We start from the raw sequence: 54389 nt of genomic DNA, 5'->3' as shown, positions 1-54389 counted from the left end.
TCACCCCACCGCCCCACCCAGCTTCACCGTCACAAAAATCGCCGTCCCCGGAATCACCTTCCCCCGCAACGGCGACCACCCGCCCCACACCTCCGTCAACCCCGCCGGCCACTCCGGCTCCACCACATCCACCAACCCCAACCCCGCCCCCGCGATCTCCCGAACCCGGTCGCCGAACGTCCGATGATGCTCCGCATAAGTCGCGATCCCGCGCTCGTCGAACTCCACATACGGGCGCCGATCGAAATACGAGTCCCGGGCCGTCAGCCCCGCCTCCGACGGATCGTCGGGAAACGACCACCGCACCGGGTGCGACACCGAGAACACCCATCGTCCGCCCGGCTTCAGCACCCGGGCCGCCTCGCGCATCACCGCCGCGCTGTCCGCGACGAACGGCACCGCGCCGAACGCCGAGCACACGATGTCGAACACGTTGTCGGCGAATGGCAGCCGCGTGGCGTCCGCCTGCACCAGCGGCACCGACTCCACAACCTTCGCGTTCTCCCCAACCCCGACCTCAACTCCGACTCCGACCCCGACCTCCGCCCCAACCCCCCGAGCCGCATCGATCCGCAAAGAATGCTCCAACTGCCCCCGCGACAGATCCGAAGCCACCGCCAGCGCCCCCTGCCCCAGCAACCACCGCGAGCACTGCGCCGCCCCCGCCCCCACCTCCAGGATCCGCTTCCCCGCCAACTCCGTCCCCAGCAGGTGCGCGTCCGCCTCGTCCAGCCCCTCCGGGCACCAGACAAACCGGTCATCGCCCAGGAACCGGCCGTGTTCGGCCTGGTATTCGTCGGCGTTGGCGTCCCACCAGCCCCGGTTCGCCAGGATCGTGGCGGAATCTGACAGGTGACGGCGGGCCACGCGGACCGTATCGTTAACTTCGGTTCCGGGGTCGCCGAGCTCAGGTGACTCTTCCGTCACACCGGTCACAGTGCGGGCTTCCTTTCAGCGGTGCGTTGCGAGACGATCACGCAGGTTGAGACTGTAGCGGGCGGGCCCGGTGGGAGCGGGCGCGCCTGAGGGTGGCGCCGACGCCGCCGGTCGAGCCGGGTATCGGATTGACCACGCATGCGTACGACCCGTATTCTGGGCGATGCGCTGCGGGCAGGTTCTGAATCTTCTTCGCTGGACACCCGATCCTCGTCGACCGTTCGGCTCTTGACTTGTGACGGACTTTCCCACCAGCGCCGTCCCCGCCGCCCGGTGGGGCCGTCGCCCACCCAGATGTCCGTATCCGGAGCCCCCTTCCCCATGACGAGCAGCACCGAGACCGCCCGAACGCCTCAGGTCGCCATCAACGACATCGGTTCGGCGGAGGACTTCCTCGCCGCGATCGACCAGACCATCAAGTACTTCAACGACGGCGACATCGTCGAGGGTGTCATCGTGAAGGTCGACCGGGACGAGGTCCTGCTCGACATCGGTTACAAGACCGAGGGTGTGATCCCGTCGCGGGAGCTCTCGATCAAGCACGACGTCGACCCCAACGAGGTCGTCGCCGTCGGTGACCACATCGAGGCCCTGGTCCTCCAGAAGGAGGACAAGGAAGGCCGCCTCATCCTGTCCAAGAAGCGTGCGCAGTACGAGCGCGCCTGGGGCACGATCGAGGAGATCAAGGAGAAGGACGGCATCGTCACCGGTACCGTCATCGAGGTCGTCAAGGGCGGCCTGATCCTGGACATCGGGCTGCGCGGCTTCCTGCCGGCCTCGCTGGTCGAGATGCGCCGGGTCCGGGACCTGCAGCCGTACGTCGGCAAGGAGCTCGAGGCCAAGATCATCGAGCTGGACAAGAACCGCAACAACGTGGTCCTGTCCCGCCGCGCCTGGCTCGAGCAGACCCAGTCCGAGGTGCGCCAGAACTTCCTCACCACCCTGCAGAAGGGCCAGGTCCGCTCCGGCGTCGTGTCCTCGATCGTCAACTTCGGCGCGTTCGTGGACCTCGGCGGCGTGGACGGCCTGGTGCACGTCTCGGAGCTGTCCTGGAAGCACATCGACCACCCCTCCGAGGTGGTCGAGGTCGGCCAGGAGGTCACGGTCGAGGTCCTGGACGTCGACATGGACCGCGAGCGCGTCTCGCTGTCCCTGAAGGCGACCATGGAGGACCCGTGGCAGACCTTCGCCCGCACCCACGCCATCGGCCAGGTCGTGCCGGGCAAGGTCACCAAGCTGGTGCCGTTCGGCGCGTTCGTCCGGGTGGACGAGGGCATCGAGGGCCTGGTCCACATCTCCGAGCTGGCCGAGCGCCACGTGGAGGTCCCGGAGCAGGTCGTGCAGGTGGGCGACGAGATCTTCGTCAAGGTCATCGACATCGACCTGGACCGCCGCCGCATCTCGCTGTCGCTGAAGCAGGCGAACGAGGGCCTGACCGGCGACATCGAGACCGACCAGTTCGACCCGGCGCTGTACGGCATGGCCGCCACCTACGACGACCAGGGCAACTACATCTACCCCGAGGGCTTCGACTCCGAGACCGGCGAGTGGCTCGAGGGGTACGACGCCCAGCGCGAGGTGTGGGAGGGGCAGTACGCCGAGGCGCACGCGCGGTACGAGTCGCACCAGAAGCAGATCTCGGAGGCCCGCAAGGCCGACGCCGAGGCCGGGGTCCAGGAGAACGCCGAGGGCGCCCCCTCGTCCTACTCCTCGGGCGTGGTCGAGGAGAGCACCGGCGGCGCCCTGGCGTCCGACGAGGCCCTCGCGGCGCTGCGCGAGAAGCTGTCCGGCGGCCAGAGCTGACGCTCCCCGTCCGGCCCGCAGTCCGGCCCGCGGCCCAGGCCGTGACCAGCGACCGGCCGGCCGCGGTGTGAGCCGTGACTGAGAATCGCCCCGTCCGCGAACAGCGGGCGGGGCTTTCGCTATTGTTTCGACGTGTACCTGACCGGATCGAGGACCGCACGCCGCATCCAGGACGCCCGCGCCACCCGGGAAAGGGTGCCGTTCAACGTCAAGATGCTGGGCGTCGTCAGCCTGCTCACTGACGTCTCCTCGGAGATGCTGGTCGCGGTGGTCGGCTACTACCTGCTGAACGTGCTGCACGAGTCCCCGACCGTGATCGGCTTCCTGGACGGCCTCTACAACGGCATCCCCGCGCTGCTGGCCATCCCGGCCGCCTATCTGGCCGACCGCTGGCAGCGCCGCAAGCTGCTGGCCGGCCTGGGCTACGGCGCCTCGGCGGTCACCAAGCTCGGCTTCCCGCTGGTCGGCCCGTCGTTCGGGGGTCTGAGCGGCCTGCTGAGCGCCGACCGGTTCGGCAAGGGCGTCCGCACGGCGCCGCGCGACGCGCTGATCTCGCTGTCGACGCCCCCGAAGATCATGGGCCGGGCGTTCGGTGTGCACCGGATGCTGGACAACATCGGCGCCATGATCGGCCCGCTGATCGCCTCCTTCGTCCTGCTGTGGACCACGAAGTTCGGCACCGAGCGCCGCACCTTCGACGCGCTGTTCGTCATCGCGTTCTGCGTCGCCGGCATCGGCCTGGTGGTGTTCTGCCTCTATGTCGTCGACCAGCGTGACGAGCTGCGGGAGCGTTCGGCGGCGTCGCTGGGCGCGGCGTTCGGCCTGCTGCGGCAGCGCTGGTTCGTGCTGTGCGGCCTGGCGGTGGCGCTGCTGGGCTTCGCCTGGGTGAGCGACACGTTCGTCTACCTGACGCTCGCGCACCGGATGCACCTGACGGCCTCGGAGTACGCGCTGCTGGCGACCGGCACGATGGGCACGTTCGTGGTCTCCGCGGTCGCCGTCGGGGCGCTGGCGGACCGGATCGGGCGCTGGAAGGTGTTCGTGCTCGGACACCTGCTGCTCGTCGTGGCCTACCTGACGCTGTCCGCGGACGTTCCCGGCGTGGTCATGCTCGTGGCGGCGCTGGTCCTCCCAGGACTGGCCTACGCGGCCTCTGACGGCGTTCTGATGGCCTATTGCAGCCCTCATATCCCGGCGGCTCTGCGGACGTCAGGCATAGCCGTGATGCAGTCGATAGGCGCCGTCGCCGGGTTCGTGTCCTCATTGGTGTTCGGCGTAGCGTGGTCGCACAGCGATCCCGCTTCTGTGATGCGGTGGTTCGCGCTCGCCATGGCTGCGGCTGTGGCCTTGGCGACGTTGCTCGTGTCGCCGTGGAAGGAACATTTCAGTGACTGACGATCTCCGCGAGGAAGCGGAGACCAAGACCCAAGAGCCCGCACCGACTCACGACAAGCGCGCCAAGATCCTGATCTCCGCTATTGCGGTGCTGGCAGTAGTCGCCGTCGCCGCGGGTCTGGCCGCCTTCCTCGGCCGCTCCAAGCAGCGAGCCGGCGTCGTCGGAAGCTTTACGGTGGCCGGCGGGCAGCTCACCTATAGGACGACGGTCCAAGGGCCCGACTTCGGGAAGGTCGTGGAGCAACCGCTGGCCGCCGCACAAGGCGCCGCGCCGACGCTCTCGAACATCCCGTGCGAGCGTTCCTATACAGCTTCCCGCGTACTGCTCTGCCTTCAGTCCGAGGGCGATCTCATGAGCCAGCCCTATGCGGAGATCTACGACAGTTCTCTTAAGCAGATCAAGAAGCTTGAGATCACCGGCACCCCGAACCGCGCGCGCCTGTCCGCCGACGGTCGCATGGCGTCCTGGACCACCTTCGTCACCGGCGACTCCTATACGCAGCCCGGAGCGTCCACGCGTACGTCGATCCTGGATCTCAAGACAGGCGCCTACATCGATTCCCTGGAGGCCTTCGCCGCGACCGTGGACGGGAAGCCCTATAAGGCTGTCGACGTGAACTACTGGGGCGTTACTTTCACCGCCGACGACAACACCTTCTACGCGACCATGGGCAGCACCAGTAAGACGTGGCTGATGCGCGGCGATCTCAAGGCACACACGCTGACCGCTCTGCGCGAGAACCTGGAGTGTCCCTCGCTCTCCCCGGACGGGACCCGCCTGGTGTTCAAGAAGCGGGTTTCCGACGACATCCGGCGTCCCTGGCGCTTCACCGTCCTCGACCTGGCCACGATGAAGGAGACGCCGCTGGCCGAGACGCGCAGCGTCGACGATCAGGCGGCGTGGCTGGACGCGCACACCGTGATGTACGCGGTGCCGCACGACAACGACCCCGGCAGCGACCTCTACGCGGTCCCCGCCGACGGCGGCGGAGCCCCGCGCCTGCTGGCCCTCAACGGCATGTCGCCCTCGGTGACGTCGGGATGAGCCGCTCCTACCCACGCGTAGGACCGATCCGATAGGTTGCCAATCATGCGGACCCTCTCGACCTCGCACCGAACCGGCCGGACGATGACACGCATATCCGGGCTCGGCGTCGCCGCCTTGGCGGCCGTCTCCCTGGTGGCGTGCGGCGGCAGCAGCGGCTCGGTGAAGGGCGATACGTCCACCAGCAAGGGCGCCGGCTCCTTCCCGGGCTCCCAGTCGTCCACGGGCGCCTCCAGCCCCAGCAGCGCGGCCCCCAGCTTCGACCCGGCCGCCGGGCCGCTCGTGGACGCCGCCCAGCTGCCGAAGACGTGCAGCGGCCTGGTGACCGACGCCGACATGCAGCTGGCCCTGGGCAACCCGCTCAGCGGCGGCGACTTCTTCCAGCCCTTCCAGCCCAACGCGGGCTACAAGCAGACCGGTCGCGTGGTCTGCCAGTACGGCGTGGTCCTGGACGCCGCCGGCAAGATCGCCTCCAACCAGGTCGAGGTCCAGCTCGCGACCTACGCCGACGCCGCCAGCGCCCGCAGCCGCGGCGCCGCCACCGTCGGCAACCTGGCCGGCAGCGGCGCCCAGTACGCCCCGATCTCGGTCGCCGGCCACCCCGCCACCTACGTGACCGAGGCCGGCAAGGACGTGGTCCTGGTGATGTTCGACGGCAACCGCACCTTCCTGATCACGGTGCAGGAGGCCCTGGTCAAGGGCGACGACGCGAAGGCGTTCGTCCTGAAGATCGGCGAGGCCCTGTACAAGCACACCACGCCGACGGCTCCCGCGACTCCGGCGACGCCCGCGACCCCGGCCGCCTCCGCACCGAGCACCCCGGCCGCCTCCGCACCGAGCACCCCGGCCGCCCCGGCCAGCCCGGCCGCGCCGAGCACCCCGGCTTCGGCCCCGGCCTCCTGAAGCGCGGGCATCAGCCGTCCGACCGCTGGTGGTGGGTCGACTCGGATCCCTGATCAGGAAGCTGGGACGAGCGACTCCTCGGCGGACTCCGCCGTGCCGGCGGCCTGCTCCGCGCGCGGCCCGCTCGTACCCGCCGGCCGCATCGCCGTCACCAGCACGGCCAGCCCGACGAAGATCAGCGTGGCGACCACGCCGGTGACGTGCAGCGCGTCGGTGAACGCCGACCGGGCCGTGTGCAGCAGCGACGCGGCCTCCGGCGCCGGCAGCCGCCCGGCCGCGGCGAGCGCGCCGGGCAGCGAGTCCGACGTCCCGTGCGCCGAGCCCCGGTACACGGCCGCGGCCGCCGCGCCCAGCACGGCGAACCCGAGCGATCCGCCGAAGTAGTTGCCGGTCTCCGACATCGACGCGGCCGAGCCCGCGCGCTCCGGCGGCACGCTGCTCATCACCAGACCGGTGCCGAGCGCGAACAGCGGGCCGGTACCCGCCGCCAGCACCGCGATGCCGGTCATCAGCAGCGGCAGGTCGCCGCTGCCGTCGACCAGGGTCAGCAGCGCCGCCCCGGCCGCCGAGACCACCAGTCCGGCGGCGATGGCGGTCGCCGGGCGCAGCCGCCGGGTGAGCGCCGGGGCGGTGATCGTCCCGACCGCCACGGCCAGCCCCATCGGGGTGAACAGCAGCGCCGAGGCCATCGGCGAGCGGCCCAGCACGCCCTGCAGGTACTGCGTCACCAGCAGACCGGTCCCGGCCATGGCGGTGCCCGCGAAGACGAGCGAGATCAGCACCGCGCTGAAGCCGGGGTTCCGCAGCAGGCGCAGATCCAGCAGCGGAACCGGGATGCGCAGCTGCCGCCGGACGAACACCGCGCCGATCGCCGCGCCGATCACGAGCGCCGCCAGCGGGACCGCCACCGCGTGCCTGGCCGTGGTCGCGACGGTCAGCTGCTTGATCCCGTAGACCATCGGCAGCACCGCCGCCAGCGACAGCACGACGCTCGCCGGGTCCAATCGGCCGGCGCGGTCGCTGCGGTACTCCGGAAGCAGGAACGGTCCGGCCAGGGCCAGCAGCACCATCGGCGGCACCGCGGCCAGGAACACCGAGCCCCACCAGAAGTGCTGGAGCAGGAACCCGGCCAGCACCGGGCCGAGCGCGCCGCCGGCGAACTGGCAGGTGGCCCAGGTGGCGATGGCGCGGCCGCGCTCGCGCTGGTCGTGGAACATGTTCGTGATCAGCGCCAGCGTGGACGGCGCCAGCGTGGCCCCGAACACGCCCAGCAGCGCGCGCACGACGATCAGCGTCAGCGGATCGGTCGCGAACGCCGCCACCAGCGACAGGGCCGCGAACCCGGTGGCCCCGGCCACCAGCAGCCGGCGGCGCCCGATCCGGTCCCCGAGCGTGCCCATGGTGATCACCAGGCCGGCCACCATCAGGCCGTAGCTGTCGCTGATCCACAGCTGCTGAACGTTGTTCGCGCCCAGGTCGGCTGCCAGGTGCGGCAGCGCCAGCAGCAGTGCCGTCACATCCATGGCGACGATCAGGGTCGGCAGCATCAGCAGGGCCAGGCCCCACTTCGCGCGGTTGGTCCGCATCCTCGGTGCTCCTCGGGTCTCGGTTTCACGGGGTTCCGCCGTCTCGCCCGGTGGCCGGAGCCGCCGCCGGGTTCTTAACATCGGCGTCGGCGCGCGCCGGAAAAAATCTCGGCGCGGGATGTCAAGATCTGCCTGGCGGCTCCGGCTACCGAGTGGAAGGGCCCCCGACGGGCCCGGCGACCCGAGGAGTGACGACAGATGCAGTTCGTGATCAGCATGCACATCAACCCGGCCGTGCTGGACGCCTTGACCGACGAGGAGCGGCAGGCGCTCGGCCAGGGCCACGGCGAGTTCCTCGAGGGGCTGAAGGCCTCCGGGGAACTGATCATCACCCAGGCCCTGGTCGACCCGTCGCAGGCGGCCGTGGTCCGGGTCCACGACGGGCAGCGGGTGGTGACCGACGGCCCGTTCCTGGAGGCCAAGGAGTACCTCGGCGGCTTCTACCTGGTCGACGTCGAGGACCGGGACCGCGCGCTGGAGCTGGCCGCGCAGATCCCGGACGCCGCGATCGAGGGCCTCGGCGTGGAAGTGCGGCAGGTCCTCTTCTCCGATGGACAATTGGAGGCATGACCCGAAGCGCTGTCGAGGACCTGCTCCGCGAACTCACCCCGCAGGTCCTCGGGGCGCTGGTCCGCCGCTACGGCCGCTTCGAGGGCTGCGAGGACGCGGTGCAGGAGGCGGTCCTGGCGGCGGCTGTGAAGTGGCCGTCGCAGGGGCTGCCGGACAACCCGCGCGCCTGGCTGACCACCGTCGCCTCGCACCGGCTGATCGACCAGATCCGCAGCGAGAACGCCCGGCGCGAGCGCGAGGAGCTGGCCTCGGCGGCGGACGTGCCGCCGGAGGACGTGCCGGACACCGACGACACGCTGCTCCTGCTGTTCCTGTGCTGCCACCCCACGCTGACCGCGGCCTCGCAGACCGCGCTGACGCTGCGCGCCGTCGGCGGCCTCACCACCGCCGAGATCGCCCGCGCGTTCCTGGTCCCGGAAGCCACGATGGCGGTCCGGATCAGCCGTGCCAAGCAGCGCGTCAAGGCCGCGGGCAGCACCTTCGAGCTGCCGCCCGCGCCGGAGCGCGAGGAACGGCTCCGGGTGGTGCTGCACGTGCTCTACCTGATCTTCAACGAGGGCTACACCGCCTCCTCCGGCGCCGTGCTGGAACGCGTCCACCTCGCCGACGAGGCGATCCGCCTGACCCGCCTCGTGCACGCCCAGCTCCCCGACGACGCCGAGGTCACCGGCCTGCTCGCGCTGATGCTGCTCACCCACGCCCGGCGCCGGGCCCGCACCACCGCCGACGGCGACCTGGTGCCGCTGGCCGAACAGGACCGCGGCGCGTGGGACGCCGACCTCGTCGCCGAGGGCCTGGACCTGGCGAAGTCCTCGCTCAGCGGCACCGACCTGGGCCCGTACCAGCTCCAGGCCGCCATAGCCGCCACCCACGCCGTCGCCGCCACCGCCGCCGACACCGACTGGCGGCAGGTCCACGCGCTGTACCTGATCCTGGAGCGCATCGCGCCCAACCCGATGGTCACGCTCAACCGGGCCATCGCACTGGCCGAGGTCGAGGACCCGCAGGCCGGGCTGGCGGTGCTGAAGGAGTTGGAGGAGGACGAGCGGATGGCCAAGCACCACCGGCTGCTGTCGGTGCGCGCGCACCTGCTGGAGCTGGCGGGGGAGCGGGACGCCGCCTACGAGGACTACCGGCGCGCGGCGAAGGCTACGGCGAGCAGCGCGGAGCAGCGGTTTTTGGAGGAGCGGGCGCGGCGGCTGCGGGGGTGAGGTGGTGGTTGCGGGAGTGAGGTGGTTGTAGGTGTGGGATGAGGTGGCTGAGGGCGTGAAGTGGTGGTTGCGGGAGTGAGGGGTGAGGTGGTTGAAGGGGTGAGGTGGTTGGTGGTTGAAGGGGTGGGGCGGTTGGTGGTTGAAGGGGTGAGGTGGTTGGTGGTTGGTGGTTGAAGGGGTGGGGTGGTTGAAGGGGTGGGGTGAGGCGGCTGAGGGCGTGAAGTGTGGTGGTTGCGGGAGCTCCTTGGCAGAGCGCGCTGTATTACCGTCGTGCCATGAGCGATCCCGCCACCGCCCGCCGCCTCGCCGCGTCGCTGCCCGAGGCCGAGGACCAGTCGGAGCCGGAGTCCTTGGCGATCCGCCTGCGGGGCAAGCTGTTCGCCTGGAGCTACCTCGAACGCGTGGACGGGACCGGACCTCGCGTCCCGCAGCTCGACGTCCTCGCGGTGCAATGCGCCCACGAGGAGAAGGAAGCACTCATCAGCGCGCGGCCCGACGCCTTCTTCACCACCGAGCACTACCGCGGCTACCCGGCGGTGCTGGTCCGCCTCGCCGAGATCGACGACGACGAGCTGCGGACGCTGCTGGTCGCCGCTTGGCGGATGCGCGCCACCAAGACCATGGCGCGGCAGTACGCTGACGAGCTCGACTGACGCTGACCGGCGGGGACCGCGCTCGCCATCCCGGCCCGGTCCCTCGCGCGCCTGCCTGACCGCTCAGTAGCTCCGCAGCGCCACGTCGCCCGGCTGCTTCGCCGACCCCACCAGGCCCTCCGGCGACGGCGGCAGGTTCGGCGTCGACGGATGCGCCAGTCCGGCCGGACCCGCCGCGAACGCCGTCAGGATGTTGTCCGTCATCTGCGTTATCACCTGCCGCGACTCCGGCGGCGTCGGCGCCAGGTGCAGACAGTCGCCGGACATCACACACGGCCAGTACGTCGTCCCGGCGTCGAAGATGCCGGCCTGCGACGTGGCCACGTAGTACGTCGTCGTGGCCATGCCGGCGTGCCCGTTGGCGTACCGCATCGGCATGGCCGCCAGCACGTCTATGTCGCGCGGCGTCGTCGGCTTGTTCGGCTCCACCTGGTCGTACTCGCCGCCGACCGTGTTGCGCAGCACCTGCCCGACGGCGACGCCGGTGTTCGCGAAGATCCACGAGCCCGGATGCAGCACCCGCAACGACCCGTTGGCGCCCAGATAGCCGTAGCCCTGCCCGAGCAGCGACGCCTCCGGCCGGCTCAGCGGCGGCTCGGCCCAGTTCACCGTGGCCTGCGACGGATCCGCCGCCGCCACAGTGTCGCCGACCGTGGTGCGCCGGATCACCACCCGCCGGTCCGGGCCGGTCGGGGAGCCGGTCAGGCGGGCCGCGGTGTAGACGCCGTTCGCCCCGAAGAAGGCCAGGTTCACCCCGGCCTGACGGGCCGCGACGGCGCCGTCGTACATCCGCTTGGTCCAGTACTCCGAGTGCCCGCCGGTGACGACGCCCTTGTGCAGCTTCAGCTGGGCCGGATCGCCGTCCACGTCCAGGTCGGTGAAGTAGTCCGTATCGATGCCGAGCTTTTCCATCTCCCGGATCACCGGCAGCTCGTACTGGTACGGCGAGTAGTAGCCGCCGTCCTCGTACGGACGGTCGAAGCTCACCTCGGAGCTCGCCGCCGCCTTCCGGGAGGAGTCGGCGTACGCCGAGTGCCCGCCGAAGGTGTTGTAGGCCTGGTATGTCAGCACACTGGCCTGGAAGCCCAGCGGCGCGGTGTCCCCGTCGGCCCGCACCACCAGCGGGATCGACGACGGCGTCTGCCCCGGCGCGCGCACCACCAGCAGGTAGTAGCCGGGGGTCCACTGGCCGGTGATGTGGAAGGTCAGCGTCGGCCTCCACGGGGCCTCGGTGAGCAGGTCCTTCCCGGTCACCGTGGCCTGCGCCTGCGGCCCGAGGCTCAGACGCTTGGTCTGCCAGACCAGGCGGCCGCCGGCGCCGTCGTAGTAGCCCATCCGGTACGCCGACAGCGTCGCCCCGGACACCGGCACCGGCGAACTCAGGTACGCGGTCACCGTGTCGCCGCACTGGACGCTGGACCGGTTCAAGTACCCGTTCACCGACCCGGCGCGCGTGTGCTTCGCGTCCTGCCACGCGGTCGTGCCCGGGATCTGGTTCTCCTCCCGCAACCACCCGGCGGGATGCTCGGGCGCGCAGTCCGGCTCCCCGGCCTTGATCCCGGCCGACGGCAGGATCTCCCCGCCGGCCTTCCCGGATTTGCCGTTGTCGCTGGGGAACAACCCGCCCCCGGGGTGCGTCCGCTCCTGCGCGCTGACCGCGGTCTGCTGATCATCGATCACCGGCGCCGACCGCGGCCCCGGCAGGTCCGCGGCACAGGCGATGACGACGGCCGCGGCCAGCCCGAGCCGAGTCGCCCGGCCGGCGAGGGAGACACCGCGCCAGAGGTTGAGGCCGTCGAGGGGGGAGGAGGGGGCCGAGATCGGGGGCGCTGTCGGAGTCGGGGCCGGGATGGTCGGCGGCGCGGCGTAGACCGGCAGGTAGTCGGCCGGCGGCGGTGGTTCGGCGGGGGACAGGAATGGCGGGAGACCCGCGGTCTGCGCGTTCGCGGGTGATTCGGTTGTCGGCTCAGCATGCTGCTCGGTCAGTGCACCGGCCAGCGCCAGCACAGCCTCGGTCACACTCGGCAGCTCGGCCGCAGCCGCGCTCGCACCCCCGTCCGTCCCCGGATCGTCCACCGACCCGGGAACCATGGCGCCCCCCGTCATGCCGCCCGAACCCGGGAAGCCCCAACCCGCGCCAGCACGCGTCCCCGCACTACCAGACTCCTGTTCCGTTGTCCCGCCGCGGGCACCGCGCTCCCGCCGCGCCCCACCCACCTACTTGACGTAGTCAGAGCACCGCCAGGTTGCCTATCCTCGCGGACTGATTTCGCCGAGCGCGGGCAGGCGTGCGCGGACGCGCCGCAACCCGACCGTGCAGGGGGTGGCGACAGGCTACTGACAAGCGGTTCCGGCGGCCTAACCGGCAGGTGTCGGCGGTCCGATCCCGACGTCGGACTGCGCCGCCGCCGAGCCGATCAGCGCCCGGGCGGCCGGTGCCGGGCGGTGCGTGGACGGGTGCCGCTTCCCGGCCGGGCCCTGCGCGAAGTCCCGCAGCACGTTGTCAGTCATCGCGGCCAGCAGCTTCGAGGTGCCGGGGTCCGTCTCGTGGTTCTTGCACGACGCGGTCAGCTGGCAGTCCCAGTACGTCATGCCCCCGGCGAACACCCCGGCCCCGGACGCCGCCGAGTAGTACGACATGGTCGCCATCGTCGGCTGCCCGCTGAACAGGATCGGCGCCGCCGCGATCACGTCGATGTCCTTCGGCGTCGCGAAGTCGTTCTTCACCGTGTCGTACTCGCCGCCCAGCGAGGCCTTCAGCGTCTGGTCCTGCGTCACACCGGTCCCGGCGAAGATCCACGAGTCCGGCTGCAGCACCCGGAACGCGCCGCCGTTCGCGCCCAGCTCGCCGTACGCCGGCCCGACCAGCGTCGCTTCCGGCCGCTGCAACTCCCGCGAGTCCCACAACACCGTCGCCTGCGCCGGATCGCTCTTGGCCAGCGGATCCTCCGCGGCCTGCCGGTACACCACCATCCGCCGGTCCGGCCCGGCCGGCGACGGCTCCAGCCGCGCGTGCCAGTACACCTCGTTCGCGCCGAAGAAAGCGATGTTGGTCCCGTTGTCGCGCGCATAGACGGCCGCGTCGTACATCCGCCGCGTCCAGTACTCCGAATGCCCGCCGATCAGCAGCGCCTTGTGCGCCGCCACCTGGCTCGGCCGCCGGTCGACGTCCACATCCGTCGTGTAGTCGACGTCCAGGCCCAGCTTCTCAGTCTCCGCGGCCAGCGGGATGTCGTACAGGAACGGCGCCTGGTAGCCGTCGCCGTTGTACGGCCGGTCGAACGACGCCACCCGTGAACGGTCGGTCCGCTTCCCCGACTGGTCCTTCGGACCGTAATAGAGGCTGTACCGTCCGTAGTTGTTGTACGCCTGATACGTCAGCACCGACGCCTGCAACAGCAACGGCGAACTCCCGCTGCCCGGCACCCCGTTGCCGTCGCTGTCGTCCCGCACCACCAACGGGATCGCGTCACCCGCGTCATGCGGCCGCGCGCGCACCACCAGTAGATAGAGACCCGGCGTCCAGTCCTCCGTGATCGGTATCCGCGTCGCGACCGGCCACGACGCCTCGGCCGTGTACGTCGGCGGCCCCGAGTACTTCACCGGGCTCGCCGTCACCGACACCTTCGGCGTGCTCCACACCACCCGGCCGCCCGCGCCGCCGTACCAGCCCATGCGATACGCCGTCACCGACGCCGTCGACACGTAGCCGGACAGGTGCAAGCCCACCGTGTCCCCGCACGCCGCGCTGACCTGGTCCAGATAGCCCGCCACTATCGACGTGTCGGTGTCGAAGCTCTCCCGCCACCCCGCGTCCCCCGGCCGCGCGTTCTCCGCCCGCGCCCAGCCCGCCGGCCGGCGCCGCGTCGCGCACGCCGCCGACGACGGCTTGTCCCGGTCCGGAGGCGGCGTCCCCACCTTCGACGGCGGCTCCGGCGTCTGGGTGCTCACCGTCACCGGCGGACCCGGCTTCGCCGCCGCCGGCGCCGAACCGCCCGTGCAGCCGTACCCGATGGCGAACACGCCGGCCGCCAGCACCGCCGAACCCGCGACGGACTTCCAGCGCGCCGTCTTGCCCGCGGTGGCCACAGAGGGCGGTTTGTCCATCGGCATCCGTTCCAGACAGGGGGTGGCAAACGGTGGCACTCAGTGACCCCGTTCGTGCATCGCAACGTTAGCCTTCTAAAGACGGCCATCGCGAAACGAACGGAGCCCCATGGAAGCCTCAGAAGGCGACACCCTCAACGTCGGCCTGACCGGCGGCATCGGCTCCGGCAAGAGCGAAGTCCTCAAACGCCTGAAGGCCCACGGCGCCACCGTCGTCGACGCCGATCTCGCGGCGCGCGCCGTCGTCGAGCCCGGTACCGACGGCTATGACGAGGTCGTGAAGGAGTTCGGTTCCGAGGTCGTCGGCCCGGACGGCGCCCTGGACCGGGCCCGCCTCGGCGCCGTCGTCTTCGCCGACCCGGCCCGGCGCGCCGCCCTCAACGCCATCGTCCACCCCCGGGTGGGCGCCCTGATGGCCGAATGGGCCGCTTCCGCCCCGCGCGGCGGCATAGTCGTCTACGATATTCCGCTGTTGGTCGAGGGCGGATCGGACCGCGGATACGCGGCGGTCATCGTGGTCGACGCCGACGACGAGGTCCGGTATGCGCGCCTGCTCGCCAACCGCGGCATGTCCCGTGAAGACGCGACGGCGCGGATGGCGGCCCAGGCCTCGCGAGCGGACCGGTTGGCGGCGGCGGATTACGTGATCGCGAACAACGGGTCGCTGGCAGACCTCGACCTGGAAACGGACCGCCTGTGGTCCGAACTGGTCACGCTCCGCGATTCAAGGATCCGATAGGTTAACCCGGTGACATCCCTCCCCACACAGTCTGCCGAAGCACAGGTGCCGAACTCCCAGCCCGCGGCGACCTCTGCTTCTGCTGCCGACCTCCCCGCCGACTTGCGCAAGCGCCCCTCTTTGCCGGTGGCCCTGGTGCTCGCGGCCAGGCCTCGGCAGTGGGTGAAGAACGTGCTGGTGCTGGCCGCCCCCCTGGCGGCGGCCAAGCTCGGCCAGGCCGACGTGCTGCGCACCTCGGCGATCGCGTTCGTGGCGTTCTGCTTCGCCGCGTCGTGCATCTACTACATCAACGACGTGATGGACGTGGAGTCCGACCGCCGGCACCCCAAGAAGCGGTTCCGGCCGATCGCGGCCGGCTGGGTGCCGATCCCGGTGGCGCTGGTCGTCGGCCCGGTGTGCGGCGTGATCGCGCTCGGGATCGCGCTGCTGGCCAACTGGACCACGGTCCTGGTCGTCGCGGTGTACATGGTGCTGCACATCGTCTACTCGCTGTGGCTCAAGCACGTCCCGGTCCTGGACCTGGCGATGGTGGCCTCCGGCTTCCTGCTCCGGGCCATCGTCGGCGGCGTGGCGGCCGACCTGGAGCTGTCGCAGTGGTTCCTGCTCACCACCGGGTTCGGATCGCTGTTCATGGTGGCCGGCAAGCGCTACTCCGAGATGGTGCTGATGGGCGAGGACGCGGCCTCCTCGCGCAAGTCGCTGTCCGAGTACTCGCAGAGCTACCTGCGCTTCGTGTGGCAGGCCGCGGCCACGATCACCGTGGTCACCTACTCGCTGTGGGCGTTCTACCTGGCCTCCACGCCGGACCTGGCCCACAAGTCGGCCAAGCCGTGGCTGGAGATCTCGGTCATCCCGTGGGTGTTCATCTTCCTGCGGTACGCGATGTTCATCGACGGCGGCAGCGCCGGCGAGCCCGAGGACGTGGTGCTCAAGGACCGCGTCATGCTGGGCCTGGGCGTGGTGTGGGTCGCGGTCTTCGCCACCGGGGTGATCCTGGTCGGCTCCCGCGGCTGAGCCCCGCGCCGGCGGTACCTTCGGTTTGCTATTAGGGACGTGAGAGACGTGGCACTGCCACAGGAGACTTCTACCGGCGCCGGACTGCACCCCGAGCGCCTCTACGGCTGGGGCATGACCAGCCCCTCGGTGGCCGACGTCGCCGACCCCACCGCGCTGGAGCAGCTCTCCGAGCTGGTGACCGGCGCCGGGCCCCGCGGTGTCATCGCCCGCGGCCTGGGCCGCTCCTACGGCGACCCGGCCCAGAACGGCGGCGGCCGGGTGGTGCGCACCACCTCGCTCAACAAGATCCTCAACATCGACATCGAGCGCGGGATCGTCACCGCGCAGGCCGGCGTCAGCCTGCACCAGCTGATGAGCACCATGCTCCCGCTGGGCTGGTTCGTGCCGGTCACCCCGGGCACCCGCTACGTCACCGTCGGCGGCGCGATCGGCGCCGACATCCACGGCAAGAACCACCACAGCGCCGGCTCCTTCACCCAGCACGTGCTGGCGATGGACCTGCTCGGCGCCGACGGCGAGATCCGCACGCTGACCCCGGCCGGCACCCCGGAGCTGTTCTGGGCCACCGCCGGCGGCATGGGCCTGACCGGCATCGTCACCCAGGCCACCATCGCCTTCAAGAAGGTGGAGACGGCCCGCATCAAGGCCGACATCTGGCGCGCGCCGGACCTGGACGGCGTGATGGCCGAGCTGGCCGCCACCGACGACAAGTACCCCTACACGGTGGCCTGGATCGACTGCCTGTCCACCGGCCGCAACCTCGGCCGCTCGGTGCTGACCTGCGGCGACTTCGCGAAGCTGGACGAGCTCCCGGCCAAGGTCCGCCGCGAGCCCCGCAAGTTCGCCCCGCTGTCCCTGGGCACGGTCCCGCCGGTCCCGGTGAACGGGCTGCTCAACAAGATGACCGGCCGGGTCTTCAACGAGATGTGGTTCCGCAAGGCGCCGGTCCGCAAGGAGGGCGTGATCCAGGGCGTCGGGGCCTTCTTCCACCCGCTGGACGGGATCATGGAGTGGAACCGCGTCTACGGGCCGGCGGGCTTCCTGCAGTGGCAGTTCGTGGTGCCGTTCGGGGCCGAGGACACGCTGCGGCAGATCGTGGAGCGCATCTCCGCCCACGGCGCCCCGGCCGCCCTGACGGTCCTCAAGCGCTTCGGCGCGGGCAACTCCGGCTACCTGTCGTTCCCCACCCAGGGCTGGACGCTGGCGCTGGACTTCCCGACCAACACCCCGGGCCTGGCGGCGCTGCTGGACGGCCTGGACGAGAAGGTCCTGGAGGCGGGGGGACGGCTGTACCTGGCCAAGGACTCCCGGATGGCGCCGGAGTTGATGGCCGAGATGTACCCGCGGCTGGAGGCCTTCCGCAAACTGCGGGCCGAGATCGACCCGCACCAGGTGTTCATGTCGGACCAGGCGCGCCGCCTGCACCTGTAGCGGCCGGGTCCACTCGGCAGAGCCTCCGCAGCCTCCGCAGCGCCTCCGCAGCCTCCGCAGCGATGAACGGATAGGAACGAATATGAAGGACTCCCTGGGCGCGGCCCAGTCCCTGCTGGTGCTCGGCGGCTCCTCGGACATCGCCATGGCCACCGCCCGCAAGATGGCGGCCCTGCGCACCAAGAAGATCTACCTGGCCGGCCGGCCCTCCCGCCAGCTGGAGGACAACGCCGCCGAGCTGCGCCAGCTCGGCGCCACGGTGGAGGTCGTCGCCTTCGACGCCGCCGCCACCGACGACCACGAGAAGGTCCTGTCCCAGGTCTTCACCAACGGCGACGTCGACGTGGTCCTGATGGCCTTCGGCGTCCTCGGCGACCAGGCGGAGGACGAGAAGGACCCGGCCCGCGCGGCGGCGGTGGCCCACGTCAACTACACCGGCGCCGTCTCCAGCGGCATCGTGGTGGCCCAGGCCCTGAAGAAGCAGGGCCACGGAGCCCTCGTGGTCCTGTCCTCGGTGGCCGCCGAACGGGCCCGCAAGGCCAACTTCATCTACGGCTCCAGCAAGGCCGGCCTCGACGCCTTCGCCCAGGGCCTCGGCGACTCCCTGGTCGGCACCGGCGTCCACGTGATGGTCGTCCGCCCCGGCTTCGTCGACACCAAGATGACGAAGGGCATGGAGAAGGCCCCCCTGTCCACCACCCCCGAAGCCGTCGCCGACGCCATCCTCACCGGCCTCCGCCGCGGCTCCCACACCGTCTGGGCCCCCGGCGCCTTCCGCTACGTGATGTCGGGCCTGCGCCACGTCCCGCGCCCGATCTTCCGCAAGCTGCCGATGTAGGTCGGCAGCCCAGCCACTGCCCAGCCACTGCCCGAGCGGCGGCCCCCGACCGATCCTGGCCGGGCCGCCGCTTTCGGCATCACGGCCCGGGCGCGGGAGCGGGAGCCCCGGACGCCGCTCCCGCCCCCGCGCCCCCCTCCGCATCTCCCTCGCCAGGCCCCAACAACCAGTCGACAGCCGCACCGAAGTCAGCAGCCGTATGCCACACCCCCACCTCATCAGCCACCCCCCGATACTCCCCACTTTCCACCCGAATGGCCCTAACCCCCATCCGCACCGCCCCCCTAACATCCTTATCAGGACGATCACCCACCACAACACACCGCTCCGGCCCCACCCCGAGATCCCTCAACGCCTCCCGAAACGGCGCCCCATGCGGCTTCCTCCACTGCCGCCCACCCAACGCATCAGAAACCACCACACTGTCGAAAAACGCCCCGATCCCCAAAGCCCGCACCTTCCACTCCTGAACCGCGACATCCCCATCAGTCACCACCGCGAGCCGAATCCCGGCCGCCCGCAGGCGGGCAAGCGCCGCGCGGACCCCGGGATAAGGCTCCAGGCGCGCAGGCCGGTGGGCGCGGAAGGCGGTGACGAGCTCGACGAGGAGAGGGGATGGGGGAACGGGGAGGGGGGCGGGGGAAAGGGAAGAAGCGAGTTCTCCACTCGGGACCGAGCTCGGGGCGGTGTCGGCTGACGGCGCGGTCGGGGTGGCCGGTGGCGACGGCGCGGCCGGTGTGGCCGGTGCGGCTGGCGGCGACGCGAGCGGTGTGGTTGGGGTGGCTTGTGCCGAGGCGAGCGGCGCGGTCGGGGCGGCCGGCGTTGACGCGGCTGGCGCGGTCGACGGGGCCTGCGGTGACGCGGCCGCGACTGGCGATGACGGGACTGATGCGGCCGAGGCGGCTGACAGCGATGCGATCGGCGTGGCTGGTGTTGATGCGGCTGGCGGGGCCTGCGGTGACGCGGCCGAGGCAGCTGGAGCTGGCGGTGTCGCGATTGGCATGGTCGGGACTGGCGTTGAGGCGACCGGCGCGGTCGGCGTAGCTGGCGTCGACACGGCCTGCGTTGACGCGGCCGAGGCGGCTGACAGTGATGCGATCAGCGCGGCTGGTGTTGATGCGGCCAAGGGCAGTGCGGCCGACGCGGCCTGCGTTGATGGCACCAAGGCGGCCGAGGCAGCTGGCGGTGTCGCGATCGGCGTGGCTGGCGCGCTTGGTGCTGAGGCGACTGGCGGCGTTGGCGTCACCGGTGCGACCAGCCTGCCCTGCTCGCTCGGTCCGCTCGGCCCGACCAACCCACCAGCCCCATCCACCCCAACCCCATACCCAACCGCCTCCAACGCGCGGTCAATAATCCCGCCGCGCGCCGTGCCAAGCGCGGCGTCGGCCTGTAGCGCGGCCAGGAAGGCTGCTTCGTCGATGCCGTAGCGGCCGGCCGCGCGGGCTACTGCTTGCCAGGCGCCGTCGAGCCAGGACTGTTGGGGGTAGAGGGTGTCGTCGAGGTCGCAGAGGACTGCGTCGATGGATGCGGCGCGGGTGCCGTGGCGGGTGGTTGGGGTGAGGGGTGAGTTGTTCGGTGTGGGGTTGCGGCCGCCGGTCAGTGGCATGAGGTGGCTCCTGTGCTCATCTGGCGGCTCATGCGGTGGCTCCTGTGCTCAGGCCCGGCGCGGGGCGGCCCACGAAGTCTGGTTCGCGGAATCGCAGCAGGCCGGCTTCCTCGGCGGTGGCGATGGCGTTCACTGCGCGTGTGGCGGCGAAGCCGTCGCCGTAGGGGCATTCCAGGGCGGCGATCCGTTTCGCCTCCGCCGCGTCTGCGAATCGCGTTACCGCGGCCAGTGCCGCGTCGCTGTCCAGGCCGACCAGCTCGGACGATCCGGCCGCGACGCCTTCCCACCGCGGAGTCGAGCGGCGGAGCACCACCACCGGTACGCCGAACCACGCCGCCTCCTCCTGGAGTCCGCCGGAGTCGGTGACCACTACGCGTGCTGACGCCAGCGCGGCCAGCATCTCGTGGTACGGCAGTGGCGGTGCGAGGTGGATGCCGGCGTCGGTCAGGCGTGGCAGTAGGTAGGTGGCGGTGAGGCGGTCGCGGGTGCGGGGGTGGAGGGGGAAGGTCACCGGGCCGAGGGCGGGGTCGTGGCGGGTCAGGGCGGCGATTCGGGTCAGGAGGTCGACCAGGGCGGTGAGGCGGGCGGGGGAGTCGACCGTTGACGCGCGGTGGGCCGTCACCAGTACGCCCCTGCGCGCATCCGAGGGGACGCGTGCGATGCCCGCCTCGCGCACCACGTCCACCACCGTGTTGCCGACCACGTGGATCCGGGATGGGTCGACGCCCTCGGCGCGCAGGAACTGGGCCGCGAGGGCGGTGGGTGCCAGGTGGAGGGAGGCGGTCGCGGCGGCGATGCGGCGGTTGACCTCCTCTATCGACGTCTCGTTGAACGATCGCAGCCCGGCCTCCAGGTGCAGGACCGGGACGCAGGCGCGCCGGGCGGCCAGGCAGAACGTCGGCACCGTCATGGTGTCGCCGAGGAGGAGGATCGCGTCGGTGGGGTGGGCTGCGATCTCGTCGACCGCGTGGTGCAGCAGGGCACCGAGGGCGGTGGCGGGGTCGGCCGGCAGGGTCCAGCGGGCATCAGGCTCCATATTCAGGGAGCTGAGGAACTCCTCGCCGAGGGCCGGGTCGAAGTGCTGGCCGGTGAAGACCAGGCGCGTGGGCCAGTCACGGGCGCGGAGGGCGCGGACCACCGGCGCCAGCTTGACGATTTCCGGGCGGGTGCCGAACGGGATCGTGAGTCTCATCCCTCGAACACCTCGCAGAAGCGCCTGGTCATCCGCACGCCGGGCCGGTATCCGAGCCGCGAGCTGCGGACCGGCAGGCCACGGACGGCGCGCACGTACTCGCCGACCAGGTCGGCGCCGGCGGCCAGGGACAGCGGCAGGCCGCCGGAGAAGCGCGGGTTGCATTCGACGAACACCACGTCGTCGTCCTCCGTCACGAATCCCTGGACGCACGCCACCCCGCGCAGCCCCACCGCGTCCAGCACGGCCGCGGCCCCTATCAGTACCCTGTCATCAGCGAACGTCTCACCCTTGGTCGAGATGCCGCCGCGGGTCTCCAGGCGCCAGCGCGGCACGCCGCCGGCGAAGCGGCCGTCCCGGTCGACCAGGGCGTCGACGGTGAACTCCCGTCCGGCCAGCCGCGTCTGCACGATCGGCTCCGGCATCCGCCGCAGCGCCCACGTCACCTCCTCGGCCGAGTCGCACGGATACACGTCCCGCGACCCGCGCCCGCTGCGCGGCTTGACGATCCAGGGCCCTGACACATCGGACGCCACCCATCCGGTGGCCGGCGTCGCGATCCCGGCCTCGCCGAGCGTGGTTGCGAACAACGCCTTGTCGGAGCAGCGTTCGACCGTGCGCTGGGACGGCACCCACACCGCGACCCCGCTGTCGGCCAGGTCGTCGGCCCGCGCCCCCAGTGCGATCAGTTCCTCGGCGACCGTCGGCACGACGGCGTCAGCCCCCTGCGACACTGCCAGCTCGGCGAGGACGTCGACGAACTTGGGATCGTGGGCGGGCGGCACGACATCCGACGCGTGCCCGAGCGACAAACCCGCAGCCATCGCATCGCAATCCACTGCGACGGTGCGTACTCCCGCCGCGAGCAGCGCGTTCAGCACCGAGATCCCCGCTGCCCCGCCTGCGCCCGTGACCAGGACCGAGTCCGCCATGCTATTCCTCCCACCAACCGGTCGCCGATAACGACGCCTGCACAGAGGCACCAGAGATGCCTGCCTCGGCCACTGGCGACGCCTCGATCACCAGCGGCGCCGCCTCGATCACCGCCGGCACGACCGGTACAACCGGCACCACCGGCGCCTCCAACTGCCCCCACAGCAGTTCCTGCTTGGCCCAGATCCGCAGCCGCACCAACGTCTCCGTGGCCGCCGGCTCCCACCGATGCCTTATGACGGTTTGCGCCAGCGCCTGCCGCACCCAGATGTCCTCCTCGGCCTCGGCGACCGCCAGCAACAGGCGCGCATTGCGTCCGACCCCGTTCTCCCCGGCGGTCTGCACCGCCGCCACCCGCGCGGCCGGTTCCACGGCGTTCAAAGCGGTCCGCAGCTGACGCCGCACCGCCGCTCGCATCAGGGCACTGCGGACGGCCGCCACCGCGACCAGCGACCCGCCGACCGCGAACACCACCGGCTCCGCGCTCACGCCGCACCTCCCGCGTCAGGTACGGCCCGGCACAAGTCCTCCAGCGCCACCCCGTCCCGGGGCAGCAGACACCACAGCATGAGTAAGAACCCTCCCAATGTGTACGCGAACGCGAACAACGAACCGACCCAGTCGTGGAACAACACCAGCGCCGACGGTCCCACCAGCAGCCCGACCCCGATCGACGCGGCGATCCGGGCGATGTTGCCGACGAACACCAGCGCCATCGCCGCCACCGCGGCCACCGCCAGCCGCGTCCTGGCGGCCGGCGGACGCAGCACCGTCAGCCCCGCGAGCGCCAGCAGCGAGGCCAGCGACGAGCACGGGGCCGTGATCAGCGCCGCGAACCGCCCGTGCGAACCGGCGTCGACGATGATCGACGCCTGATAACCCCGCGATACGGAGTGGATGCCGAACAGATGCAGCACCTCCACCGTCGTCGCGGTCTCGAACCCCCGCATCCGGTCCTGCAACAGCACGAAGCCGAGCACGGTTCCGGCGATCAGCAACCCGATGCGGAGGAGAACCCGCCACGGCTCCAGCCTCACGACCCCACCTGCCCTGGAGCCCGCGCTGGAGCCGGCCCCGGAACGTGCCCGGAAGCATGCCCAGGCACCCGCCCTGGAGCCCGACCAGTCGGCGCCGCCGCCCGATCTGTGCGCACCCACGTGTAGGAGGACCCTGACAGCCCGTCGACCCACGCCTTCGCGCACAGCACCGCCGAGATCAGGAACATCGGCAGGAACCAGACCAGCGCCAGCACGTCGGAGCGCCGCGTCCGGGCCAGCAGCATCCCGCCGCCGATCTCCAGCAACGGCCCCAGGAACAGCAGTGTCCACAGCACGAAACCGCCCGGCACCGACGCCGCCGGCGCCACCCCGGCCATCGCCAGCCCCAGGAGTCCCAAGGCCGCCAACGAGGCCACCGGCACGTGGTAGACCAGCAGGAACATCACGGTCTCGACACGTTCGAGCACTGACAAATGCGACGCACGCACAACGTGCCGCAGGTAGTCCCGGCACACCTGCTGATGCCCCCGCGCCCACCGATACCGCTGCTTCCAATACCGCCGGACGGTCGTGACGCCCTCCTCGTCGTCGACCGCCGCCGGCTCGTACCGCACCCGCAGCCCGGACAGCAGCAGCCGCAGCGTCACATCGGTGTCCTCGGTGACGCTGTGCACGTTCCAGCCGCCCAGATCACGCAGCGCCGACAGCCGGATCGCGCAGTTCGCACCGCCGTACGCCGGCAGCCCGAACACCGACTGCCGCCCGAACTCGTTGACCAGGTAGCCCGCCAGATAGTCGACGGTGATCAGCCGGGTCAGCGGGGCGTCGGCCGCGTTGCGGATCCGGCACCGGCCCTGCACCGCCCCGACGCCCGCGTCCTCGAAATGCCGCACCAGCAGCGCCAGGCTGTCGCGGTGCGGACGGTGGTCGGCATCGAAGACCACGACGATCTCGCCGGTCAGCCGCGGCAGCGCGTGGTTCAGCGCCGCGGACTTGCCCGGCGGACCGGAACCGGCGGGTCGGTGCAGCGCCAGCAGCCGCGGTTCGACGGCGGCGCGCGCGTCCAGGATCTCGCCGGTGCCGTCGTCGGAGCCGTCGTCGACGATGACGATCTGGAGCAGCTCGGCCGGATAGTCCAGGGCCAGCAGCTCGGTCGCGAGCCGTTCGACGACGAACCGCTCGTTCTTGCACGACACCAGCACCGACACCGCTGGCCGGTAGCCCACGGCACCGGACATGTCGAGCGTGTCAGCCTTCGACGAGGCGATCTGCTCGGACCCGGCGTGCCGGAGCGCCGAGACCGCGAACGCGGTGTGCCGGAGGAAGAAGCAGAGGAAAACGATGTCGAGCGCATACACGGCGACGCTCGTCAGGAGCGCGGTGCCCAATACCGACCACGCTGTCAGCGCCCCACCGATCAGCAAAGCGTGTCTCGGCCATCCGGCAGGCAGCCGGACGGCCGGGACACGGCGGTGGGCGGCGCGCCTCACCGGCTTGCCGGACGTGCGTCGGCGTACTCAATACCCTGCGACTGCGGGAAGTCCGTGCTGACAGTGTCCGCCGCCAGGTCCCACGCGAACCGCTCGGTCTCGAATCCCTCGGCGTGCAAAAGCCTCGCCTGAAATCCTCGGTACCGAGCTTGCGCCTGTACTGCGTCCAGATCCACCAGGTCGTTCTTCGACACCTGCGAAACATGTGCTCGCAACGCCTTCAGCTTGCCGGGCAGATGCTCGGCGACGTCCACGAACACCGTCGGTGTGAACCCGATCGACGACGGCGTCTCATACATCAGGATCCTGCGGACATGCCGTCCGGCCGCGAGCGTCGCGGCGGCCGCGCACCGGTGGTCCTGGTGGCTGTCGCGCGGGCTGTGGGTGTAGACGACGTCCGCACCCGTGGCGCGGATCGCCGCCTCGACCACGGCCACGGCGGCCCGGCCCTCGGGCACCGCGCCGTCCTCGAAACCGCCCCAGAACAGGTCGGCCCCGAGGATCGACGCGGCGATCTCCTGCTCCGATATCCGCGAGGACTGGCCCTGCGGCCCGTGCTCACCGCCGGTGAGCACGAGCAGCCCGACCCGGTCCCCGCGGGCCCGGTGCGCCAGCAAAGAGGCACCGCACCCGAGTTCCACGTCGTCCGGGTGCGCGCCGACGGCGAGCACCCTCACGCACTCGTCCCTTCACCGCCCGAGCCGCCCGGACCTTCCGGGCCACCCGACCCGCCAGGGCCGCCTGACCCACCCGATCCGCCCGACCCACCCGCGCCAGCCACCGCGATCGACCTACCAGAACGCCGCTTGCGCACCTGGTACCCGGTGAACAACACCCCGAGCACCCCGGTCAGCGCGATCCCGCCGACGGCCCCGACCGGCATCGACGGCCCGCCGGTGAGCGAGCACTGCGACTGCGCGACGGAGACGTCGCCGCTTCCCAGCCCCAGCAGGCCCGGCAGCAGCTTGATATGCACCGCAGTGACCGTGATCCCCGGCGAGTCAGCGCTCCCGGTCGGCGCCTGCTCGTTCAGGACGACGTCCGCGACGCCCGCCACGCTGATATGCGTGTTCGGCGCCGGGTTCGCCGCCACCTTCTGCCCGGCGATCACCAGGCCCACCAGGTTGCTGCCGCCCGAGGCGCCGGTGCCGTTCGCGGTGCACTGCGAGTGCACGGCGTTGTCGCCGGTGATCAAGGCCGGTACCGCCAGACTCTGCACGTCGGCGGTGCTGTGGACGCTGCCGCCGGACGGCGTGCCGACCGTGCTGACGTCCAGCACGCCCAGCGAGGCCAGGGTGCCCACGGCCAAGGTCGCGAGGTGCCCGGTCACCGGGGTCGTGCTGCCGCCGGGGGCCGGCAGGGTCACCTTCGGCGCCTGCGCCACTTGCAGGTGCAGGCCGGCCAGCAGCGTCACGTCGGCGGAGACACCGAACGCGGCGCCGCCCACGGCCGCCGGCGCGGCGGTCGCGCTGGTGGTGCAGCCCAGGCACAGCGCCGTGCCCGCCGCGGCGACCCCCAAACCGCGGGAGGCCAGGCCTCGTCGAAGTGCCCTCATAAGGGGAGTACTCCTCATCTCGTGCTCGTATTCGGGGAAGCATGCGAAAGTGGGCCGAACGCATGTGGTGACGGCCCGCTCACCCGTAGTCTCTTCTCCGGACCGGAAAAGGGGATCGTGCAGGCGCCGTCACTTCGGCCTCGTGCATTCGGAGTACCGACCACCTGCTGATGACGTACCGACGGCTTGGTGACAACCTGGGGGCGGGAGATGGCGGACGGGACGATCGTGGTCTGCGACGCGCTGCGCGCGGTGGGCGAGTCGCTGGCCGCCTACCTGGCGCGCGACGGCCTGACCGTGGCCGCGGTGGTCGCGGCGGCCGAGGAGCTGCTCGACGCCGTCGCCGAGTACCAGCCGACGCTGGTCCTGCTCGACGTCGCGGTGGCCCGCCGCTACCCCGGACGCCTTCTCGCCGCCCTGAACCGCACCGGAAGTGCCAGTGTGCTGATGCTCGGGCCGGTGACCGCGACCGCGGACGCCGCCGAGGCCCTGCGCGACGGCCTGCAAGGCTGGGTCCCGCACCGGGCCTCCGGCGACGAACTGCTGGAGGCGGTGCACGCGGTCCGGCGCGGCGAGTTCCACATGCCGCCGGAACTGGTGGTGGGTGCGCTACGAAGCACGGCCATGCGCAGTACGACCATGCGCGGCACCTCTATGCGCGGCACCCCCATGCACGGCACCGCGACCTCGACGGATTCCGCACGCCGTGACGGATCCGGCGCCACCCCCGCGCGCTTCGGCGACGCCGACGGCGCCACGGCGGACGCCAGGATCGCGGCCCTGGCAGCCCTCGGCGACCGTGAGCGCACCGTCCTGGCGTGCCTGGTGGAGGGGATGGACCGGCGCGGGATAGCCGTCCGGCTGCGGATCTCCGAGAACACCGTCAAGACCCATATCGGCCGCATCCTGGCCAAGCTCGGAGCCCATAGCATGCTTGAGGCCGCCGCCATCGCCCGCGCCGCCGGACTGGGGGATCCAGCACCCTGATCCGGGTGGCGAATTGCTCCGAAAGGGTGACCAAGGTTTCGTGGCCTCGTTGTCCCGGGTGTGAGAGTCCTGCTTTGCGACGCGTACCGCCTGTTCGCCGAAGCCTTCGCGGCAGTCCTGGCGCAGCGCGGCCACCACGTCGTCGGCGTGTGCCTCGACCCGCGCCGGCTGCCGGACTCCCCGCCGGCCGAGGCCGACGTCTGCGTGGCCGACTTCGGCCGGCCGACCGACGACCTCGGCGCGCTCACCGACGCCGCGACCCTCCACAGCGCCAAAACCCTCGCGCTCACCAGCGAGGAATCCGCCGGGCCGCTGCACGCGCTGATCACCGCCGGCGTCGACGGACTGATCTCCAAGCGGCGCAGCCTCGACGAGATCGTCGCCGCGATAGACCGGCTCCACACCGGCGCCGGTTACTACGACCCGGTGCTGGTCCGGCACGCCGTGACCACCAAGCCCCCGCCGCTGGGACGGGAACCGGGGACCTCGTCGCTCACCGGCACGCTGACGCCCCGGGAGCTGGAAGTCCTCACCCAACTGGTGCGCGGCATGTCGACCGGAGGCATGGCCGCCGCGATGGGCATCTCCATCACGACCGTCCGGACGCACACGCAGTCGGTGCTGACCAAGCTCGGTGTGAACTCGCGGCTCCAAGCCGCCGCCTGCGCGGTCAGCTATGGGCTCGTCGAGCCGCCGATGGTGTGAGAAGGCCCGGAAGGCCGCCGGCGAATCAGGCTTCCACCAGCCACGGGAACTGCTCCCGATCCGGACCGACCCACCCGGCGCGCGCCGCGTCGGAGGCCAGCGTGGCCGAGTGGTAGAAGCGGGTCAGCAGCCGCTTGTCGAGCAGTTCCGGATTGCCCTCGGCGAACCGATCGAAATCATCGACGGGATGGGCGTCGGTGTGGTGGCCGACGAGCTCGACCCACGCGCGGCTCATCGTGGCGTGGTACTTCTGGGGCGCGCCCGCGTACCGGGCGGTGTCTTGAATCCCGGTGCTGACCAGCGAAACGGCCTCGCCGGTCCCCACGGAGCGGACCGCGAGCCAGGTCAGGTGCACGTGCTGGCGGTGGCCGAAGCGGTCGGAGGTGGACATGACCTCGGCGAACAGATCCTCGAATGCCATGGGCCGAGGGTACGCGCGCGGGTGGCGGACGCCTTCTGGTTTTTCTGGGGCGCGGCCTTCCCCACGCGCCAGGACCGGCGACCTCGAAACCGTGCTGAAGCAGCTCACCGCGCAGCGCCGGTAGAGCCGTGAACAGCGCCGTGAACCCGGGGCGGCCGACCCTCCCACAACCCGGCCGCCCCGGTCTGATCCGCGCCCGGCCGGCAGGAACGGGACGCGGAGCTCATGGTGGCCGCTACACGGCGGCGGCGAGGGCCGGCCAGGCGAGGGCCGGGCGGGGCAGGGTCTGGGCCTCGAAGGCGGGGAAGTGGTCCTCGGGGCGGGGCAGGCCGAAGCGTTCGCGCAGGGTGCCGCCGTCGTAGGCGGTGCGGAACAGGCCGCGGCGTTGCAGGACCGGGACCACGTGGTCGACGAAGCGGGGCAGGCCGCCGGGTGCGGCTTGGGCGTGCACTGCGAAGCCGTCCGCGGCGCCGGCCTCGGCCCATTCCTGCATCAGGTCGGCGATCTGTTCCGCCGAGCCGGTCGGGACCAGGCCGGGCACGATCAGTGGCAGGAACGGTTCGCGGCCGTATGCCGCTGCGCGCGACTTCACTTCGTAGGCGAACGAGGCGGCCTCGCGGATGTCCCGCTGGCCGGTGAACACGACCTCGGCGTACCGCGCGGCGAACTCCATGTCGTCGGACGTGGGCTCGGCGCGGTGCACCAGCAGCGGCCAGCCCTGCGGGGTCCGCCGCACGTTCAACGGCCCGCGCACCTTGAAGAACAGGCCGATGTGCTCGATCTCCCGCACGCGCTCGCGGCGCACCGTGGCGTCGTCGGCCCAGCTGTCCCACAGCTGCGTGACGACGTCCAGCAGCTCCGCCGCGCGCTCGTACCGGACCGCGGCCTCGACCGGCTCGTCCATGCTGAAGTTGGCCGCCTCGTCCAGGCCGCCGCCGGTCCCCATGTTCCAGCCGGCGCGGCCGTGCGAGATGTGGTCCAGCGAGGCCAGGGAACGGGCCAGGGGGAAGGGCTCGGAGAAGGTCGTCGAGGCGGTCGTGATCAGGCCGATGTGCTCGGTGGCGGTGGCCACGGCGGCGAGCAGCGTCAGCGGCTCCAGGCCGCCGGCGACCACGCTGTCCGGCCCCGGCAGGGCGAGGAAGTCGTCGAGGAACACCGAGTCCAGCAGGCCGCGCTCGGCGGTCCGGGCGAGATCGACGAAGTCGTCGACCTCGTGATTTCCGGGGACGTGCAGGGATGCGATGAGATGAAGCATGAGAGCTCTCTGAAATGGGATTCTTCGGATACGAAGAGGAAAGGGCTCCGAATATTTCGGAGACAGAAGCTTGTTGCTTCATTGGCTGCGATAACCGCAGCTCAGCTCCGGAATTGAGCTAAGCGCACCCAGAACAGATAGCGCTCGCGGTACGTCCCAGATCGACATGCCGGCGAGCCACAAGAAAAGCGGCGCGTCCCATGTCTTGAGAATGACAGCGCTTCTCAGAGAACGTCAATATCGGCGATTCCGTGTCTCAGGATCCGGACCGAATGGCCCATCGCGCCGGGCCGGCATCGGCCCTACCCCGGCCGCCGCCCGGCACCCTAAGGTCAAAGCCATGTCATACCCGTCGCCGCGCTACCTCGCCGACCAGGGCGAGGTCAGCGCCACCTTCCGCACCGCCGCCACCGATCCCGAACTGCGCATCGGGCAGCGGTCGCGCGTCAGCCTGCTCTCCACCGGCGCCACCACCGACGGCCTGTACGGCCTCTACCGATGGGACCTGCTGCCCGCCGACCCGGAACCGACCCCCGCCAAGGAGGGCCACTACCACCGCACCTTTTCCGAATCCTTTTTCATCCTCGACGGCAGCGTGGCCCTCTACGACGGCGACACCTGGCGCGAGGCCACCGCCGGCGACTACCTGTTCGTCCCGCCCGGCGGCGTCCACAGCTTCGCCAACACCACCGGCGCGGCCGCCTCGATGCTGGTGCTGTTCGCCCCCGGCGCGCCCCGCGAACCGTACTTCGAGGAACTCGCGGCGATCCGCGCCGAGGGCCGCCAGCTCACCCCCGAGGAATGGGACGAGCTCTACGCCCGCCACGACCAGTACCGGGCCTGACATGACCGACGGCCACGCGACCGACGCCCGGCCCGCCGAGGCGCGGGTGTCGGCGCGGGTCCTGCTGGTCGACGCGTAGGACCGGCTCCTCTTGTTCCGGAAATGGACCGGCACCGGCACCGACTCCCGACACCGGTACTGACACCGACACTGACACTCCAGCCAGCATTCAAGCCCACACAAGAACCAGCACCTACGCCCACGCCCACACTGAAGCCCATGCCCAAGCTGGCACCAAGGCCGGCACCGAGGCCGACGCCTATCTCGGCCACCGCTGGTGGACCGCCGACGAACTGGCCGCGACCGCCGAGCGCGTCATACCCCTCGGACTGCCCGAGCTTCTGCGCGATCTCGTAGCCGGGCGCATTCCCGCGGAGGTCGTCGTCCTGCCCTGGCATCACTGACATCACATGCTCTGACCTGCGAGAAGGCCGTCTCCCTCGGTCGGTGAGGATCTGATCGCTCACAGCGAACGCCGCCCGGGGAACACCAGAGGGCTCACAGACATTGAGTGAGTCAGACTCAACTTACCTCTCGTAGGGAGCCACAGCAGATGAGTGAGAACATGACCGGCGCGACCAAGGCCTTCCCGGTCATCCCGCTGGACGACGCGGTCGTTCTGCCGGGCATGGTCGTGCCGCTGGATTTGTCGGACTCCGAGACCCGCGCCGCGGTCGACGCCGCCGCGAACGGGCCCACGCGCGGGGGCAAGCCCCAGGTGCTGCTGGTGCCGCGCCTGGACGGCAGCTACGCCAAGTCCGGCGTCGTCGGCATCATCGAGCAGACCGGTCGGATGGCCGGGTCCGGCCGTATGGTCGCGGTCGTGCGCGGTACCCATCGCGCCACCATCGGTGTCGGTACCACCGGTCCCGGTGCGGCGCTGTGGGTCGAGGCGATCGTGCTGGACGAGCCGTCGATCACGTCCCGGACCCGGGAGCTGGCCAAGCAGTACAAGGAACTGGCCATCGAGATCCTGCAGCACCGCGAGGCCTTCCAGGTCGTCGACATGGTGCAGCAGATCACCGACCCCTCGCAGCTGGCCGACTCGGCCGGCTACGCCCCCTACCTCAAGCCGGTGCAGAAGGTCGAGCTGCTGGAGACGCTCAGCGTCGACGAGCGGCTGGAGAAGCTGCTCCAGTGGGGCCGGGAGCACCTGGTCGAGCTGGACGTCAACGAGACGATCCGCAAGGACGTCGAGGACGGCATGGAGAAGCAGCAGCGCGAGTTTCTGCTCCGCCGCCAGCTGGCCGCGGTCCGCAAGGAGCTGGCCGAACTCGACGGCAAGGAGGCCTCCGAGGAGGAGGACTACCGGTCCCGTGTCGAGGCCGCTGACCTTCCCGACAAGGTCCGCGAGGCGGCGCTGAAGGAGGTGGACAAGCTGGAGCGGGCCGGTGAGCAGGGCCCGGAGGCCGGCTGGATCCGCACCTGGCTGGACACCGTCCTGGAGATGCCGTGGAACGAGCGCTCCGAGGAGTCCTACGACATCGCCGGCGCCCGCGCCGTCCTGGACGCCGACCACGCCGGACTGGACGACGTCAAGGAGCGCATCGTCGAGTACCTGGCCGTCCGCAAGAAGCGCCAGGACAAGGGCCTGGAGCTGGTCGGCGGCCGGCGCTCCGGCGCGGTGCTGGCCCTGGTCGGCCCGCCCGGCGTCGGCAAGACCAGCCTCGGCGAGTCGGTGGCCCGCGCCATGGGCCGCGAGTTCGTCCGCGTCGCCCTCGGCGGCGTCCGCGACGAGGCCGAGATCCGCGGCCACCGGCGCACCTACGTCGGCGCGCTGCCCGGCCGGATCGTCCGCGCCATCAAGGACGCCGGCACCATGAACCCGGTCGTCCTGCTGGACGAGATCGACAAGGTCGGCGCCGACTACCGCGGCGACCCGACCGCGGCCCTGCTGGAAGTGCTGGACCCGGCACAGAACCACACCTTCCGGGACCACTACCTGGAGGTCGAGCTGGACCTGTCGGACGTGGTGTTCCTGGCCACGGCCAACGTCCTGGAGGCCATCCCCGGCCCGCTGCTGGACCGCATGGAGCTGGTGCGGCTCGACGGCTACACCGAGGACGAGAAGGTCCTGATCGCCCGCGACCACCTGCTGCCGCGGCAGATCGACCGCGCCGGACTGTCCGCCGACGAGGTGGCGTTCGACGACGAGGCGCTGCGGCTGCTGGCCCAGCAGTACACGCGGGAAGCCGGTGTGCGCGACCTGGAGCGCGCCATCTCCCGGGTGCTGCGTAAGGTCGCCGCGAAGACCGCGCTGGCCGACTCCGAAGCCGCCGCCAAAAGCCCGGCGACGGTTCTGGATCAGGACGGTGCAGGCGCGTCCGACGGCGACGCTGCGGCTCAGGGAGCTGAGGTCACGGCTGGGGTGAGCTCGGACGGGACGGCGGCGACCGGAACCGCGACCGAGGCGACCGAGACCGCGACCGAGACGACCGAGACGACCGAGACGACCGAGGCGACCGAGACCACCCCGACCAAGACCCCCAAGCTCGTCGTGACCGTCGATAACCTGAAGGACTACCTGGGCCGTCCGCGCCACACGCCGGAGACCGCCGACCGGCTGGCCGTGCCCGGCGTGGCGACCGGCCTGGCGGTGACCGGCGCCGGCGGCGAGGTGCTGTTCGTCGAGGCCTCGCTGGCCGACCCGGAGTCCGGCGGCACCGGCGTGACCCTGACCGGCCAGCTGGGCGACGTCATGAAGGAGTCGGCGCAGATCGCGCTGAGCTACCTGCGGTCGCACGGCGCCGAGCTGGAGCTGCCGGTGGCGGACCTGAGCAAGCGCGCGGTGCACATCCACGTGCCGGCCGGGGCCCAGCCCAAGGACGGCCCGAGCGCCGGCGTCACGATGACCACCGCGCTGGCCTCGCTGCTGAGCGGCCGGCTGGTCCGGCAGGACGTGGCGATGACCGGCGAGGTGTCCCTGACCGGGCGGGTGCTGCCGATCGGCGGCGTCAAGCAGAAGCTGCTGGCCGCGCACCAGGCCGGTGCCACGACCGTGCTGCTGCCCAAGCGGAACGGCCCCGACCTGGACGACGTCCCGGCCGAGGTGCTGGAGAAGCTGGACGTGCACCTGGTCGCCGATGTGCGTGAGGTTCTGAACCTCGCGCTGGAGCCCGCGGAGCGCCCTGTCGCTGTGGCTGCCGTCTAGGCACTCCGTGTGGAAAGAGCCGAGGCCCTGGACCGATCCCCTCCGGTCCAGGGCCTCGGTGCGTGCCGGTCAGAACAGCGCCCCCCGCGCCGACGCGGTCGTGACCGAGACGTCGTAGACGTAGCCGAACCACCGGCCGCGCTGCACGCTGACCGTCGCGCCCTCGTCCACGCTCCAGAACGCCCCGGTCGGCACCGGCCAGGCCATGACCTTCGCGACCCCGCCCGGATCGACCGCGAGGTGCCGGTCCTCCGAGCGCTGCCGGATCCGGACCACCTCGCCGACGATCGTGTCCCGCAGCGCCAGATCGGCCAGCGCCCCGAACAACAGCACCAGGTTCCAGGCCGTCACCAGCAACAGCAGCGTGCTGAGGGCGATGACGCCGTACCCGACATAGGTGTGGGAGACCTCGAAGTCCTTGATCGTGAGGTTGTGGCTGCCGAACCAGAGCAGCGCGCTCGGAGCCAGGAGGTAGAACGCGATCGCGAAGACCTGCCCCTTCGACGGACGGCTCCCGACGTTGTAGAGCGAGACGCTCACGATCACACAGACGACCGCGACCCCGATCGTGGTGAACACCTTCACATCAGTGCCGTGGGTCAGCGGCAGCCGCACGAACCAGTGCTTGTGCACGGCGATCCACACCAGCCCCGGCACCAGCACCAGACACGCGCCGATCCGGCGCAGCGCGATGACCACGCTCCGCTTCGGATGCCGGACCCGGCGCTCGGTCGCCACGACATACCCCAGCCGTACCTCGTGCCACACCCCGCCGTACGTCGACCAGGCCCGGCGCTCGTCGCGGGCGCCGAGCGGCAGGGCGCCGACGGTCTTGCGCGCGATGCCGAACCCGGCGGCGAACGCGAGATACCGGTCCCAGATCGCGACCGCGGCCGGCGGCAGGCGCCGGAACTGCTCGTCGGCGGCCAGCCAGTCCCGCAGCCCGAGCCACGCCGAGCAGACCTCCTGCCCGGCCTTGGTCTCCCGCTCGCCGGTGAGCGAGCCGACGACGAGCAGCGCGCCGATCATCACCGCGCCGAACAGGCCGCCGTTGCCGTCACCGTTCGACCGGCTTTTCGCCGCGGCGACGGCCGCGAGCGTCGCCGGCACCAGCGCCGCGACCACCAGCAGGGCCTTGATCCCGGGGCCGTAGCGGGCGCGGGACAGGCCGCGGGCGCGGGCGTCGGCGACGACCTCGCGGTCGAAGTCCTTGTGCCACTTGGCGTCCTGGTCCTTCGTGCCCTGCGCCAGGGCCCGCGCCGGGACGACGCCGCCGCTGGCCAGCGCGGTGACGCGGTGCAGGATCCGCTTCTCGAAGGGCAGGAGCGGGCCCGGGTTGCCGCGGGCCGGGACGTGGATCGGGCGGCCCGCGACTGTGGGGGTCGCGGGCAGGGGAGCGGGCGCCGCGCCGACCTCGTTCGCGACCGCGCCGTACAACCGTGGTGCGGCGCCGGCCGCCGGAATGGTCAGCCCGATCGCCGGGCCGCTCGGACCCGATCCCGGACCGGCTGGCCCGGCCAGACCTGCTCCCGGACCGGCCGGCCCGGCCAGATCCGATCCCGGACCCGCTCCCGGCCCGGCCAGCCCGGCCGCCGGTGTACCCGGGTCGGCGTACCCCGTGGAAGCCATGGCGGTGTAGCCGTGCCCCGCCGACCCGCCCGACCCCGCCTGCCCCGGCACCGCCTGCCCCGGCACCGCCGAGCCGTCCCCCTTCACCCGCACGATCGTGTCCCGCGGATCCGGCCCCACCTGCTCGAACGCCAGCAGCCCGCGCCCCGCCAGGTCCACCAGCGTCGCCTGCACCGCGCTGCCGCCGACCTCCCAGCCGCCGGTCAGGAACTCCGCCACCGCCGGCGGCTCCGGACGCAGGTCCATCGTCCTGGGCCCGGCCTGCGGCATCCGGGGACGCGTCACCGCCTTCACCGCCAGGACCGCCAGCAGCCACAGCGCCACCGCCGCCAGGGCGGCCAGCGCCAGCGGCACGTTGAGATCGCTCCAGTGCCACGCCGTGCCGGTGGTGTGGGCGCGGTGCGGCGTCAGGGCCGCGGGCATGTCAGAACTGCACGCGGACGGGCGCGGTCTCGGCGCCGGCGGCGCGGAAGAACTCGCGGCTGCGGAAGCCGAGCATTGCGGCGAAGACCACGGTCGGGAAGGTGCTGACCGAGTTGTTGAAGCCCAGCACCGCGTCGTTGTAGTACTGGCGCGCGTACGCCGCGCGGTCCTCGGTCGTGGCCAGTTCCTGCTGCAAGGACAGGAAGTTCGTGTTCGCCTTCAGGTCCGGGTACGCCTCGGCGACCGCGAACAGCGACTTCAGCGCCCCGCTCAGCATTCCGTCGGCCTCCGCGGCGGCCTGCGGACCCCCGGCCCCGACCGCGCGGGCGCGCGCCTCCGACACCGCGTCGAAGATCCCGCGCTCGTGGGAGGCGTAGCCCTTCACCGTCTCCACCAGGTTCGGGATCAGGTCGTAACGGCGCTTGAGCTGCACGTCGATCTGGCCCCAGGCGTTGTCGACCTGGTTGCGCCGCCGCACCAGACGGTTGTACAGGCTGATCAGATACAGCAGGAAAAGTACAATCGCGGCACCGACCGCGATGAGCCCGATCATCATCTTCGTTTCCCGACTCCCCGGCGCGGCGATCCGCGCGATCGGTACAGATTGTGGGCCGGTGCGAGGGGGGTCGGCATGCGGGTTTTCCCTAGTGAGGACGTAAGTGAGACCTCTTCGTGACCGCGCAGGTCAGGGCCCGCCGATGGTCCGGTGACGGAGCCCCGACGGGCCGGCCGGTCGGGTCGCCGACCGCCCGGCCCATCGAATCCTCCGTTGCTCAGGAATCAGCTCAGCCGATGGTCCACTGCTGGAGCGCCGAACCGGTGTTCGTCTGCTGCGTCACCAGCGCGCCATTGGCCGTGGACGCGGTGGTCAGCAGCAGATTGCTCTTGGCGTTCGTCAGCGTGTAGGCGCCGCCGGCCAACTTGGTGGCGGTCCAGTGCTGGTTCGAGCCGCCGGTGCAGGTCCACTGGATCACAGCGGTGCCCGCGGCGGTGCCGCCGCCGTTGTCGTCCATGCAGAGCTGCGACTGCTGGTTGACGATCTGGTAGGTGCCGTCGGCCTGCTGGGTGAACGTCCAGGACTGGTTGGGGCCGCCGTTGGGGGCCCAGGTGATCAGTTGCGTCCCGGCGGTGGTTGAGTGGTTGGGGTCGTCGAGGGCCTGGCCGGAGGCCGTCAGGGTGTGGGTGCCGTTGAGGCTGGGCGCGGCGGCCGACACGGTCCAGCTGAAGGTGGTGGTCCCGGTCGCGGTGCCGGACGTGGCGGTGACGGTGACCGTGGAGGTCGCGGCCGTGGTCGGGGTGCCGGTGACGAGGCCGGAGGCGCTGATCGCCAGGCCGGCGGGCAGGCCGGTGGCCGAGAAGGTCAGGGCCTTGTTCTGGCTGTCGGAGGCGGAGATCTGCAGACTGGCCGCGGTGTTCACGGTCGTGGTCTGCGCCCCGGGGTTGGCGACGGTCACGGTCTCGGCGCCCGAGGTCGACGCCGGGGTGAAGGTGAGGGTCTGTTCGGCCGCGGTGCGGCCGCCGCCGACGCTGGTGCCGCTGGTGTCGGTCCAGCCGCGCAGCGGCGTGGTCTCGGCGGTGCGCGTCGACGTGCTCGACAATCCGAGCACCAGGCCGCTGTAACGGTTCACGAGCCGGAAGGCACCGCTCTGGCCGGTGACCGGGACGGCGAACCACTGCTGGCCGACCGTGCCGGTGCTGCCGGACAGCGCGGTCACGGTGGGCTTGGTGCCCCACGCGCGGTTCCCGGTCGAGGTGGCGACGCCGAGGGCCTGGCCGCTGCTCGCGTTGACGACGCGGAAGGAGCCGTCGCCGTTCGCGGTGAACTGCCACGCCTCCAGCGCCGAGCCGGTCGCGGCGGCGTCCGAGGTGGTCGCCGAGCTGCCGGAGACCTGGGCCAGGACCCGGCCGCCGGCGGTGCCGATGGTGTAGGTCTTGGTGGTGTCGACCGGCGGCGCGGCCGGGGCGGCGGAGTCGATCGTCTCGTTGGCGTAGGTGCCGCCCTGGTTGTTGGCGCAGGAGATGGAGCAGTAGGAGCGGAACGTCTTGCCGACGATCATCGGATTGGTCTTGTTGGCGCCGTCCAGGAACCACCGGTACCAGGACCCCGACACGTAGCTGCCGGAGTTGCCGATGAAGTACCACTTCTGCGTCGCCAGGTTGTCGGTGACGTAGTACTGCTGCGGTTCGTTGCCGGTCTGGCCGACGGTCTCCGGCTCGCCGATATACAGCCCCAGATAGGCGTCATAGGTGATGTTCATGACGAACAGCGGGGACTTCGACGGCAGCAGCCCCGCCGCGACCTGCTGGTCCACGGTTCCGGTATTGGCCGGGTTGTAGTCGTGGGCCGGGAGCGTGTAGCCGGTGGGGTTGGTGGAGTCGGTCGGCTCCATGTTGCTCTCCAGGCCGCCGACACCGGGCTGCGTCCACGCGCCGTTGTACCACTTCTGCCAGGTCCCGGCGGCCATCTTGCCGGACAGCGGGGCCCGGGCGACGTGCGCCAGGCCGCCGGTGCTGCCGCCGACGCCGCCCTTCGGCACGACGCGCGAGCCGTAGTAGACGTAGAAGTACCCCGACGCGTAGTCCACGAACAGCCGCTGGTCGCCGTCCCCGTAGTAATAGGTCTGGTTCGGGAACGCCGTGGTGTCGCCGCGCGTGGTGCTGTACGGCGAGGTGATGGCGTGTCCCTGGATGCTCCAGGTCTTCCCCTGGTCGTGGGACACGGCGTAGTCGATGGAGTCGTAGTGCAGTCCGTCGCCGAACGGCTGAGGCGTGAACTCGTTGTGCACCAGCCCGTACCAGTCGCCGGTGTCCGGGTCGACCCAGGTGCCGAGCAGGTCGCAGAAGTTCTTCTGCGAGTAGCCCGAACCGGAGCCGGCCGAGGAGGCGGACAGCCCGGTCGGGCTGTTGTTGCAGCGCCAGGTGGTGTCGTTGTTCTTGTCCGAGGAGTTGGACGGGTTGACGGAGTTGCTGATCGTGGCGTTGCGCGTGGCGCTGTCCAGGTCGGTGCCCGAGTAGAAGTCCCAGTACCGCGGATCGGTGGCGCCGTACAGCGAGGCCGACTGCTGGAAGTAGAACGAGCCGTCCTTGTCGATGTACGGCGAGGCCGGGGTGTCGGTCGGGTAGCCGAAGGACCCCGACGAACCGATCGTGATCGTGTAACCGGACGTCGGCGGCGTCGCCGAGGCCCCGGCCGGGGCCAAGGTCAACGCCGCGACGCCGGTCAGCACACCTGCGGTGGTGGCGGCCGCCAGGGATTTGCGGAGTCTCACGGGTACTCCCTTCGAGGGATGTGGGGGAGGTGCCCGTGTTTTATCTCTCAAAAGCTGTCACGGGTCGAGCTTTTTCAAGCAGAATCCAAGGTGGCCGACACAAAAACACAGCTGCTGCGCGCGGGCTCGTGGGCTCGCGCGCCCACGAACCCGCGCGCCGACGAGCCTGCGTGCTGGCGTACCTGCGCGCCGACGAGCCTGCGTGCTGGCGTGCCTGCGCGCCGACGAGCCTGCGTGCCCGCGCCCGCGTCCTAGCCGATCGTCCAGTGCTGCAAGGCGCTGTTCGCATCCGCCTGCTGGGTCACCAGCGCGTTGTTCGCGGTCGAGGCGGTGGTCAGCAGCAAGCCGCTGTTCACCGACGCGATCGTGTACCCGCCCCCGGACAGCGGGGTCACCTTCCAGTGCTGATTCGCCGTTCCGGCGCACGTCCACTGGATCACCGCCGCACCGGCCGCCGTCGAGCTCCCGGTGACGTCCGCGCACAGGTTCGACGCGCCGTTCACCAGCTGGTACGACCCGTCGGACTGCTCGCTGAACGTCCACTGCTGGTTGGCGCCGCCGTGCAGGCCCCAGGTGATGAGCTGGGTGCCGGTGGCCGTGGAGCTCCCCGGATCGTCCAGCGCCTGCCCGCCGGCCGCGACGGTGTGGACGCCGTTCAGCGACGGCGCCGAGTCGTGGAAGACCTCGAACTCGTACAGCGAGTATCCATACGTGGATCCGCGCGCCGTCCCGTACATCCGGACGTAGCGGCCGGAGGCGTTCGGGAAGGTGAGCGTCTCCGTCCCGCCGGTGCCGTTCGTCCGGGTGTACACCGTCGTCCAGGTGCTGCCGTCGGCCGAGACCTGGATCTGGTAGTTCTTCCCGTACGCCGCCTCCCAGGCCAGCACCACGCGGTTCACCGTCTGCGTCGAGCCCAGGTCGACCTGGAGCCACGTCGGGTCGAGGTACTGGCTCGACCAGCGCGTGGCCAGGTCGCCGTCGGTGGCGTCGGCCGCCGGGAAACTCGACGTCTCCACGCTGGAAGCGGTCGTCGGCTTGCCCTGCGCGAGGTCGCCGGGGATGACGGCTGCCGGCCACAGCGGGTTGTGGCCGACAGCGTCCATGATCGGCACGAACGCCGCGTACGTCGGCACCAGCTTCGGCGTGTTCCACGTCATCTGCGCCAGGTCCCGCAGCGGGTACTTGATCCCGGCGGCGGTCTGGTCCTCGGTCTCCGCGCCCGGGTTGTCGCACCAGACGTGGATCAGCGACCCGAGGTTCTTGGTCCCGTCCGTAATGGTGTTCGAGCCTTGGAAGAGGTCGGGGTTCCAGGATTCGTACATCCACGTCGTGTCCGGCTTGGCACCGCCGTAGACGTAGTACGTCGGCGTCCACGACTCGTTCGCCACAGTGTGCCCGGCGGCGATGAGCTGCTGCGGTGTGAGCCCGTAGTTGTACCAGTACTCGACGACGATGTCCGCGTTCACCGCGATGGTGCCGTCGCCGGACTTGATGCCGTCGTTCCACATCCGCATCGTCTTGCCGTGCGCCCGCACGATGCCGTCGGCCCAGTTCACGAAGCCGTAGTAGGTGTCCTTCGCCGTCGCGTTGGCGCCGTAGTTCTGCTGGGCATACGTGAGCAGCTGCGGATACGCGCTGTAGTTCGTGACGTACTCGTCGGCTCCCAGATGCCAGTACGGACTACTGGTGAACAAGGGTTCGTATTCGGTGATCAGATCGCTGATCAGCGTGCGCGCCCCGGGAATCGTCAGGTCGATGAAGCTGCCGCTGGCCGCGCCGGTGTTGTCCTTCAGCCGGTAGTCGTGCCCGGCCGCCAGCTCCGCGGACAGGACCGCGTCCAGGTGCCCCGGCATGTCGATCTCCGGAACCACGATGACGTGGTACTGGTTGCCCAGCGCGATGATGTTCGCGATGTCCTGCTTGGAGTAGTGCTGCGCCGAGGTGATCTCCGGATGCGTGCTGCTCTCCAGCCGGAATCCGTAGGTGTCCGACAGGTGCAGGTGCAGGTAGTTCAGCTTCAGGTAGGACATGTCGCGGATCTGGTTCTCGACGAACGGCACGTCGAAGAACCGCCGCCCGGTGTCGAGCATCAGCCCGCGCTCGGACTTGGCGGGCGAGTCGGTCGCGGTGCCGGCCGCGATCGTCGGGCTCTGGTGGAGCAGTTGCAGCACGCTGCGGGTGCCCCAGAACTCGCCGGTCGTGGTGCTGCCCTGGATCGAGATGCTGCTGCCGACGGTCATCGTGTAGCCCTCGGACGGCTGGGACCCGCCGAGAGTGAGGGCGACGTCGCCGGGCCCGGCCGTGCCCTGCGCGACCGCGACCGTGCGGCCTTCGAGGGCCGACAGGTCGGCGGCGAAGGTGTTCGCGTCGCCTTGCAGCTGCGACGCGTACGCCGGGTTGATGACGACGCGGCTGCCGGTGCCCCAGGTGAAGGAGCCGGATCCGGCCGACCACGTGCGCACGGCGGGGATGGTCTGCGGAGGGCCGGCGGCGGCGTGCGCGGTGGGGGCCGCGGCGCCGACGGCGACGGGGACGGCGGCGGCGACCAAGGCCGCCGCCGGGAGGATTCGGAGGGATCGCATGGACCTGCCCGGTTCGCTAGACGATTGATTGCTCGGTACGCCGGAACCCCCAGGAACCGATCACCTGGGAGCGCCGAGGGAGCAGTGCATGGTTTTGTGCGAACGTTGCGTGGTCTAGACCGCTGGAGCGCGCTAGTGCGCAGTATTGAGCAGGGATCAGTCGATGGCAAGGCTCTGGGCGAACTCGGACAAGAAGACCGCCACCGGGCCCGGATCGGTGAGGACCGCGAGGTGGTGCGCGGGCAGGCGGCTCGTGAGCCAGCCCAGGGAGGCGGCCTGGTCGGCCTGGTCCTGGTAGGTCTCGCTCAGCTGGAGGTAGGCGCACGGGACGTCCGGCCACGTCGGCGTGGCCGGTGCCGGCTCCTGGAAGTACGCGAGCGCGACCGGGTGCAGCTCGGCGAGGAAGACCTCGCGCTGCGCCTCGTCCGGGATCAGCGAGGCGAGGGTCTCCGGCGGGAACCACTCGTTCCACGGCGGGACCAGGCCGTCGCGCGCCATGGCGGTGAGCGTGTCGGCGAACTCCGGCGGCGAGGTGTCGAAATCGCTGCGGCCGGGGCGGGGCAGCCGGGCGTCGACGAAGGCCGCGCCGAGCACCGGGCCGGCGCCCGAGCGGGCCACGGCCTCGGCTATCGCCGGGAGGTGGGCGCCGGCGCCGCTGTGGGCGGCCAGGACGATGCCCCCGCCGGGTTCGGCGGCGCCGGCGGCCACGGCCGCGTCGGCCTTGGCCACGACCGCCTCGGCGAACCGGGCGGCGTAGGGGCCGGGCCCGCCGGCCAGGCCCAGCAGGCTGGGGGTGCGGGCCTCGAAGCCGCCGGCGTTGAGCGCCTCGGCGACCGGGCGCCACGTCGAGGGGCCGACCAGCGGGCTGTGCACCAGGATCAGGAGCGGCGAGGGTGACGGCGAGGGTGACATGGGGTGATTGTGACCGGGCGGCGGCGTTTCAAGCGCCCTCCCGAGCGGCCCTTCAAGCGCCCCCCCTCAAGCGGCCCCTCAAGCGGCTCTGCGAGCGCCCCGGCAGGCGCCCTCCCGAGCCTGCCGCCCTTGTCGGACCGGCCGCGTAATCTCTAAACCATGCGTCCCTTGTCCGAACTCACCCGCACCGTCGCCCCGATCGAGGTCGTCAGCGACTACCAGCCCGCCGGCGACCAGCCCGCGGCCATCGCCGAGCTGGCCCGCCGGATCGAGGCCGGGGAGCAGGACGTGGTGCTGCTGGGCGCCACCGGTACCGGCAAGTCCGCCACCACCGCCTGGCTGATCGAGAAGCTCCAGCGCCCGACGCTGGTCATGGCGCCGAACAAGACGCTGGCCGCGCAGCTCGCCAACGAGTTCCGCGAGCTGCTGCCGAACAACGCCGTCGAGTACTTCGTCTCGTACTACGACTACTACCAGCCCGAGGCCTACGTCCCGCAGACCGACACCTACATCGAGAAGGACTCCTCGATCAACGAGGAGGTGGAGCGGCTGCGGCACTCCACCACCAACTCGCTGCTGACCCGGCGCGACGTGGTGGTGGTCTCGACCGTGTCCTGCATCTACGGCCTGGGCACGCCCGAGGAGTACCTCAAGAGCTCGGTGCGGATCCAGGTCGGCGAGGAGCACGACCGCGACCGGCTGCTGCGGCGCTTCGTCGACATGCAGTACGCGCGCAACGACGTGGCCTTCACCCGCGGCACGTTCCGGGTCCGGGGCGACACCGTCGAGATCTTCCCGGTCTACGAGGAGCACCCGGTCCGGATCGAGATGTTCGGCGACGAGGTCGAGCGGCTGATGACGCTGCACCCGGTCACCGGCGAGATCCTGACCGTCGACGAGGAGCTGCGGGTCTTCCCGGCCACGCACTACGTCGCCGGCTCGGACCGGATGGAGAAGGCCCTGGGCGGGATCGAGGCCGAGCTCGCCGACCGGCTGGCCGAGCTGGAGCGGCAGGGCAAGCTGCTGGAGGCCCAGCGGCTGCGCATGCGCACCACCTACGACCTGGAGATGATGCGCCAGGTCGGCTTCACCTCCGGCATCGAGAACTACTCCCGGCACATCGACGGCCGCGAGGCCGGCTCCCCGCCCTCGACCCTGATCGACTTCTTCCCCGAGGACTTCCTGCTGGTCATCGACGAGTCGCACGTCACCGTGCCGCAGATCGGCGCGATGCACGAGGGCGACGCCTCCCGCAAGCGCACCCTGGTCGAGCACGGCTTCCGCCTGCCCTCGGCGATCGACAACCGGCCGCTGCGCTGGGAGGAGTTCGAGGAGCGGATCGGGCAGACGGTGTACCTGTCGGCCACCCCGGGACCGTACGAGCTGGCCAAGCAGAAGGACGAGGCGTCGAAGACCCCGGTGGAGCAGATCATCCGCCCCACCGGCCTGGTCGACCCGCAGGTGGTCCTCAAGCCGACCCAGGGCCAGATCGACGACCTGGTGGCCGAGGTCCAGGCCCGGGCGGCGCGCAACGAGCGGGCCCTGGTGACCACCCTGACCAAGAAGATGGCCGAGGACCTCACCGACTACCTGCTGGAGCGCGGCGTCCGCACCCGGTACCTGCACTCCGAGGTCGACACCCTGCGCCGAGTGGAGCTGCTGCGCGAGCTGCGCATGGGCGAGTACGACGTCCTGGTCGGCATCAACCTGCTGCGCGAGGGCCTGGACCTGCCCGAGGTCACCCTGGTGGCGATCCTCGACGCGGACAAGGAGGGCTTCCTGCGCAGCGGGCGCTCGCTGATCCAGACCATCGGCCGCGCGGCCCGCAACGTCAACGGCGAAGTGCACATGTACGCCGACACGGTCACCCCCTCGATGCGGCTGGCGATCGACGAGACCAACCGCCGCCGGGAGAAGCAGCGGGCGTACAACGAGGCCCACGGCGTCGACCCGCAGCCGCTGCGCAAGCGCATCGCGGACATCACCGACCTGCTGGCCCGCGAGGACGCCGACACCGCCGAGCTGCTCGGCGGCTCGGGGCGGCAGCAGTCGCGGGGCAAGGCGCCGGTGCCGGGCGTGGCGTCGAAGGGCACAGTGCGGTCGCTGGACGTGGCGGGCAAGCCGGCCGGGGAGCTGATGGCCTTGATCGAGGACCTGTCGCAGCAGATGCACGCCGCGGCGGCGGAGTTGCAGTTCGAGCTGGCGGCGCGGTTCCGGGACGAGATCGGGGAGTTGAAGAAGGAGCTGCGGTCGATGCAGGCGGCGATGTAGCGGGGTGCTGGCAGCGGTGTAGGTGGGAGAGGCGGGAGAGCTGGTAGAGGTGCAGGTGGGGGGTCGGTCCCGGCGGCGCGGGTGATGTTGTGGAGCGGCTGGCCGGGGCATTCGTCGGAGCGGGGAATGCCCTGCTTTGCCGTTCCGGCGGCCCCGCCACGGTTGGAACGATCGTTCCCGGGCATGCGGAGGTTCCCGACGTGTCGGTCATGTCCACCGTCCCACCGGCGGAGTTACTGTGGAACCGAGGGAGCGGGAGCACCGCGATGACCAGGTTCGATCCGCACCGGATCCGTAGCGGCGACGAGCCGATGCATGCGCGCAGCCCGTTGCGCATGCGGCTGACCATGGCCTTGATCGGCCTGGCCAGCGCGATCGGCGGTGTCGTCTTCTTCCAGACGCAGCGGGCGACCGGCTGGGTCATCGGCTGCGGCGTCGTCGGCGTGCTGGCGTTCGTCGACGTGCTCGTCGTGGCGCGGCACATCCGTCAGGGTCCGCACTACCAGCCGGGGCGCGACATTCCGCCGTACCGGCCGGTCGAGGAGCCCGAGGACCTGCCGCCGTCCCGCGCGCCCCTGTCCCGGCGCACGCGGGAGCAGGTGTACCTGGCGATGATGGGGACGTGCCTGGTGCTGATCATCCTGGCGTGGACCGTCGTGCGGCTGTTCTCCCCGGGGCTGGCGGTGGCGATGAGCGTGGTGGCGGCCTTCATCCCGCCGTTCGCGGTGATGGTGGCGAACTCGCGGGGCCGGGACTGGTGAGAGCCTGGCGGTGGCGCGCACGCTTCCGTACGCTGGCCCCAGCGCCCGTACTGTAACGTGTTCTAGTTCCGTCCCAGCGTTCGGCGAGGAGCCTCCATGACCGCGGACCTGAAGCTCGGCCTCCAGCTCGGCTACTGGGCGTCGAAGCCGCCCGAGCACGACTGGGTGGCCCTGGCCCGCGAGGCCGAGGACCTGGGCTACGACTCGGTCTGGACCGCCGAGTCCTGGGGTTCCGACGTCTTCACCCCGCTGGCCTACCTCGCCGCCAGCACCACCCGCATCCGCCTGGGCACCGGCATCGCGCAGATGGCGGCCCGCACCCCCACCGCCACCGCGATGCACGCCATCACCCTGGACCACCTCTCCGGCGGCCGCGCGATCCTCGGCCTGGGCCTCAGCGGCCCCCAGGTCGTCGAGGGCTGGTACGGCCGCCCGTACCCCAAGCCCCTGGCCCGCACCCGCGAATACGTCGACGTCATCCGCAAGGTCCTGCGCCGCGAGACCGTGACCAACGACGGCGAGTACTACCCGCTCCCGTACCAGGGCCCGGACTCCCTCGGCCTCGGCAAGCCCCTGCGCACCAACCTCCGCCCCCTCCGCAAAGACCTCCCGATCTTCCTGGGCGCCGAGGGCCCGAAGAACGTCGCCCTCACCGCCGAGATCGCCGACGGCTGGCTCCCGCTCTACTACGTCCCGGACCGCCCCGAGGTCTACGCCGACCAGATCGCCCACGCCAAAGACGGCTTCGAGATCACGGCCATGGTCCACCTCGCCGTCACCGGCCCCACCCACGACGAGATCGAGCAAGCCCTCTGGCCGATCAAGGGCGCGCTCGGCTTCTACGTCGGCGGCATGGGCGCCAAGGGCGCGAACTTCCACAAGAACCTGATGGTCCGCATGGGCTACGAGGCCGAAGCCGACCAGATCCAGGAACTCTTCCTGGCAGGCAAGCGCGAGGAAGCCGTGATGGCCGTCCCGAGCAAGTTCGCCGACGAGATCTCGCTGGTGGGACCGCCGGAGCGGATCAAGGAGCGGCTGGCGGCGTGGCGGGAGTCTCCGGTGACGACACTTCTGGTGACGGCGAAGGAATCGGGGACGCTGCGTATGCTGGCGGAGTCGGTGCTTTAGGGGTTGGTGGCTTGCCTTCGGCGAGGAGGTCTTCTAGGGCGGCTGCGAAACGCCGGATTACGTGTGTACTGCGATTCTCTTTAGGAATTTCTGAGGCTATCTTCACCAGGTCGGAAACTTGGCTGTAGGCATCTTTTGGGACCAGGTCGGCATGGATTGCGGCAATCAGAATCCCGATGGCCATCGCGCTATATCTGTTTCTCTCCAGGATCTGCGGACTGAGATTGAGAAGCTGGCGATGAATGGCCAACAGATCTCTGATTGCGTCGCCGCTATTTGGAGAACTCAATGCGGCGACCGCAGCCAATAGCGCGTGAGCTGGCGTTGTCGCCGGTCGGCCGGGGAATCGGATCACGATGTTCGCGGTGCCGGGCAGCGCGGCCATGATCGGCTCGATGCCGTGCATGAGGATGTCTTCGGCTTTGGTCGCCGTGAAATTGGCCTTGCGAAGAATCCAGTCGGAGTCCTGGCTCGCGAACACGGCCAAGTCGTCAGAATCGATCGTGTAAGTCCAGCTGAGGTCCGGCGGCGGCGCCGAGACCGATCTGCCGGCGATGGAAATCCAGAGCTGGATATCGCGATCGATCCCAACGCGCGTTCTCGTGACCTCAAGAAGGCGGATCAGCCCGTTTCGTCCCTCAGTGGTGAGCTGACCCCGCCACAACAGTGTCGTGTTCCGCCATTCCGCGACCGGCGCCGTCGAATCGCCGAACAACCGGCTCGCGCTCATCCCGTCGCCGGCGACGGTCGCCAAGAGCGCGAGGTTCGCGCTCCAGTTGGCGTGGCGCTGAACCACGGTGATCGGGAGCGGCCGGTAGGCGGCGTACTCAGAGTTCGACCGCTCGTCGAACGACTCTGAGAACAGCTCGACCAACAGCTCGGTCACATCGGGGTCCGGAACCACCAGCTTCGTCAAGAACTCGATGATCGGGGTGCGCGCCGCCAGACACTCGAACGACAGCAGCGCATGAAGCAGTCCGTCGTCCACCTTCGTCGGCAACACCGACGAAGCCCGGTTCCGCGCCGCAGCGGTATGCGCGATCAGCTTGGCGACCAGCCGGGCGATCAGATACTCGCCGAAGGTCGCGTGCAGGAATTCGTAGGTCTGCGATATGACGCCGTCGCGCGTTGCCCTGGTGTCGTGGATGAAGAAGAAGCGGCCTACCGCCAACTGCCCCGCCGTCAGCGACTTCCGCATCCGGCGCTCGCCGCCGGCCGGCGATGCCATACGCAGTCCGGTCAGATCGGCCGTGACGTCCTCGTCGGTCGCCCATTGCGCTCGGCGGTTGAACATCGCGAACGCCACGACCGACAGATCGTTGAGTTCGCGTTCGATGGCGTCGTGTTCGGCCGGCCCCGGCCGCTCCTTCTCGACCTCCCGACGTGCGAAGTCGGTCAGCAGGGCTTCGTAGAGCGCGGCCTGATCGAAGTCCTGGTCGGCGGACCCCAGGGCGTTCGCCGAGGCGTCGTAGAGCGCGAGCATGAGCAGCATCAGCGGCTGCTCGGCCAACTGCTCGTGACGCAATGCCGCGTCAGCGGTCAGCGGACGCAGACCCCGCGACGCGAGGATCGCCTCATTGTGCTCGGCCCAGACGTCGAGCCACGCCTTGACCTGCCGATCGTCGAACGGCTCCAGGCACATCACCACCGAGTCGGCGGGGATGCGCGCCCGATCCGCGACCGCGATCCGGCTGGTGACGAGCACCGCCACCGCGCGACCTTGATCGCTCTCGCGCTCCTGGAACTTGCGGACGTTCTCCAGGAAGTCGGTCTGAGCGACGCCGGTCGCCTGCAGAAGTTCGTCGAACCCGTCGAGCAGCACGACCGGCATCGCCTCCGGAGCCGATCTGACCAGGTCGGGCCATCGCACAAGCTCCCCGGTGGCCTGCCGTACCGCCTCCTCGATCTGCGTCTGGAGGTCGGCGTTGGCGTCCACGCTCCGCAGCTCGACCCGGATCGGCAGGAACCGGTCGGCCGGCAGACGCGCCGCCAACACCCGCGTCAGCACCGACTTGCCCGAACCGGGGTGGCCCAGGACCAGCAGCGGATATCGCTGAGCGGGAACCGACACCAGGTAGGAGGCGAGATAGAGGTCCAGGTCGTCGCGGACCGGACAGTCCTTCCACCACAGCTCCTGGGCCGGATTCACAGAGGGATGCCAGCTCGTGGCCCGGAACCGGTGGTCGATGTATCCCTCGCCCAGCGTCGGCACATTGAGGTCGGACGCCTGGCTCTGAGTGATCGGCTTGTCCAGTACGGCACGATAGGCCAACGACAGAGCGCTGCGGATGTCCGGGGGAGTGGGCGGTGCGAGCCTTGCCAGCAGCGTCTCCAGCTGAGTCAGCCCACTACGAACCTCGCGAACCTCGTCCAAGGTCCGCGCGTGGGAGCTCAGGTTCAGCCAGATACCGAACTCCGCGCACTCCTCGGCCAGAGCCCGCAGACGCTCCTCATACCGGAGAACAGCCGACGTCGCGATAGAGCTGTGCAGCTCGCGGACCTGCTCCTGCTTGGCACTGCTCAATGCTTCGAACACGGCCAGGCCTTCGAGATGCAGTAGAAAAGTTGTCGTCCGCTGGGCGAAGAGGACATCGACGTTCGATGGTGCCCCCTGCCACAGGACGGCGCGGGTCAGGCCTAGAAACGAATCATCAGTAGGGTGGCTGCCGGTCACCACCATGACCTGTTCCCCGCCCGACGCCCCCAGATCCTCGATCCCGACCGCCCTGAGCTGCTCCTCGACGGCCTCGAAGAACGCCGTGATCACGACGATCCAGTGCGCGGCCGTCACCCGCTCGGTCCGTGTCAGGGCATTGAGTCCCGACAGTCGCCCCTTCAACCCCTTCAGTGCCTTGTCCGCGATCCGCACCGCCTCACTCTTCGCCTCGAAGAGATCCACCGCGCCGACCCCGGCCAGCACTCCCGACCCGGCCGTGTCCAGGAACGCGATCAGCTTGCTGTCCCCGCCGCCGAGCATCTTCACCGCGTCCGTATAACGCAAAGACCGCCGCACCCGACCATCATCCCGGGCGCGGCGGCCTCAAACCACCAGAATCAGTACTCTCAAGCACCAGGTATCAAGCGGGCTCGTGCTCGTGCTCAGGCCCGTGCGCGTGCTCACGAGTTCGGCGGGTCGGCGTCCTGGTCGGCCAGGAACCGCTCGAACTCCGCCGCCAGCTCGTCCGCGGTCGGCATCCGGCCGTCGTTGTCGCTGAGCAGGTTCTTGCGGCCCTCGGTCACGTTGAAGGCGTCGTACTGCCGCTCCAGCGCCCGCACCACGTCCTCCACCTCCGAGGACTCCTGCACCTGGCGGTCGATGTCCTCCGACGCCCGGCGGGCCGCGTCGCGCAGCTCGGTGTCCGGCAGCACCAGGCCGGTCGCCTCGGACACCGCGCGCAGCAGGCGGATGGCGGCCTGCGGGTAGAGCGAGGAGGCCAGGTAGTGCGGCACGTGGACGGCGAAGCCGGCGGCGTCGTAGCCCCACTCGCCCAGGCGGTACTCCAGCAGGCTGGCCGCGGAGCTGGGGACCTGGAGGCGGTCCAGGACCGGCTGGTCGGTGGTGTCCACCAGGTCGGGGTTGGTGGCGTGGGCGGTGATGCCCAGGGGGCGGGTGTGGGGGATGCCCATCGGGATGCCGTGCATGCCGACGGTGAGGCGCACGTCGAAGTGGTCGATCAGGGTGCGGATCGCGGCCGCGAACAGCTCCCATTCGCGGTCCGGCTCCAGGCCGTCCAGCAGCAGGAAGCTCTTGCCCGCCCCGTCGGTGAGCAGGTGCAGGTCCAGCGCCGGGTCCTCGTAGTGCTCGTAGTGGTCCTTGTCGAAGGTCATCGTGGGCCGGCGGCTGCGGTAGTCGATCAGCCGGTCCACGTCGAAGGAGGCCACCAGGCGGTGGTCGAACTGGTCCAGGAGGTGTTCGCCGGCCAGGCGGCCCGCGCCGCCGGCGTCCATGAACCCCTCCAACTGGTGCAGCAGGACCACGCCGGCCAGACCCGGGGTGCCGGGCGCCAGCTCGTACAGAGCTTTCGGATCCTTGCGCGCGACCACTGTGAAGCACCTCATCCGTCTAGTCGTGGCTGTCCGGCGGTTCTCGTCCAGCGTAACCATCAGCGGCGAACGGGTGTCGATCTATTCCGTTGTCCGTGAGTTTTGCCGCATAACAAACCGGTAGCGCGCCACCGGCCAGGACCGGTGGCGCGCCAGGGATTCCGGGGTCGTGCGGCGTCGATTCAGGACGCCGCGCGGCGGATCCGGCCTGCGTAGCGGGCCTCCAGGACGTCGTTGTGGACGTCGCCGCCGTCGATGTTCGCCGACAGGTACACCGGCGGCTCGACGCCGCGCTCGGCCAGCAGCCGCACCGCCTCGGCGATCATCGACTGCGCCAGGACGGTGTTGCCGACCGAGGAGATCCCGCAGACGTTCGCGCCCAGGGACGGCAGCGGCAGCACCGAGTCCCCGTACGGGGCGCCGTTGTCCAGCACCACGTCGGCGAAGTCCATGAGGCGCTTGCCGGAGGAGTGGCGCGAGGTGATCCGGGAGGTGTGCTGGACGGAAGTGATCGCGATCAGCTTGTGCCCCCGCGCCGTGACCAGCTCGGCCAGGTCGACGATCACGCCGTTGCCGCCGGAGTTCGAGCCGATCACGAACACGTCCTGCGGCTGCACCGGGGCGAGCTCGTAGATCCGCTGCGCCAGGCCCTCCAGGCGCTCGATCTTCGGGTCGTCCAGGAAGTCGACCGGCTCTCCGCCGAACAGGATCAGGTCGCGCAGCGCCAGCTTGTTGGTCGGCACGAAGCCGCCGGCGCGCCCGGACAGCTCCATGGCCAGCGCCTCGGAGTGGCCGGTGCCGAACGCCTGGAGCACGCCCTCGGCGGCGAGCGAGTCGGCGATCAGCGCCCCGGCGGCGGCCACCGCCGGCAGCTGGGTGGTCTCGACGTGCTCCAGGACCCGGCGGACCTCGGCCAGGTACCCGGTCGGTGAAAGCTCGGGCGGCAGGGACTCCATGTGCGGCACGTCTCCCCTCGAAAGGCCGGCGGCGGCGCGGCCCGCGCGGAACCCCGGGGCCGGCTGCGTCCGGTGTGGTCTGGACCACTGTGATCCGCGTCCCATGAAAGCAGATCCAGGGTTCATCCGTATGGCGGTTTGCAATACCCGTGCGACTCCTGGGATCATGGCTGGAACGGAGGGGAGTACTCCCCAATCGGACGGGTCGTCATCACGGAGTTCTCACCGGCTCCCGGCCCCCCAGCCTGAGCAGGTTCTTTCAGGCGGAGAAGACCTCCGGCGCTTGTGTGTACCTTGACAACGCCGGAGGAGTCCCGAGATGCATGTCACCCTTGCTGTTTGGATCGCGACGATCGCCGTGCTGGCCCTGGCCGTCGCCGCGGACCTGTGGCACGGCATCCGCTATCCGCACGCCATCAAGACCCGCGAAGCCGCGGTCTGGGTGTCCTGCATCGTGGCCGCGACCGTGCTGTTCGGCATCGGGCTCTGGTACTTCACCGGGCATCGCTACGGCGGCGAGTTCTTCGCCGGCTGGATCACCGAGTACAGCCTGAGCGTCGACAACCTGTTCGTCTTCGTCATCATCCTCACCAAGTTCAAGGTGCCGCGCGCCTATCAGTCCCAGGTCCTGCTCTGGGGCGTGATCATGGCGCTGGTGCTGCGCGGCGCGTTCATCGCCGCCGGCAGCGCGATCATCAGCAAGTTCAGCTGGGTCTTCTACCTCTTCGGCGCGTTCCTGATCTACACCGCCGTCAAGCTGGCCACCGGCCACGGCGGCGAGGAGGACTTCAAGGAGAACCGCCTGCTCAAGCGGGTGAAGAAGGCCGTGAAGACGACCGACGACTACGACGGCGCCCGGCTGGTCACGCACGTGGGCGGGCACCGGCGGTTCACCCCGATGCTGATCGTCATGGTCGCCATCGGGTCCACCGACCTGCTGTTCGCCCTGGACTCGATCCCGGCGATCTTCGGGCTCACCAAGGAGCCCTACATCGTCTTCACCGCCAACGCCTTCGCGCTGCTGGGGCTGCGGCAGCTGTACTTCCTGCTCGGCGCGCTGATGGACCGGCTGGTGCACCTGTCCTACGGGCTGTCGGTGATCCTGGGCTTCATCGGCCTGAAGATGCTGTTCGAGGCGCTGCACGGCTCGGGCGTGGAGCACATCGGGCCGATCACCGTCCCGACCATCGGCATCGCCGCCTCGCTGACCGTCATCATCGGGGTCCTGGCGATCACGACGGTCACCAGCCTGCTGAGTACGCGGCGCAACGGCGCGCCGGCCGAGGCGATCTCGGTCGAGACCGCGGCCGGTGACGAGGTCGCCGCCAGCAAGGCGTCGAAGCACGAGTAGCGCGGACAGTTCCAACAGCGCGCACAGTTTTAACAACGCACGCGGTTCCAACAGTGCGCACAGTCACTGACAGAAGATGTCAGTGACGTCCCTCGACACTGAGCGCATGGAACTCGTACGCGCCACGCGGCGGGCCGAGCAGTTGCTCGTTCCCGCCGCCTTCGTGACCGCGCTCGGCAACAACGTGCAGTTGATCGCCGGGGCGCTGCTGATGATCCGTTCCGACAGGACGATGCTGGCGGTCGGGCTGCTGTTCGTCGCGGTGGCGGCGCCGCAGGCCGTGCTGTCGCCGATCTTCGGGCGGCTGGCCGACCGCTACGACCGGCGGCGGCTGTGGATCGGCTGCGACCTGGCCTCGGCGGTGCTGGCGCTGGCGCTGCCGGTGTGGCTGGCGTCCGGCGGGGCGAAGGGGCCCGGGATCTACGCGGCGAACTTCGCGCTGGCCGTGGTGGCGGCGCTGTTCTTCCCGGTGAGCAACGCGCTGATCAAGGAGCGGGTGCGGCCGAGCCAGGTGCGCCGGTTCAACGCGAACTACGAGATGGCGACCCAGGCCGGGATGCTGCTGTCGGCGACCGTCGGCGGGCTGCTGGTGCAGCGGCTCGGGGCGGTGCCGCTGTTGTTCTTCAACGCCGGGACGTTCGCGGTGTCGGCGGCCCTGGTGGCCGGAGTGGGGAGGCGGAGTGCGGTAACCGGAGCTGAAACCAGTGTTGCGGCCGGTGCGACGCCGGCAATCATCCCCACAACCGCCTCGACAACCGCCTCGACAACCGCTCCGACCGCCGCCCTGACCGCCGGACAGCCCGCGAGCTCCCGCGTCCCGCTCGGCCGCCTGATCGTCCTCTACGCGCAGGGCAGCGTCGTCGTGACGGTGTTCAACGCGCTGCTGCCGAAGCTGGTCCTGGGCGAGTGGGAGCGCGGCGCGGCGCTGTTCGGCATCGTCGACGCCATCGGGAGCCTGGGCTTCCTGGCGGCCACGGCCTTCTACAAGGCGGCCGGTCGGCGGTTCAACGACCTGCCGATCGCGGTGTTCGGGTTCCTGGCGTGCAACGTCGCGCTGGTCCTGCAACCGCTGTTCGGGCCGGTGGGCCTGGGCCTGGGGGTCGCGCTCGGCGCGTTCACCTACGGCACGGCACGGATCGCGTCGCGCTCGCTGGTGATGACCAGCGTCGACGAGGCGCACGCCGGCCGGGCCTTCGGGCTGGCCAACGGCGCCGGGCTGGCGGCCACGGTGGTGGCGATGCTGGGGATCGCCGAGCTGGTCGACCGCTCCGACAGCCGGTGGGGCTTCGCGGCGCTGGCCGGGCTGAGCGCGGTCGCGGCGGTGGCGGCCGGAGTGCTGCTGCGCGGGCCGCTGTCACATTCGCGCGACGGCGTACGTCATAGCGACGACCGTGAACAGCACCACGGCGCGATCGGCGCCGGGATCCGTAGCAGGATGGGGAACCATGAGCGACGACGTCGAGCAGCTGGCGGAGTTCTTCCAGTCCCAGCGCCCGCACCTGACAGCTGTGGCGTACCGGATGCTGGGGTCGCTGGCTGAGGCGGACGACGCCGTCCAGGAGGCCTACCTGCGGCTGAACCGGTCGGACGTGACCGAGGTGGAGAACCTGGCCGGGTGGCTGACGACGGTCACCGGCCGGGTCTGCCTGGACGTGCTGCGCGCCCGCCGCACCCACGGCGAGGAGGACCTGG

General features: G+C 70.5%; 44 protein-coding genes and 1 pseudogene (1 of these 45 cut by a window edge). 22 read left to right on the top strand and 23 right to left on the bottom strand.

Translation table 11 applies throughout. The features are described 5' to 3' along the window. Entirely contained in the window at positions 1-867 is an 867-nt protein-coding gene (locus ABD481_RS15560) for a class I SAM-dependent methyltransferase (protein WP_344666355.1), read from the bottom strand. A 390-nt stretch (positions 868-1257) separates the two neighbouring features. Here ABD481_RS15560 and rpsA point away from each other — a divergent pair, with 390 nt between their 5' ends. The 4 genes from rpsA to ABD481_RS15540 all read left to right on the top strand — a co-directional run bounded on the left by rpsA (position 1258) and on the right by ABD481_RS15540 (position 6082). Beyond that, positions 1258-2739: a 30S ribosomal protein S1 gene (rpsA, locus tag ABD481_RS15555; protein ID WP_344666354.1), complete on the top strand. Its 1482-nt coding sequence runs from the start codon at positions 1258-1260 to the stop codon at positions 2737-2739. Between the two features lie 132 nt (positions 2740-2871). Continuing rightward, entirely contained in the window at positions 2872-4134 is a 1263-nt protein-coding gene (locus ABD481_RS15550) for an MFS transporter (RefSeq protein WP_344666353.1), read from the top strand. Beyond that, positions 4127-5179: a TolB family protein gene (locus ABD481_RS15545; protein WP_344666352.1), complete on the top strand. Its 1053-nt coding sequence runs from the start codon at positions 4127-4129 to the stop codon at positions 5177-5179. The genes ABD481_RS15550 and ABD481_RS15545 overlap by 8 nt, the downstream gene beginning before the upstream one ends. 45 nt (positions 5180-5224) lie before the next feature. Further along, complete coding sequence (locus ABD481_RS15540) at positions 5225-6082, top strand: hypothetical protein (protein ID WP_344666351.1); 858 nt, start codon at positions 5225-5227, stop codon at positions 6080-6082. A 53-nt stretch (positions 6083-6135) separates the two neighbouring features. Here the strand turns inward: ABD481_RS15540 and ABD481_RS15535 are convergent, their stop codons facing one another. Beyond that, complete coding sequence (locus tag ABD481_RS15535; RefSeq protein ID WP_344666350.1) at positions 6136-7668, bottom strand: MFS transporter; 1533 nt, start codon at positions 7666-7668, stop codon at positions 6136-6138. 198 nt (positions 7669-7866) lie between these two features. Between ABD481_RS15535 and ABD481_RS15530 the strand changes: the two genes are divergently transcribed. The 3 genes from ABD481_RS15530 to ABD481_RS15520 all read left to right on the top strand — a co-directional run bounded on the left by ABD481_RS15530 (position 7867) and on the right by ABD481_RS15520 (position 10102). Next, positions 7867-8238 carry a YciI family protein gene (locus ABD481_RS15530; RefSeq protein WP_344666349.1) on the top strand — a complete coding sequence of 124 codons (372 nt, stop codon included), beginning with the start codon at positions 7867-7869 and terminating at the stop codon, positions 8236-8238. Further along, positions 8235-9449: an RNA polymerase sigma factor gene (locus ABD481_RS15525; RefSeq protein ID WP_344666348.1), complete on the top strand. Its 1215-nt coding sequence runs from the start codon at positions 8235-8237 to the stop codon at positions 9447-9449. Before ABD481_RS15530 ends, ABD481_RS15525 begins: the two co-directional genes overlap by 4 nt. A gap of 275 nt (positions 9450-9724) precedes the next feature. Then, complete coding sequence (locus ABD481_RS15520; RefSeq protein ID WP_344666347.1) at positions 9725-10102, top strand: MmcQ/YjbR family DNA-binding protein; 378 nt, start codon at positions 9725-9727, stop codon at positions 10100-10102. Between the two features lie 63 nt (positions 10103-10165). On the opposite strand, the gene ABD481_RS15515 is transcribed toward ABD481_RS15520, so the two are convergent. Together ABD481_RS15515 and ABD481_RS15510 are read right to left on the bottom strand one after the other, a co-directional pair. Continuing rightward, positions 10166-12208, bottom strand: a complete 2043-nt coding sequence (locus ABD481_RS15515) for a N,N-dimethylformamidase beta subunit family domain-containing protein (protein WP_344666346.1) — start codon at positions 12206-12208, stop codon at positions 10166-10168. Between the two features lie 252 nt (positions 12209-12460). After that, positions 12461-14209, bottom strand: coding sequence for a N,N-dimethylformamidase beta subunit family domain-containing protein (locus tag ABD481_RS15510; protein ID WP_344666345.1), 1749 nt, complete (start codon positions 14207-14209; stop codon positions 12461-12463). Positions 14210-14318: 109 nt separating this feature from the next. Here ABD481_RS15510 and coaE point away from each other — a divergent pair, with 109 nt between their 5' ends. From coaE to dprE2, 4 genes are all read left to right on the top strand, one after another. Then, positions 14319-14948 (top strand): dephospho-CoA kinase, encoded by a 630-nt coding sequence (gene coaE / locus ABD481_RS15505; protein WP_344666344.1) that lies wholly within the window; start codon positions 14319-14321, stop codon positions 14946-14948. A 9-nt stretch (positions 14949-14957) separates the two neighbouring features. Continuing rightward, positions 14958-15962 carry a decaprenyl-phosphate phosphoribosyltransferase gene (locus tag ABD481_RS15500; protein WP_344666343.1) on the top strand — a complete coding sequence of 335 codons (1005 nt, stop codon included), beginning with the start codon at positions 14958-14960 and terminating at the stop codon, positions 15960-15962. A gap of 48 nt (positions 15963-16010) precedes the next feature. Then, complete coding sequence (dprE1, locus tag ABD481_RS15495) at positions 16011-17396, top strand: decaprenylphosphoryl-beta-D-ribose oxidase (protein WP_344666342.1); 1386 nt, start codon at positions 16011-16013, stop codon at positions 17394-17396. Between the two features lie 82 nt (positions 17397-17478). Next, positions 17479-18234 carry a decaprenylphospho-beta-D-erythro-pentofuranosid-2-ulose 2-reductase gene (gene dprE2 / locus ABD481_RS15490; protein WP_344666341.1) on the top strand — a complete coding sequence of 252 codons (756 nt, stop codon included), beginning with the start codon at positions 17479-17481 and terminating at the stop codon, positions 18232-18234. A 79-nt stretch (positions 18235-18313) separates the two neighbouring features. On the opposite strand, the pseudogene ABD481_RS47385 reads toward dprE2, so the two are convergent. Further along, a pseudogene (locus ABD481_RS47385) lies at positions 18314-18823 on the bottom strand (HAD-IIIA family hydrolase); the annotation flags it as partial. Between the two features lie 97 nt (positions 18824-18920). On the opposite strand from ABD481_RS47385, the gene ABD481_RS15485 reads away from it, so the two are divergent. Further along, positions 18921-19661 (top strand): hypothetical protein, encoded by a 741-nt coding sequence (locus ABD481_RS15485; RefSeq protein ID WP_344666340.1) that lies wholly within the window; start codon positions 18921-18923, stop codon positions 19659-19661. A gap of 207 nt (positions 19662-19868) precedes the next feature. On the opposite strand, the gene wecB is transcribed toward ABD481_RS15485, so the two are convergent. The 7 genes from wecB to ABD481_RS15450 form a co-directional block, all read right to left on the bottom strand. Then, entirely contained in the window at positions 19869-21032 is a 1164-nt protein-coding gene (wecB, locus tag ABD481_RS15480; RefSeq protein WP_344666339.1) for a non-hydrolyzing UDP-N-acetylglucosamine 2-epimerase, read from the bottom strand. After that, on the bottom strand, positions 21029-21964 hold the full coding sequence (locus ABD481_RS15475; RefSeq protein ID WP_344666338.1) for an ATP-grasp domain-containing protein: 936 nt from the start codon (positions 21962-21964) through the stop codon (positions 21029-21031). The genes wecB and ABD481_RS15475 overlap by 4 nt, the downstream gene beginning before the upstream one ends. A gap of 1 nt (position 21965) precedes the next feature. Next, the gene (locus tag ABD481_RS15470) at positions 21966-22454 is read right to left on the bottom strand and encodes a hypothetical protein (protein ID WP_344666337.1); all 489 of its coding nucleotides are present in this window, start codon (positions 22452-22454) and stop codon (positions 21966-21968) included. Then, positions 22451-23002 (bottom strand): archaeosortase/exosortase family protein, encoded by a 552-nt coding sequence (locus ABD481_RS15465; RefSeq protein WP_344666336.1) that lies wholly within the window; start codon positions 23000-23002, stop codon positions 22451-22453. The genes ABD481_RS15470 and ABD481_RS15465 overlap by 4 nt, the downstream gene beginning before the upstream one ends. After that, entirely contained in the window at positions 22999-24351 is a 1353-nt protein-coding gene (locus ABD481_RS15460; protein WP_344666335.1) for a glycosyltransferase family 2 protein, read from the bottom strand. Before ABD481_RS15460 ends, ABD481_RS15465 begins: the two co-directional genes overlap by 4 nt. Positions 24352-24449: 98 nt before the next feature. Next, on the bottom strand, positions 24450-25130 hold the full coding sequence (locus ABD481_RS15455) for a PIG-L deacetylase family protein (RefSeq protein ID WP_344666334.1): 681 nt from the start codon (positions 25128-25130) through the stop codon (positions 24450-24452). Then, positions 25127-26008: a choice-of-anchor P family protein gene (locus ABD481_RS15450; RefSeq protein ID WP_344666333.1), complete on the bottom strand. Its 882-nt coding sequence runs from the start codon at positions 26006-26008 to the stop codon at positions 25127-25129. The genes ABD481_RS15455 and ABD481_RS15450 overlap by 4 nt, the downstream gene beginning before the upstream one ends. Before the next feature lie 189 nt (positions 26009-26197). On the opposite strand from ABD481_RS15450, the gene ABD481_RS15445 reads away from it, so the two are divergent. Further along, positions 26198-26995: a response regulator transcription factor gene (locus ABD481_RS15445; protein ID WP_344666332.1), complete on the top strand. Its 798-nt coding sequence runs from the start codon at positions 26198-26200 to the stop codon at positions 26993-26995. Between the two features lie 60 nt (positions 26996-27055). After that, on the top strand, positions 27056-27700 hold the full coding sequence (locus ABD481_RS15440) for a helix-turn-helix transcriptional regulator (RefSeq protein WP_344666331.1): 645 nt from the start codon (positions 27056-27058) through the stop codon (positions 27698-27700). 25 nt (positions 27701-27725) lie between these two features. Here the strand turns inward: ABD481_RS15440 and ABD481_RS15435 are convergent, their stop codons facing one another. From ABD481_RS15435 to ABD481_RS47380, 3 genes are all read right to left on the bottom strand, one after another. After that, positions 27726-28121: a hypothetical protein gene (locus tag ABD481_RS15435; RefSeq protein WP_344666330.1), complete on the bottom strand. Its 396-nt coding sequence runs from the start codon at positions 28119-28121 to the stop codon at positions 27726-27728. A 235-nt stretch (positions 28122-28356) separates the two neighbouring features. Further along, positions 28357-29376: an LLM class flavin-dependent oxidoreductase gene (locus ABD481_RS15430; protein ID WP_344666329.1), complete on the bottom strand. Its 1020-nt coding sequence runs from the start codon at positions 29374-29376 to the stop codon at positions 28357-28359. Positions 29377-29494: 118 nt separating this feature from the next. Next, entirely contained in the window at positions 29495-29578 is an 84-nt protein-coding gene (locus ABD481_RS47380) for a putative leader peptide (RefSeq protein WP_425559184.1), read from the bottom strand. A 138-nt stretch (positions 29579-29716) separates the two neighbouring features. Here ABD481_RS47380 and ABD481_RS15425 point away from each other — a divergent pair, with 138 nt between their 5' ends. Both ABD481_RS15425 and lon read left to right on the top strand, forming a co-directional pair. Then, a complete protein-coding gene (locus ABD481_RS15425; RefSeq protein ID WP_344666328.1) occupies positions 29717-30220 on the top strand; it encodes a cupin domain-containing protein in 504 nt (167 codons plus the stop codon). A 553-nt stretch (positions 30221-30773) separates the two neighbouring features. Next, positions 30774-33371, top strand: coding sequence for an endopeptidase La (gene lon / locus ABD481_RS15420; RefSeq protein WP_344666327.1), 2598 nt, complete (start codon positions 30774-30776; stop codon positions 33369-33371). Between the two features lie 69 nt (positions 33372-33440). Here lon and ABD481_RS15415 read toward each other — a convergent pair whose 3' ends face one another. The 5 genes from ABD481_RS15415 to ABD481_RS15395 form a co-directional block, all read right to left on the bottom strand. Next, positions 33441-35423 carry a DUF2207 family protein gene (locus tag ABD481_RS15415; RefSeq protein WP_344666326.1) on the bottom strand — a complete coding sequence of 661 codons (1983 nt, stop codon included), beginning with the start codon at positions 35421-35423 and terminating at the stop codon, positions 33441-33443. A 1-nt stretch (position 35424) separates the two neighbouring features. After that, entirely contained in the window at positions 35425-35979 is a 555-nt protein-coding gene (locus tag ABD481_RS15410) for a LemA family protein (protein ID WP_344666325.1), read from the bottom strand. 229 nt (positions 35980-36208) lie between these two features. Next, complete coding sequence (locus ABD481_RS15405) at positions 36209-38692, bottom strand: RICIN domain-containing protein (RefSeq protein ID WP_344666324.1); 2484 nt, start codon at positions 38690-38692, stop codon at positions 36209-36211. A gap of 251 nt (positions 38693-38943) precedes the next feature. Then, a complete protein-coding gene (locus tag ABD481_RS15400; protein WP_344666323.1) occupies positions 38944-41274 on the bottom strand; it encodes an RICIN domain-containing protein in 2331 nt (776 codons plus the stop codon). Positions 41275-41430: 156 nt separating this feature from the next. Beyond that, a complete protein-coding gene (locus ABD481_RS15395) occupies positions 41431-42186 on the bottom strand; it encodes an alpha/beta fold hydrolase (RefSeq protein WP_344666322.1) in 756 nt (251 codons plus the stop codon). Between the two features lie 159 nt (positions 42187-42345). On the opposite strand from ABD481_RS15395, the gene uvrB reads away from it, so the two are divergent. The 3 genes from uvrB (at position 42346) to ABD481_RS15380 (ending at position 46346) form a co-directional block, all read left to right on the top strand. Continuing rightward, complete coding sequence (gene uvrB / locus ABD481_RS15390) at positions 42346-44457, top strand: excinuclease ABC subunit UvrB (protein ID WP_344666321.1); 2112 nt, start codon at positions 42346-42348, stop codon at positions 44455-44457. A 266-nt stretch (positions 44458-44723) separates the two neighbouring features. After that, positions 44724-45218 carry a DUF6343 family protein gene (locus tag ABD481_RS15385; protein ID WP_344666320.1) on the top strand — a complete coding sequence of 165 codons (495 nt, stop codon included), beginning with the start codon at positions 44724-44726 and terminating at the stop codon, positions 45216-45218. A gap of 108 nt (positions 45219-45326) precedes the next feature. Then, complete coding sequence (locus ABD481_RS15380) at positions 45327-46346, top strand: LLM class F420-dependent oxidoreductase (protein WP_344666363.1); 1020 nt, start codon at positions 45327-45329, stop codon at positions 46344-46346. Here the strand turns inward: ABD481_RS15380 and ABD481_RS15375 are convergent. The 3 genes from ABD481_RS15375 to ABD481_RS15365 all read right to left on the bottom strand — a co-directional run bounded on the left by ABD481_RS15375 (position 46243) and on the right by ABD481_RS15365 (position 51346). Beyond that, positions 46243-49359 (bottom strand): NACHT domain-containing protein, encoded by a 3117-nt coding sequence (locus tag ABD481_RS15375; RefSeq protein ID WP_425559180.1) that lies wholly within the window; start codon positions 49357-49359, stop codon positions 46243-46245. The two genes, ABD481_RS15380 and ABD481_RS15375, sit on opposite strands and share 104 nt — an antisense overlap. Positions 49360-49463: 104 nt before the next feature. Then, positions 49464-50390, bottom strand: coding sequence for a proteasome assembly chaperone family protein (locus ABD481_RS15370; protein WP_344666318.1), 927 nt, complete (start codon positions 50388-50390; stop codon positions 49464-49466). A gap of 182 nt (positions 50391-50572) precedes the next feature. Next, entirely contained in the window at positions 50573-51346 is a 774-nt protein-coding gene (locus ABD481_RS15365) for a sugar isomerase domain-containing protein (RefSeq protein WP_344666317.1), read from the bottom strand. A 319-nt stretch (positions 51347-51665) separates the two neighbouring features. On the opposite strand from ABD481_RS15365, the gene ABD481_RS15360 reads away from it, so the two are divergent. From ABD481_RS15360 to ABD481_RS15350, 3 genes are all read left to right on the top strand, one after another. Next, positions 51666-52697 carry a TerC family protein gene (locus tag ABD481_RS15360; RefSeq protein ID WP_344666316.1) on the top strand — a complete coding sequence of 344 codons (1032 nt, stop codon included), beginning with the start codon at positions 51666-51668 and terminating at the stop codon, positions 52695-52697. A 106-nt stretch (positions 52698-52803) separates the two neighbouring features. Then, positions 52804-54237, top strand: a complete 1434-nt coding sequence (locus tag ABD481_RS15355; RefSeq protein WP_344666315.1) for an MFS transporter — start codon at positions 52804-52806, stop codon at positions 54235-54237. Next, a protein-coding gene (locus ABD481_RS15350; RefSeq protein WP_344666314.1) for a sigma-70 family RNA polymerase sigma factor crosses the window boundary here: on the top strand, positions 54143-54389 show its 5' end (the start). It continues 740 nt past the right edge of the window; only the first 247 of its 987 coding nucleotides appear in the window; the start codon lies at positions 54143-54145; its stop codon lies off the right edge, out of view. The genes ABD481_RS15355 and ABD481_RS15350 overlap by 95 nt, the downstream gene beginning before the upstream one ends.

The organism is Catenulispora yoronensis, from assembly GCF_039531695.1.
GTDB lineage: Bacteria > Actinomycetota > Actinomycetes > Streptomycetales > Catenulisporaceae > Catenulispora > Catenulispora yoronensis.
The sequence above is the reverse complement of the archived record's forward strand: the minus strand, read 5'-3'. Positions and strand labels throughout refer to the sequence as shown.

What these genes read in the sequence shown, in the direction of transcription:
- rpsA (WP_344666354.1), top strand. Translation starts at nt 1,258, where the DNA reads ATGACGAGCAGCACCGAGACCGCCCGAACGCCTCAGGTCGCCATCAAC.
- ABD481_RS15435 (WP_344666330.1), bottom strand. Translation starts at nt 28,121, where the DNA reads ATGGCATTCGAGGATCTGTTCGCCGAGGTCATGTCCACCTCCGACCGC.
- ABD481_RS15430 (WP_344666329.1), bottom strand. Translation starts at nt 29,376, where the DNA reads ATGCTTCATCTCATCGCATCCCTGCACGTCCCCGGAAATCACGAGGTC.
- ABD481_RS15515 (WP_344666346.1), bottom strand. Translation starts at nt 12,208, where the DNA reads ATGACGGGGGGCGCCATGGTTCCCGGGTCGGTGGACGATCCGGGGACG.
- ABD481_RS15520 (WP_344666347.1), top strand. Translation starts at nt 9,725, where the DNA reads ATGAGCGATCCCGCCACCGCCCGCCGCCTCGCCGCGTCGCTGCCCGAG.
- uvrB (WP_344666321.1), top strand. Translation starts at nt 42,346, where the DNA reads ATGCGTCCCTTGTCCGAACTCACCCGCACCGTCGCCCCGATCGAGGTC.
- ABD481_RS15540 (WP_344666351.1), top strand. Translation starts at nt 5,225, where the DNA reads ATGCGGACCCTCTCGACCTCGCACCGAACCGGCCGGACGATGACACGC.
- ABD481_RS15360 (WP_344666316.1), top strand. Translation starts at nt 51,666, where the DNA reads ATGCATGTCACCCTTGCTGTTTGGATCGCGACGATCGCCGTGCTGGCC.
- coaE (WP_344666344.1), top strand. Translation starts at nt 14,319, where the DNA reads ATGGAAGCCTCAGAAGGCGACACCCTCAACGTCGGCCTGACCGGCGGC.
- ABD481_RS15425 (WP_344666328.1), top strand. Translation starts at nt 29,717, where the DNA reads ATGTCATACCCGTCGCCGCGCTACCTCGCCGACCAGGGCGAGGTCAGC.
- ABD481_RS15355 (WP_344666315.1), top strand. Translation starts at nt 52,804, where the DNA reads ATGGAACTCGTACGCGCCACGCGGCGGGCCGAGCAGTTGCTCGTTCCC.
- ABD481_RS15410 (WP_344666325.1), bottom strand. Translation starts at nt 35,979, where the DNA reads ATGATGATCGGGCTCATCGCGGTCGGTGCCGCGATTGTACTTTTCCTG.
- ABD481_RS15535 (WP_344666350.1), bottom strand. Translation starts at nt 7,668, where the DNA reads ATGCGGACCAACCGCGCGAAGTGGGGCCTGGCCCTGCTGATGCTGCCG.
- ABD481_RS15530 (WP_344666349.1), top strand. Translation starts at nt 7,867, where the DNA reads ATGCAGTTCGTGATCAGCATGCACATCAACCCGGCCGTGCTGGACGCC.
- ABD481_RS15400 (WP_344666323.1), bottom strand. Translation starts at nt 41,274, where the DNA reads ATGCGATCCCTCCGAATCCTCCCGGCGGCGGCCTTGGTCGCCGCCGCC.
- ABD481_RS47380 (WP_425559184.1), bottom strand. Translation starts at nt 29,578, where the DNA reads ATGGGACGCGCCGCTTTTCTTGTGGCTCGCCGGCATGTCGATCTGGGA.
- wecB (WP_344666339.1), bottom strand. Translation starts at nt 21,032, where the DNA reads ATGAGACTCACGATCCCGTTCGGCACCCGCCCGGAAATCGTCAAGCTG.
- ABD481_RS15415 (WP_344666326.1), bottom strand. Translation starts at nt 35,423, where the DNA reads ATGCCCGCGGCCCTGACGCCGCACCGCGCCCACACCACCGGCACGGCG.
- ABD481_RS15450 (WP_344666333.1), bottom strand. Translation starts at nt 26,008, where the DNA reads ATGAGGGCACTTCGACGAGGCCTGGCCTCCCGCGGTTTGGGGGTCGCC.
- ABD481_RS15475 (WP_344666338.1), bottom strand. Translation starts at nt 21,964, where the DNA reads ATGGCGGACTCGGTCCTGGTCACGGGCGCAGGCGGGGCAGCGGGGATC.
- lon (WP_344666327.1), top strand. Translation starts at nt 30,774, where the DNA reads ATGAGTGAGAACATGACCGGCGCGACCAAGGCCTTCCCGGTCATCCCG.
- dprE2 (WP_344666341.1), top strand. Translation starts at nt 17,479, where the DNA reads ATGAAGGACTCCCTGGGCGCGGCCCAGTCCCTGCTGGTGCTCGGCGGC.
- ABD481_RS15510 (WP_344666345.1), bottom strand. Translation starts at nt 14,209, where the DNA reads ATGGACAAACCGCCCTCTGTGGCCACCGCGGGCAAGACGGCGCGCTGG.
- ABD481_RS15395 (WP_344666322.1), bottom strand. Translation starts at nt 42,186, where the DNA reads ATGTCACCCTCGCCGTCACCCTCGCCGCTCCTGATCCTGGTGCACAGC.
- ABD481_RS15365 (WP_344666317.1), bottom strand. Translation starts at nt 51,346, where the DNA reads ATGGAGTCCCTGCCGCCCGAGCTTTCACCGACCGGGTACCTGGCCGAG.
- ABD481_RS15385 (WP_344666320.1), top strand. Translation starts at nt 44,724, where the DNA reads ATGACCAGGTTCGATCCGCACCGGATCCGTAGCGGCGACGAGCCGATG.
- ABD481_RS15525 (WP_344666348.1), top strand. Translation starts at nt 8,235, where the DNA reads ATGACCCGAAGCGCTGTCGAGGACCTGCTCCGCGAACTCACCCCGCAG.